The organism is Klebsiella sp. K-3 (assembly GCF_051207495.1).
GTDB lineage: Bacteria > Pseudomonadota > Gammaproteobacteria > Enterobacterales > Enterobacteriaceae > Klebsiella > Klebsiella aerogenes.
Window position 1 is genome coordinate 114,177 of the sequence record NZ_JBPNXF010000002.1, and the last position, 55,907, is coordinate 170,083.

The window sequence follows — 55,907 nt, forward strand, 5'->3', positions numbered from 1 at the left end:
CGGTTAAAAGCGAAAGTTCAGCCGAGCAGGGCAACCGCGCGACCCGAACGCTGGAAGCGCTTTTCCGCCATGATGAGGGTGGCGCAACCCAGGGCGCGGCGCTTAGCCAGACGCCGGAACAGCTGGTAACGGAACACTACGCGCCGCTGATCGAACTGGCGCAGCCGTTGGAAAAGGGCGGCAAAACGATTGTGTTCGATGATTTCCTCAAACAGATCGACGAACTTTATCGCTACCTGACGGCGGTACAGGATGCCGCCAACAGCGGTATGCAACCGCCGGGCGGCGATGCCATTAGCCGTCTGCAGGCCAGCGCCGGGCGCTTACCGGGCGGCCTGCAAACCATGTTCAGCAAAATGGCGGTAGGCGCCAGTAGTGATACCCAGCGCCGCGATCTCGATAACGTACGTAAACGGATTAGCGTGGAGGTCGGCGGTTTCTGCCGCCAGGCTATCGCCGGGCGCTATCCGCTGGTTCGCAGCGCCAGTAGCGAAGTCACGCCGGACGATCTGGCGCGTATGTTCGCGCCGGGCACCGGCATGATGGATACCTTCTTCCGTGACAACCTGACCAATAAAGTCGATACCACGCAGTCCAGCTGGCGTTTTATGCCCGGCATCGATGGCAAAACGTTGCCGGGTAGTGAAGGGTTATTAAGGCCTTTCCAGCAGGCGCAATCGATCCGCGACGCGTTCTTTGCCAATGGCGCAACCACGCCGTCATTTAAAGTGACGGTGCGCACCATCAGCATGGACAACCGGATCCTCAACCTGACGCTGGATGTTGATGGCCAGCAGTTGCGCTACAGCCACGGTCCGCAGGCGGTGCAAATGATGAGCTGGCCGGGGCCGGGCGGAACCAACCAGGTGCGTATGCAACTCGGTCTGGCCGATGGTACCACCTCGACGCTGGTGACCAGCGGCTCATGGGCGCTGAACCGCTTTTTTGATAAAGCGCGCACCGCGCCCGGCAGCAGCAGTTTGAGCCGTCAGGCAACGTTTAATGTCGATGGTTACCAGGTCACGCTGGAGTTTGCGCCGAACAGTATCCGCAATCCGTTCCAGCTTCCCCGTTTCTCATGTCCATAACCGCAAGGAAAGCCGAATGACTCACGCCCCTGCGATGAGCTGGTACGGGAAACTCCCCAGTACCGGCGATTTTTTACAACGTCGATTTCCGGACATGCTGGTTCGCCAGTGGTCGCAATGGTTTCAGGTTGGGCTGATGGCCTGGCAACAGGAGCAACAGCGTAGCGGCGAACGCCAGTTCAGCAACGCGCCGGTATGGAACTTTATCGTTCCGCCGATGTTGAGCGGCCAGATGGTGCAGATGGGGTGTCTGATCCCCGGACGCGATCGGGTAGGCCGCCAGTATCCCATCTGCGCGCAAATGGCCTTCAACCCGCTGGAGTGGTCGCCTTCAATCCTCACTCAGGCCGGAGAGTGGTATCAGCAGGTGGGCAGAACGCTGCTGCATGCGGTACGTAATGGCTTTTCCGCTGAACAACTTGACCAGGCGCTACTCGCCATTCCGGCGCCAAAGCTGGTAGAGGCGGAAAAGCGTTCGGAAATACTCGACGTGATTGGCTATCAGCAAGATGGGCAAAGCTCCCTTGGCTGGCAGCAGGCGGCGGACTGTTTTGATCCGCAGCGTCAGACCAGTTTTTGGTGGACCAACCGCGCCGATGGTTATCCGCTCTATACCCACGTCCATAGCGGTAATTTGACCGGCCAGCTGTTCACGCTGCTGTTTGATCCCGCCGGGGGCGCGAGACCGGGCCGTCACGGTCTGTATCCGCCGATGTTTGAATAAGCAGGTAGGCCATGAATATTGATGAATTCCTTGCTCCGGTTAGCGCGGAGCAGCCCTGCGGTGAAAACCTCGAATATGACGCCGACTTCCAGGCAATGGAACAAGCGATGCAGGGTAAAGCCGAGCAGCAGTTTGGCGACACCATCATCCCGGCGGAACCCGCTGACTGGACGACGGTAGAAAAGCTGGCGGCGGGGTTACTTAGCCGCACCAAAGATTTACGCGTCATGCTGGCGCTGACTCAGGCGTGGACAAAACGCCGCGGCCTGAGTGGCTACGCGGATGGCCTGCTGTTGGTGCAACAGGCGCTGTCGCTTTACTGGCAGCCAATTTACCCGTTGCTGGAAGAGTATGGCGAAACTGATCCGTTTTACCGCATCAATGCGCTCGCGGGGCTGAGTGATAAATCAGCGCTGACCAGCGCGTTACGCAATGCCGTGTTGTTACGCAGTAATGGCGATGAACTGCTATTGCGCGATGCGCAGGCGCTGCTCGATGGCAGTAAAACCGAATGCGCGGATTATCCCGGCGGCCGTTCGCGATTGATTGATGAACTGGCCCGCGGCGGACAGCCGGGGATTGACGCCATCCTCGCCATTCACCAGCGCTTGCAGACCATCCGCGAAATATTAAGCGATTGTCTGGGTGAAAGCGGCGTGCCGGAAATGGAACAACTGCAGAAGACCGTCGGTATCGTCGCCGGCGCCTGCCAGATAACCGATATTTCGTCCTTTCACGCGTCCCGCGAGGAGAGTGCCGTGAGTGAACATCAAGCGATTCCCAACGCGCCGCCGCCGTCTGCCGTTGACTGGCGCAGCGCGCAAATCAGCAGCCGCGCCGAGGCGCAGCAGATGCTGGAAAAAGTAAAACAGTACTTCGCTCAGCACGAACCGAGTCACCCCGCGCCGCTGATGATTGAACGGGTACAGCGGCTGATTGAGCTGGATTTTATGGACATCATCCGCGATTTAGCGCCGGACGGCGTTCATCAACTGGAAAACATTTTTGGACGTCGCGACTGACGCGTCCGGACATTATGGCGACAGGCATAAGGTCTGGCGCTCAACCTTTACCGCGCATCTTCGATGGAGAACATCATGGCAATAAGTAAAAGTGGGCAGAAATTTATCGCACGCAACCGTGCGCCCCGCGTACAGATCGAGTACGACGTAGAGATTTATGGTGCGGAACGCAAAATCCAGCTTCCGTTTGTAATGGGGGTGATGGCGGATCTGGTGGGTAAACCGGTCGACAATCAACCGGCGGTCGATGAACGTAAGTTCCTCGACATCGACATTGATAACTTCGACGAACGTATGAAAGCGCTGAAACCGCGCGTCGCTTTCCAGGTCGACAATACGCTGACCAACGAAGGCAAACTGAACGTCGACTTAACCTTCGACAGCATGGACGACTTCCTGCCGGATGCCGTGGCCCGCAAAGTGGAGCCGCTGAACAAACTGCTGGAAGCCCGTACCCAGCTTTCGAATCTGCTCACCTATATGGACGGTAAAAACGGCGCGGAAGAGCTGATTGCCAAAATTTTGCAGGATCCGACGCTGCTCAAATCGTTGAGCCAGATGCCGAAACAAGATGACAGTGCGAAAGGTAGCGAGGAGTAATCGATGAGCAACCCGACTCAACAACATGAGCAGCAGTCCAGCCAGGCCTTTAGCCAGGATGAATTCAGCGCGCTGCTGAACAAAGAGTTTCGCCCGAAAACCGACCAGGCGCGTTCCGCCGTTGAGAGCGCGGTAAAAACCCTCGCGCAGCAGGCGCTGGAAAACACCGTCACGTTCTCCAACGACACCTATCGCACCATTCAAAACCTGATTGCCGGTATCGATGAGCAGCTGTCGCGCCAGGTGAATCAGATCCTGCATCATGACGAGTTCCAGAAACTGGAAAGCGCATGGCGCGGCCTGAGCTACCTGGTCAACAACAGCGAAACCGACGAGATGCTGAAAATCCGCTTTATGAGCATCTCCAAGCAGGAGCTGGGGCGCACTCTGAAACGTTTCAAAGGGGTGGGCTGGGACCAGAGCCCGATCTTTAAGAAAATTTATGAGCAGGAGTACGGCCAGTTTGGCGGCGAGCCATTCGGCTGCATCGTCGGCGATTACTATTTCGACCATAGTCCGCAGGATGTGGAATTACTGGGTGAAATGGCGCGTATCGGATCGGCTGCGCACTGTCCGTTTATTACCGGTACCGCACCGGAAGTGATGCAGATGGAGTCCTGGCAGGAGCTGGCGAACCCGCGCGACCTCACCAAAATCTTCCAGAATACCGAATACGCCGCCTGGCGTTCGCTGCGCGAGTCGGAAGACGCGCGTTATCTGGGGCTGGTGATGCCGCGCTTCCTGTCGCGCCTGCCTTACGGGATTCGAACCAACCCGGTGGACAGTTTTGATTTTGAAGAGCAGACCGACGGCGCGGATCACAACAATTACGCGTGGGCCAACTCGGCGTATGCGATGGCGGCGAACATTAACCGCTCTTTCAAAGAGTTTGGCTGGTGCACCTCCATTCGCGGCGTGGAATCCGGCGGCGCGGTGGAAAATCTGCCTTGCCACACCTTCCCGAGCGACGATGGCGGCGTGGACATGAAATGCCCGACCGAGATCGCCATCAGCGATCGCCGCGAGGCGGAGCTGGCGAAAAACGGCTTTATGCCGCTGATCCATCGCAAAAACTCCGACTTTGCCGCCTTTATCGGCGCGCAGTCGTTGCAGAAACCGGCGGAATATCATGATGCCGACGCCACGGCGAATGCACGTCTGGCCGCGCGTCTGCCGTACTTGTTCGCCTGCTGCCGTTTTGCTCACTACCTGAAGTGCATTGTGCGCGACAAAATCGGCTCCTTCCGCGAGCGCGATGACATGGAACGCTGGCTGAACGACTGGGTGATGAACTACGTTGATGGCGATCCGGCTAACTCGTCGCAGGAGACCAAAGCGCGCAAACCGCTGGCGGCGGCTGAAGTGCAGGTAGCGGAGATCGAAGACAACCCGGGTTACTACACCGCGAAGTTCTTCCTGCGTCCGCACTACCAGTTGGAAGGGCTTACCGTGTCGCTGCGTCTGGTTTCCAAGCTGCCGTCGCTGAAAACCAAGGAAGCGTAATATGATGCCGCCGGGAGGCGACTCCCGGCAGGTACAACGCCATGGAAGGAGGTAAAGAAATGAAATTATTACCACTCTGCACGCTGGGACTGCTCACGGTGCTGACGCCATTTACTGTCGTCCAGGCGGCTGATGATTCCGCCAATTTACTACGCGATCCCAATCAACTATCACGTAATGATGTGCGGTTGAGCGGCGAAAAGTTTCTCAAGGCCTGGCTGGCGCAAGACAATACCCAGCAGCAGTTAAAGGCCAATATGTATCTGCTTGGCGTGATGGATGCAACAGAAGGTAAAGCCTGGTGCGGTTATCAGCAGGCACTGCCGGGATCGCTTCGAGAAAGCGTCTACAGCTATTTCAAAAAGCTGCCCGACGAGCGAATAAAACAGCCTGCGGCGATGCTGATTACCGAAGCGTTGGCGAAGGAGTTGCCTTGTCATGGATAACCACTGGAGAATAAAAATGAACGCCAGACCTTCTTTTGTTGCCGCATGGGCGGCGGCAACGCGCATTTACGACGCTAACGATCCTATTGGTAAAGTTAAGCGAGTCATCGGTGGAAAAGTGAAACACAACTTTGAAATACCGGAACAGCAGGGTGGCTGGTCAAATAGCTGTGCCGTACGCATGAGCTATGTGTTGAACTATACCGGGCATCCAGTGCCGCGTATTGCCGGACTGACAGTATCTGGCGCAGATAACAAATGGTATTTCTTCCGGGTTAAAGATGTTATCGCCTGGCTGACCCGCCAGTGGGGTAACCCCGATATGATCGTTAGTTATCCTTCTTTACCCGTTCAGCAGTTGGCTAATACAAAAGGCGTGATTTTGTTCGAAGTACAGGGCTGGAGCGATGCCGCTGGCCATGCCACTTTTTGGAATGGCTTAACCTGTTCGGATCACTGTTATTTCAATGCCCAGGACACTAATTACACGACGACCAAAGCCAATTTTTGGGAGTTGCCATGAACAGAATCATTATCAGTCTGCTGCTTGCTAGCAGTGCGTCGGCTTATGCCTGGGACGACCCGGTATTGTTTGTTAAACAGCTACCCTATAAGCAGGTTGTTAAAGACGTGGTTTTATCCCGCTGTCTGGCGCAGGTAGCCGATGATAAAAGTCAGTTTTCTGTGGATGCTGCGCGCAGTAGCAATGCGTTGCTGGAGTGGGTGCCTTTTGATATTGAAAACGGTAATGACAAAATTAACGCCATTATTACTAAATACAAAAGTGCCACCAATGACTTTCATTCCGAGAGACAACCCGCAATTCAGGGCGTCACTTTGAATTGTTTGCGCCTTTATCATAGTACGGAACTGGATCAATTAACTTCGCAAATAATCATCGGTGATCCTAATAAAACCTGGAGTCAGGATAACCCGCATTAATTTCAACTTTGCATTCCTGCTATTTCACAGCATGAGTGTTAAGACCAGCAATGGGCTTAAGCCTGTTGCTCTGAGGCAGAGGTAAAATATGGATGGTTTTATTCAGCCCCATGCTTTCCTGTTTGCCATATAAGTGCTTTTTCGAAAGCAATAATTTTCATTAACGAAGAGTAGATATTATGGCTATTGATATGTTTCTGAAGGTCGAGGGTGTAACCGGTGAATCAAAAGATTCTAATCACACCGGTTGGACTGATATTACCTCTTTTTCCTGGGGCGCATCCCAGCCGGGTAATATGAGCGTGGGCGGCGGTGGCGGTGCGGGTAAAGTGAATTTCAACGACCTGCACGTAAATGCGCTGATCGACAAATCCACCACCGCGATTCTGAAGCACTGCTCCAGCGGCAAGCATCTGACCAAAGTTGAACTTTCGGTCTGCAAAGCCGGTGGTCAGCAGGTTGAATATGCGCGAATCACCCTCGAAGATGTACTGGTGACTTCCGTGCAGTACACCGGCGCCGATAACGGCGACACCGTTGGCGTAACCTATGCCTTCCAGGCGGCGAAAGTGAAACAGCAGTACTGGGAGCAGACTTCCGCTGGCGGTAAAGGGGCAGAAAGCAGCGCCGGCTGGAATATCAAAGAAAATAAAGAAGCATAATTGCCTACGTGCCGGGGATTTTCCCCGGCCATTCTCAATCAAGGAGGAAGGATACATGGCAAATTTGCAGGAAGGGGGTTATCGTTCTCTTACTATCGGCGAGATAGCATTAGCACGTTTGGTTTTTGGCGACGCAATAAAATATTCTGAAGTTAAAGGACATAATAAAATTTACTTACCATTTAACATGCAATCAAATAATGTTGTAATGACGCCTAATGGTGAAATGTATTGATCGGCGGGCATGGTTATGAGTAAATTTTTTATTATATTGGCGTTCACAATCATGATAAACGCCTGTGTACCTCACCCGGCACAATATCAGACGTTTTCAGTAACACTAAAAAACAATGAGCCTTGTTTTGCTCTCCCCGTTAACTCAGGGCTGGAAGCGCCTATCACTAGTTCTTCGCCCACCATTATGAAAAAAACGGCCAATGAATGGAAACCAATATCACCGCCAGCGACGTTCAGCCCTACCGCGATGTTAAATAGCCAGCAGTGTCACCAATGGAGTGGTATTACATGGCAAGCTGGAGAATATGATGTTGCACTAAAAGTGTCTGGTAAAAACGATTCCGTTCGTTATGGTGCTCGATTCTCCTTAGTAGAAAGTGCTTCAGGGCAATTTAAGCTTACACAGACTGAATAAAATGTGTCCCCGCAAACGCCGCCGTTCTTATTTCGAGAGCGGCAGCGTTTGTGCGCCAATCATATCAGCAGGAATAGGCTATGCGATTCACGATTATTTCGACCAAAGCCGGTCATCAGCCCCCGCAGGGCAGCTGTGACTTTTACGCGCCGGGCGGTACCATTGGGCGCGGCACGGACAATAACCTGGTGCTGCCGGATGACGACCGCGCCATATCTCGCCTGCAGGCCATCGTCCACGTGGCGGCAGACGGCGAGTGCAAAATTACCAATCGCGGCAACGTGACGCGGGTGGTACTCAACGAGATCCCGCTGGAGCGGGGGCGTCAGGTTGAACTCCAGGATGGCGATATCCTCGCCATTGACGACTATCGTATCGAAGTCAGCGATCTGCTGCAGGATAGCCAACCGATAAGCCGAATGGCGGCGAGCGGTCAGCCGCCTGTCACTGCGAAACCGTCAACACCTGCGCCATCCGCAGCGCCCACCGTGGCGGAAGCCGCACCAACCGCGGTACCGTCAGAAATCTGGGATAGCCTGATGCAGGAATTCTCGATTGCCGACAGTATTTCCAGCAGCCGGGCCAAGCCGCAGGCCGATAACGCGCCGAATCCCTTCGCTGAGCCGAAGCCTGCCGAACGTAATCCGGAAGATCCGCTGGCGATGTTCGCTGATAGCGAACCGCTGTTTGAGCGCCCGCCGGTGGCGACGGACGACCTGTTTGCCGATGACACCCCATTTGATCGCGATAGTATCTTTGCCGACGTTACGCCAACGACGCTGGTGCCGCCAGTTGAAAAACCGGCTCAGCCTGTCGCCGATGAGCCGCAGGTAGAATTGGATCCGCTGGCGCTCTTTGGCGGCGACTCGAGCGCTAAAACCGCGCGTCATGACGATCCGCTGGGGCTAATGGGCGGCGCGCCGCTGACATCGGTAGATGCCTTCAGCAACGATGAGCCTGCTAAAACGGTTGCCGACGAGCCTGATGCCGCTTTTGATTCGCCATTATTAATGACCCAGCCGCCGCAGGAGCCGCCCGCGGCAGCGCGCGAAGAAGCGCCGGAAATAACCTTACCGACGCCGCAGGCCGTGGCGCGGCAAGCCGCCCAGACGCCAAAAGGGCGCTTGCGTATCGATCCCGTACGTCATGAACATCAGGCGACCAGCACGCCGCAGCCGGGTAACGGCGAAGTGCTGCAGGGAGAGCTACTGGAAGCCTTACTGGAAGGCATGGGGCTCGGCGATATGCAGCCGGTGCCGCAGTTCGACAAAGAGAATATGCGTCAGCTTGGTCAAATGCTGAGCATGTTCTCGCAGGGCACCGTCGCGCTGCTCTCTTCGCGTTCGATCCTCAAACGCGGCGTCAAAGCCGATATGACCATGGTACTGGACGACGCCAATAACCCGTTCAAGCTGTTGCCTTCGGGCAAAACCGTGCTGATGCAAATGTTCGGCGCGCGGATGCCGGGCTTTATGCCGCCGAAAAAATCGGTACGCGATGCGTTGATTGACCTGCAGGCCCATCAGTTAGGGATGATCTCGGGGATCCGCGCGATTATCGCCGCGATGCTGCAGTCCTTTAACCCCGAGCAGCTGGAAGAAGAGGCTAAACGCGATGGCCACACTTCGCGTCTGGCGCTTCCGGCCAGCCGCAAAGCGGCGTTATGGGACTATTTTGTCCGTACCTACGGCGAAACCGCCGGGGAAATTGAAGACGATTTCCACACCCTGTTTGGCGAAGCGTTCCTCTATGCCTATGACATGGAAGTGAATCAGTACAAAGACTCACAGAGCGGATCGGAAGAATAATGGACATTACCACGGCTTCTCTTTCCCGCCAGGGAACGCGCGCCAGCAATCAGGATCAGACCGGCGAATGCGTGGGTGAGCGCTCCGCCTGCTTTGTGGTCTGCGACGGCATTGCCGGGTTGCCCGGCGGCGAGATGGCGGCGGAACTGGCGCGCAACGCGATTCTGGATCGGTTTGACGGCGATAATCATCTGAACGCCCAGACCATTCGCCAGTATGTACAGCAGGCCAACGGCGCCATTCTCCAGCAACAGCAGGCGACGCCGGATTATCGGCGAATGGGCACCACGCTGGTGAGCCTGTTTATCGATCGCGATTATAAGCTGGCCTATTGGGCCCACGCCGGTGATAGCCGGTTATACCTGTTTCGCCGCGGCTGGCTGTACCACGTCACCACTGACCACAGTCTGGTCCAACAGATGAAAGATGCCGGACATCAGACCGACGATATTAACAGTAATCTGCTGTACCGGGCGTTAGGCATGGCCAGCGACGGCGCGGAAGCCAGCTATAGCGATGTGGTGCCGGTGGAAGACGGCGATGCCTTTTTGCTCTGTACCGATGGTTTCTGGCACGGCGTTGGCGAAGAGCAGATGAAATCCTCCCTGCAGATGGTCAATACCCCGCAGGAGTGGTTAACCCTGATGAATCAGTATCTTCAGAGAAACAATGACGGCGACCAGGCCTCGCAAGACAACTACAGCGCCGTCGCGGTATGGATGGGCAGTCCGGAAGAGGCGACGCTGCTGCACTCGCTGGCCGATGCCGCGCAATTTTTCCCCCTGCGGGATTGAGACAGGCTAAGAAGGATTTTTATGAAACATTGGATATTGGGTGCTGCAATATTTGCCGCCACCGGCGTCGCGCAGGCGGAAAACTACCGTATCGTGCAATCGCCTTCGCAAAAACTGGATGTCTGGATCGATAACATCAAGGGCAATACCGCGCAGAGCTGGTGCGCTAATGAAGTGGCGCTACGCATCGTCGCCAACGGCAACAAGAACGTCAAGATACTGGATAACTTCCTGCCGCGCGTCGGCGCGTTAATGGAGCATCAGTGTTCGCGTTTGCAGCAGTTGAACTGGACGCTGGTTGACGCTAACAATGGGCATATCGCTCAGGGGAGCGCGGCGAAAAACAAAAAATGGGCGGTAAAAGTCGCGCCAGCCGAGACCGCTGCGGCGGCGGAAAAGCCCGTCGCGCCAGCCTGGCTGCCGCCGGAAGAGAAGGCGGAAAAACTGTCTCCCGCCGCCGACCGTACGCCGTGGCAGGAGTTCACATTGCAGGGCGGCTGTCGACTGCGCACCTTCTGGCAGGAAAGCGCCGCCGCCTTATTCATTCCCGCTGTTGAATCCGGTAGTTGCGAAAAGGGCGGCTGGCTGAGCGGTCGCACCGTCATCACTCAATCCGTTAACGGTAAAGAAAAGCAGAGCACCGTGACGTTTGTGCACGGCTTCCCGGTGGTGGGTCTCAATGCCGCCGCTGACCCCAACAAACTTCTGATCACCGCGGTCAATAACCAACGCATGGTAGTCAGCAATGAAAACGCTCAACAAAGCTGGATGATCCTGCCTTATGACCCCGGGCAAAACGGTTGGCAGATGACCGGCACGCTGGCTATCGAAATGTCTCGCGAACTGGCCAACGATCCGTCGCGTCTACAGGCGCGGATAGAGGCGGCGCGTAGCGTCTGGACGCCGTGGCTGGCGCCGGATATCAAACTCAACGTTGTGCTGATCGACGGCCTGCACCCGCTGCTGCGTAACCCGGCGGCAGGCGCATGGCGCGCGGCGAACTAAGGAGCAACGATGAACACGCTATATCAACAGCTGGCTGGCGAAAGCGTCGGCGCGGCGCTGCAGCGCCTGGAAAGCGAGATCAAAAGCCGTCCCGCCGATGCCGATTTACGTGCGGCGTTCGTCCAGTTTCTATGCCTGAGCGGTAACTGGACGCGTGCGTTGGCGCAGCTAAAAAGCTGGCTGGCGCTGAAGCCGCAGGCCAGGCCAACGGTCACCCTGCTGGAACAGAGCATTCAGGGCGAGCAGCAGCGAGATGCGGTATTTGCCGGCAGCGCCCGCCCGCAGATGCCGGACAGCCAGTGGCCGTGGCTGTCTGCGCTGGCCTCCGCGCTTTGTGTTGATTCAGAAACCGCCCAGCGACAGCGGCTGGCCGCCTTTGAACAGGCGCCCCTTAATCCTGGCAATCTCAATCAGGCGGATACTCCCGCGGTCGCTTTTCACTGGTTGATGGACGGCGACGCGCGTCTGGGCCCGGTTTGCGAACTTATCGTCAATGGACGGTATTGCTGGCTGCCTTTTACCGCTATCGCCGAAATTCGTTTTCAGGCCCCGGCGAGTGTCACCGATCTGGTGTGGCGACATGCGCTGGTACGCCTGACCGATGGTAGCGAGCAAGTGTGTCAGATCCCCGCGCGTTACCCTGTCACGCCGCAGGCGGAGGCGCGCTTCCAGCTGGGCCGCGCCACCGAGTGGCAGCCGCTGGACGACGAAGGCGCGCTGTATCAGGGCCACGGGCAGAAAGTGTGGCTTAACGATAACGATGAATTCCCGATTCTCTCTCTCGACGTGGTGAGTTTTGCATGAACAAACCGGTACGCGACGGTGACGCGCTGCGCAGCGGCTGGCAGGCGCGTAGTAAGCAAGAGACCATTGGCGCCCGCGATAAGATGCAGCCGTCGCTGCTCGACCGCCTGACCGATAATCAGCCGCAGAAAAAATCGGAGCCGCTTAACAGCAACCTGATCACCCACAGTACGCTGCGCCGTCACGTGCTGCGCGATCTGCAGTGGCTGTTTAATACCATCAATCATGACGATCCGCAGGCGTTGGACGCGCTGGCGCACGTGCGCCGTTCGGTGGTTAATTTCGGCGTCGCGCCGCTGGCCGGGAAACGGATGTCGGATATTGAATGGCAGGATATACAACGCAAACTTACCGAGGCGATTATTAGCTTCGAACCGCGCATTCTGCCGCAGGGGCTGCAGGTCCGCTGTATTTCTGATACCCAGTCACTGGATTTACATAACGTCCTGTCGATTGAAATTAAAGGGCGTCTGTGGTGCGTACCGTATCCATTAGAGTTTTTGTTCCGTACCGATGTGGATCTCGAAAATGGCCACTTTGAATTGAAAGACGCGGGGTAACGATGGAAGGCAAACTGCTTGAATATTACAACCGTGAGCTGGCCTATCTGCGTGAGATGGGCGCTGAATTCGCCGAACGCTATCCGAAGGTTGCCGGCAGGTTGGGCATGCGCGGTATTGAGGTCGCCGATCCTTACGTTGAGCGGATGATGGAGGGGGTCGCCTTTCTGACTTCCCGCGTCCAGCTAAAAATGGACGCCGAGTTCCCGCGCTTTTCACAACGTCTGCTGGAGATGATCGCGCCCAATTATCTGGCGCCTACGCCGTCGATGGCGATAGCCGAACTGCAGCCGGACATCAATAAGGGCGATCTGAGTAAAGGTTTCGTGGTACCACGCGGTACGATGATGGACAGCCAGGTACTGAAGAAAAACGGCGTCACCTGTAGCTATACCACCGCGCACGATGTCACGCTGTTGCCGCTGCGTATTGAGAAAGCCGAACTCGGCGGGATCCCCGCCGATGTGCCGCTGGCCGCGCTTGGGCTAAGCCAGCGCGGCGCCGTCAGCGCTTTGCGCCTACGTATCAGCTGTGAAGGGGCTCAACATCTTGGCCATCTGACCTTTGACCGGCTGGCGTTTTTCTTAAGCGGCCCGGATATTGAGGCGCTACGCCTGCTGGAGCTGATTCTTGCCCACCAGGTCGGCGTGGTGTGCCAGACCACCGGGCGCGATCCGCTGCGTTTTTCGCTGAGCGAAGAGGCTATCCAACAAGAGGGTTTCGCCGCCAATCAGGCGCTGTTACCGGAAGATCTTCGCAATTTTGACGGCTACCGGTTGCTGCACGAATACTTTGCCTTCCCGGCGCGCTTCCGCTTTATCAGTATTAACGGCCTCAGCAAGTTAATCGGTCAGTGCAAGGACGAAAAATCCTTCGATATTATTGTTCTGCTGGATAAAACCGACGACCGGCTGGAACAAGTGGTGGAAGCTAACCACTTCGCGTTGCACTGCACGCCGGTGATTAACCTGTTTCCGAAAATCGCCGCCCGCCAGTCGCTGAGCGACAGCCAACATGAATACCATCTGGTGGTCGATAACATCCGCCCGCTGGATTATGAAATCTATTCGGTGAGTAAAATTCACGGCAGTGCCGATGGTCACCGCGACGATCGCGAGTTCCGTCCATTCTGGAGTTCATGGAGCAAGGATGCCGGAGATTACGGCGCTTATTTTTCACTGCGCCGCGAACAGCGGGTGCTTTCCGAACACGCGCTGCGCTATGGCACGCGTACCGGCTATACCGGCTCTGAGACCTTTGTCTCACTGGTCGATGAGCAGCATGCGCCGTGGCAGGAAGATCTGCGTTACATCACCGCCGAGGTGCTGTGCACCAGCCGCGATCTGCCGTTGATGCTACAACAGGAGCTGGGGCAATTCGTGCTGGCGGATTCGCTACCGGTAAAAACATTGAAAATGCGTAGCGGCCCGACGCCGCCGCGACCGGCGCTGGCGGAAGGGCTCAGCACCTGGCGGCTGATAAGCCAGCTGCAGATGAACTATCTCAGCCTGATGGACGGTGAAAATGGCGAAGGCGCCGCGGCGCTGCGCCAGTTGCTTGGGCTGTATGCCGGGCTGGCGGAGACCGCCGTGGCCCGCCAAATCGAAGGGGTACGCCACTGCGTGCTGGAGCCGGTTCATCGCCGGGTGCCGGAGCCGGGGCCGATCGTCTTCGCCCGCGGTATCGGCATTACCTTAACCGTTGATGAACGTGCTTTTTCCGGCGCCAGCCCGTGGCTGTTTGGCAGCGTACTGGAACGGGTCTTTGCCCGGCTGGTGTCGCTCAACAGCTTTACCGAATTCACCTTATGTAGCCAGCAGCGCGGCGAAATTGGTTACTGGGCGCCGCGAATGGGGAAAAGGGCGCTGATATGAGTGCGACGTTGGCTACCATTCATCGCCTGACGCCGCTGGCGGACGTTTTCTGGCGCGAGGTTACCGCCGCGCCCTGGCGCTACGATCTTTTTCATCTGCTGCGCCGCATTGACGCGCAAGGGGGCGAACGTTACCCGCTTGGGCGCGCGCCGCTGCCGAAATTTGAATCGCTGCGCATCGGGCAAACGCCATCAATGGGGTTTGCCCCCGCGACGCTGGCCAGCGCGCAAAAACGGGCAAATAGCGCGGTGCATGAGATATCGATTCTCAGCTTCGGTCTGTTCGGCCCCAATGGCCCGCTGCCGGTTCATATGACCGAATACGCCCGCGAGCGTATTCATCATCATCAGGACGACAGCCTGAGCGCTTTTGCCGATCTCTTTCATCACCGCCTGACGCTGCTGTTCTACCGCGCCTGGGCCGACGCGCAGCCAACGGTATCGTTAGACCGTGCGGACAACCGCCGCTTTGAGCGCTATCTCGCCTCACTCATCGGCATGGGCCAGCCGGGGCAACTGGAGAAGGGCGACCTGAGCCCGCATGCGCGTTTCACCCACGCAGGCCATCTCAGCCGCCATGGTCGGGATCCGGAAGGGCTGGAGAAGATCCTGCGAAATTACTTCAAAGTCCCGGTCAACATTATCAGCAACGTGCCGCAATGGATGCCGCTGACCTCGCGAGAACAAGCGCAACTGGGGGCGGGAAGGCGTTTACCTCGCCTGGGCGTCTCGGCGTTTCTCGGCGTCGCGGTACGCGATGTTCAGCATAAATTCCGCCTTGAAATCGGCCCGCTTAGCGCCGCCGAATACGCCCGTTTTTTGCCGGGCGAAAACGCGGTGAACGAATTACGCGACTGGATCCGTCAGTATCTTGGGATCGAATATGCATGGGATGTCAGGGTACTTATCCGCGGCGATGAAATACCCGGTACGGTCCTCAGCGGCGACGGCAAACTGGGTTACAGCACCTGGCTTGGCCACCAGCCAGCCCCCGCGCCGCGTGGCGATTTAGTGTTTAGCGTGGAGCAGAGCGACGCTTGATGTCGTCTGCTCTCTGACACCTTTATTAATGTTATCAATGGAACCGAACATGTCAGAAATCAGCCGTGCCGTACTCTTCGGCAAACTGGATACGCTGTTGTTTACCTCGCTGGAAAGCGCAACCGCCTTTTGTAAACTGCGCGGTAACCCTTACGTTGAGCTGGTGCACTGGCTGCATCAGCTGATGCAGCAGCAGGACGGCGATCTGCAACACATTATCCGCCATTTCGCCCTTGATGAGCAGGCGCTGACCCGCGATATCATCGCGGCCCTGGATGCGCTGCCGCGCGGCGCCAGCTCGGTCTCCGACCTTTCTGAGCATATCGATAGCGCCGTCGAACGCGCGTGGGTTTATGGCTCGCTGAAATATGGCGTCAACCGCATCCGCGGCGGCCATTTGTTAATAGGGCTGCTGAAAACCTGGAATCTGGCTAACGTTCTGAAAGGCATTTCGCCGCAGTTTAGCAAAATCAATGTCGATGCCTTGAGCGAGAGCTTTGAGACGCTGCTGGCCGCCAGTAAAGAGAGCCAGCAGGCGGCGGTGGAGACGGCCAATACGGGCGCGACGCCGACGGCGCAGGGTACGCTGGCCCAGTACGGACAGAACCTGACGCTGCGGGCGCAGGAGGGCAAGATCGATCCGGTGGTTGGCCGCGATGAAGAGATCCGCCAGATGGTGGATATCCTGATGCGGCGCAGGCAGAACAACCCGCTGCTGACCGGGGAAGCCGGCGTCGGTAAAACCGCGGTAGTGGAAGGGCTGGCGCGGCGGATCGCCGCAGGCGATGTCCCGCAGCCGTTGCGTAATATTGAGCTGTGGCTGCTGGACATCGGCATGCTGCAGGCCGGTGCGGGCATGAAAGGCGAATTTGAAGCCCGTCTTCAGGCGTTAATTAACGAAGTGCAATCCAGCCCGACGCCGATCGTGCTGTTTATCGACGAGATCCACACTCTAATAGGCGCAGGCGGCCAGCAGGGCACCGGCGATGCGGCGAACCTGCTGAAACCGGCGCTGGCGCGCGGACAGCTACGTACTATCGGCGCGACCACCTGGGCGGAGTACAAAAAATATATTGAAAAAGATCCGGCGTTGACCCGCCGTTTTCAGACGGTGCAAATCCACGAGCCGGATGAAGAGAAAGCGTTGCTGATGCTGCGCAGTACCGTATCTCCGCTGGAGAAACACCATCGGGTGCTGCTGCTTGATGAAGCTGTCAACGCGGCGGTGAAGCTGTCGCATCGTTATATTCCCGCGCGGCAATTACCGGATAAAGCGGTCGCGTTGCTGGATACCGCCTGCGCCCGCGTCGCCGTCAGCCAAAGCGCGCCGCCGCCGCAGTTGGAAGATTGCCTGCAGCGCATTGCCGCCCTGGATGTGGAACTGGAGATTGCCCAACGCGAGAGCCGGGTGGCGATTGGCGATGCTCAGCGCATTGAGCAACTCAAGCAGGCGCGTCAGCAGCAGGAAACCGAACGCGATACCTTGAGTCGTCGCTGGGAGCAGGAACGCGCGTTGGTTGATGAAGTCATCGCGTTGCGCGCGCAATTGCAGGAGGCTGATGACGACGCCCAGCCGGCACTGCGCCAGACGCTTAATGAAAAACAGCTGGCGCTAAAAACCCTGCAGGGTGAGATGCCGCTGCTATTCGCGGCGGTAGATGAGAACGTAGTGGCGGCGGTGGTCGCTGACTGGACCGGCATTCCGCTGGGGCGGATGGTCAAAAATGAAATTGACGCCGTACTGAGCCTGGCCGACACGCTCAACCAGCGAGTGATTGGCCAACGCCACGGGCTGGATCTGATCGCCAAACGTGTGCGCACTTCACGCGCGCGGCTCGACGATCCCAATAAGCCGGTCGGCGTCTTTATGCTTTGCGGGCCATCCGGCGTGGGTAAGACCGAAACCGCGCTGGCGCTGGCGGAAGCGCTGTACGGCGGCGAACAGAACGTTATCACCATCAACATGAGTGAGTTCCAGGAGGCGCATACCGTCTCGACCCTGAAGGGCGCGCCGCCGGGTTACGTGGGTTACGGCGAAGGCGGGGTGCTGACTGAAGCGGTGCGTCGCCGCCCGTATAGCGTGGTGCTGCTGGATGAAATCGAGAAGGCGCATCCGGACGTGCACGAAATCTTTTTCCAGGTGTTTGATAAAGGCTGGATGGAAGACGGTGAAGGCCGCCATATCGATTTCCGCAATACAATCATTATTTTAACGTCTAACGTCGGTACCGAGCTGATTAGCGCTATGTGCGCCGACCCGGATCTGATACCCGAGCCGGAAGCGCTGAGCGGCGCGCTGCGTCAGCCGCTGTTACAGGTCTTCCCGCCAGCGCTGCTCGGCCGCCTGTTGGTGGTGCCGTACTACCCGCTGAGCGATGCGATGCTGGGGCAAATCGTGCGCCTGCAGCTGGCGCGTATTCAGCGCCGTCTGCAGGACAATCACAACATTGTCTGCGAGATTGACGACAGCGTCGTCGAGCAGGTGGTTCAGCGTTGTACCGAAGTGGAATCCGGCGGGCGTATGGTCGATGCGATTCTGACCAACACGCTGCTGCCGCAGATGAGCCAAATTCTGTTAACCGCCAACCGTAACGATGAGCAGTTTACGCAACTGCGCATCAGCTATGCGCAAGGCGAGTTTCATTGTCAGTTTGCCGCGTAACACCATCAGAAAGTGAGTCTTAAGATGACGGATCACGAAAACAATCGGACTGTCCTGAACGCGCTGCCGGTCGGGTATCGTTTTAACGAATTTGAAATAAAGGAAGTGATTGGCGGCGGCGGTTTCGGCATTGTGTATCGCGCCTGGGACCATCAGCTGGAACGTACCATCGCGATTAAAGAGTTTATGCCTTCATCGCTAGCGGTACGTAACGAAGATATGACCCTGGTACTGCGTAGCGAGCGCTTTAGCAAAGCGTTCTCCGCTGGATTAAACAGCTTTATCCAGGAGGCGCGGCTGCTGGCGCGCTTTAATCATCCCAACTTGCTGCACGTGCTGCGCTTTTGGGTTCAGAACGACACCGCCTATATGGGCACGCTGTTTTATAGCGGCACCACTTTGAGCCGCCTGCGCGAACAGCAGCCAAACCTCATCGATGAGGCATGGATCCGCCGGATGCTGCCGATGCTATTCGGCGCCATTAAAACCATTCACGACGCCGGCTATTTGCATCGTGATATCTCACCGGAAAATATCCAGATCCAGGATAACGGCCTGCCGGTGCTACTTGATTTCGGTTCGGCGCGCCGGACCATCGGTAATCTCTCCGACGAAACCGAAACTATGCTGCGCCCGGGTTATGCGCCTATCGAGCAGTATACCGACGATAATGACAGCGAACAGGGCGCCTGGACCGATATTTATGCCGTCGGCGCGGTGCTGCATACGCTGATCGTGGGTTCACCGCCGCCGGTGAGCGTGGTGCGGAGTATTCAGGACAACTATCAGCCGCTGGCGGAACTGAAGCCGGCGGGTTACTCGCTGCCGCTGCTACAGGCGGTCGATAAAGCTCTGGCGCTGCGGGTGGAAGATCGTCCCCAGTCAATCGACGCGTTTGCCGAGCTGATTGAAATGCCGGTGTCCAGTATCGATGACGTCTTGTCGGTCAAAAAAACCGGCACCATGCTGGCGCTGGTCGAAGAGGAAGAACAGGCGCCGGCCGCGACAGACTGGCGGCGCTATAAGGTTCCGGGGATGGTCGCCGCAGGCGTACTGGTCGGCATTATTGCCGGCGGTATGCTGTTCAGCGGCGGCGGCAGCGAGGCGCAACCAGCACAGAGCGCCAGCACCCAGCCGCCAGCGGCAGTTACGCCGCCTGTAACAACGCAGACCGCTAACGCGCAGCCCGCTCCGCCCGTTGCCGTTCAAGAGAGTAAACCTGCCGCCGCGGCGGCGCCTGTTGCTCAGGTTTACGTGCGCATGCGGGAAGGGGAAAAGCTCAAACTCAATGGCGAACCACATAATACGCAACCGGCCACAAACGGCTTCGCCTCGCTGAAGCTGGCGCCGGGGCATTATGAAATTACCCTGCAGGGTAATGGACAAACCCGCGAGCAGACGCTGGAGATCGCCAAACCGGGAACCTGGCTTATTAATCCATCGAGCTAGATGGCGCAATTGAGAGCGAAATCCACTCGCCAGCAATGCACGGCGGGTGGGATAATCATTTAGCGAGATATCACTGATCAACAAGGAGTGTTTAATGACCCCAGGCTGGATTATCAACGCAGTATTGACGTTTGTTATTATTTTCATCGGCTTTTACCTTGCCAACCGCATAGTAAAAAACTCGCAACGGCGAGAGCAGCGGATTATCGAAAACGGGAACGATATCCAGGTTACGATACTCGCAATGCGGCAAACCGGATTATTTATCAACAACAATCCTGTCATTGATATGGATCTGCGGGTACAGGATTTAAATAATGGAAAAACGTGGCTTGTGGAAAAGCACCAGGAAACGGTTTTGCTAATTACCCTCGATGCCTGGCAGGTCGGAGTGACTTATGAGGCAAAACTCGAGCCAAAAGATAACGCCATTGTGTTTGTAAGAGATATTAACGATAAGCCAAAACTGACGAGTGGAAGATGAATATTTTTACTAACGTAATCGTTCTGGCCGTGGTCCTACTGTTTATTTATATTTTTGCGTCATTACTGATTCGCGATGCGAAAAATAAAAAAATCAAAGCGGCTATCCACAATGATGGCGTTGCGGTGTCTGGCACCATCACAAATGTGAGAAGCCGCTCGGGCGGTAATTCCGGGTTTATTAATATTAGCGTCGATTTTAATTACGTTAACGAAAAAGGTGAATTGCTGACCGGTCAGCGGGATATCGTTATTGATATTACGCGTATCCAAAACTTTCAACCGGGAAAGCCGATTCCGTTACGCTACTTGCGCCTTGACCCGCAACAGGTGCTGGTCGATCTGCCGAACCCACTGTTAACGCGCAGCTAGCGCTGCACAAACTGTATCTCCCTGAATGGAATAATATTATGTCTAACAGGATCACCGTTCAGCTCCCCGTTGAGGGGCTGCTTTTCTGGAAACTCAGCGGACATGAAGCCATGTCGGAAATGTTCGAGCTCAGCTTAACGCTGCTTGGCAGCGATGCGCGTCTGGATCGCAGCAAGCTGCTTGGCCAGCCGGTCACCGTGACCATTCCGACGCAAAACGCGCTGAGTTCGCGTTATTTCAACGGTAAAATTACCCGCGTGGCGGTGAGCGCCGTTGAACTGAGCGGTATCCGCTACGCCGCTTACCAACTGACCGTTGAACCCGACTTATGGCCGATGAAACGCGACCGCAACCTGCGTATATTCCAGGGGCAGACGGTACCGCAGATCATCAATACGTTGCTGAGCGAATATCAGGTCAACGTTGAGGATAAGCTGAACGGCAGTTACCGCGTCTGGGATTACTGCGTCCAGTATCAGGAAAGTAGTTTTGCCTTTATCAGCCGCCTGATGGAGCTGGAGGGGATTGCCTACCATTTCCGCCACGAGGCGGGTAAACATACGATGGTTATGACCGATTCAGCCACCCAGCATCAACCGGTAAGCGGCTATGAAACCATTCCCTACCACCAGACGGCATCGGGCGGTATTACAACTGAAGAGGGGATCGGTCAGTGGGCGCTGGAAGATAGCGTGACGCCGGGGATTTACAGCCTCGATGACTATGATTTCCGTAAACCTAACGCCTGGCTGTTTCAGGCGCGGCAGAACCCGGCATCGCCCTCGCCGGGCAGTATCGACGTGTACGACTGGCCGGGGCGGTTTGTCGATCACGGACACGGTGAATTCTACGCGCGTATCCGCCAGGAGCGCTGGCAGGTAGAACATCAGCAGATCCAGGCGTCCGCCACCGCGGTAGGCATCGCTCCCGGCGCAACATTTACCCTAACCAATGCGCCATTCTTTAGCGATAACGGCGAATATTTGACGACCGCCGCAGATTACTTGTTTGAAGAGAACAGCTACGCCAGCGGCGGCAATAGCGACATCTCGCACCAAATCCATTTTAGAGTGATCCCCTCTTCGGTAGTCTATCGCCCGGCGCAGGTAACCGACTGGCCGCGCACCTATGGCCCGCAGACGGCGAAAGTTGTCGGGCCTGAAGGGGAAAGCATCTGGACCGACAGGTATGGCCGCATCAAAGTTAAGTTTCACTGGGACCGCCACGCCAAAGGCGATGACACCAGCTCCTGCTGGGTTCGCGTGTCGAGCGCCTGGGCAGGCCAGGGCTTTGGCGGCGTGCAAATTCCCCGCGTCGGCGATGAAGTGGTCATTGATTTTATCAACGGCGATCCTGACCGCCCGATCGTCACCGGACGTGTGTATAATGAAGCCAGCATGCCGCCATGGGATCTCCCCGGCGACGCCACCCGGATGGGCTTTATGACGCGGAGTAAGGATGGGAATATTGATAACAGCAGTTTCTTGTTCTTCGAAGATAATCCGGGCAATGAATCTGTCGAGATGCATTCAGAGAAAGATATGAAGATCTCGGTAGAGAATGATAAGACGGTTAAAATAGATGGTAATCGAACTACATCAATAATGAAGGAACAAAAAGACGATGTTACTGGTGATGGTTCATTTTATTATCGCGCCAAACGCTCTACTCAGGTGGATCAAGAAGAAACAACCATCTTTAACAATAGTCAAACAGAAACTATTAAAAACGGACGAAAATTAAACATTATCTCTGGTGGTGATTCAGTTAATATCAAAGACGGTCGAGACACCAAAATAGAAGGCACAGAGTTACACCATGTCACTGATAAGATAACTGAAACATACGAAAATGGACAAGAGACGGTAATTACTGCATCAGGAAAAAAAGAGACAATTGATGGTGGGTTAAATGTTTTGGTTAACACTGGAAATTGGTCGCAAACGGTACAAGGAGGCTCGATTACAATTTTTAGCCCACAAGAAATTAATATCACCAGTGGTGCCGCTATTAATATGAAAGCACCAAAGGCAAAATTTGAGCCAAAATTCCACAATATCTCAGCGACAGCCCTGAATGAAAGTTTTACAGGGAACTCATTTAGTATGACTGGTGCATCCGAAAGTGTTACAGGTATGTCTGGATCCAGGACCGGTGTTTCACTATCGCACAGCAATGTCTCGGTCTCACACAATACATTTGGCTATAGCAATAAAGCAATGGAAATTAGACAAATAAAGGCAGTCATAAAATCTGGTGCTTTGTCTTTATCGTCTAAAATGTTAACTTTATTTTTATGAAAGCAGGAAAGAAAATGAGCACAGGTTTTTATGTAACAATGGCCATAATTGCGTTAGTATTTGGCGTATTCCCGATGGCGAGATTTCTTTATTCAAATGTATATCCATATCTCAAAGATAGCTTTTCACAGGATGCTGTTTTAGAAAATGGCATAGTCGCTAATGCTAATATTGTCGAAACTTTCCAGACAAGCAGTTGGACGGGAAACAAACCAATATATAAGCTAACTCTTCGTTTCAATACTGAGACTGGCCAGGTAATTGAATCCTCACTATTGAAAGCATTAACGTTTAAAGAAATTGAAAATTACAAAGAAGGCAATCAAGTGACTATAAAATATGATCCTGAAAAACCAGAAAAAATCGCCATTCAGGAAAAACCGATAATTCTTGGGTAATTAAAAGCCTTGCAAAAGTAGTTTCATCGAGTACTGCTTTTGAAATTTAATATAGCGTATCGAGCGCCTGGGCAGGCCAGGGCTTTGGCGGCGTGCAAATTTCCCGCGTCGGCAATGAAGTGGTCATTGATTTTATCAACGGCGATCCTGACCGCCCGATCGTCACCGGACGTGTGTATAATGAAGCCAGCATGCCACCATCGGATCTCCCCGGCGACGCCACCCGGATGGGCTTTATGACACAGAGTAAGGATGGGAATATTGATAACAGCAGTTTCTTGTTCTTCGAAGATAATCCGGGCAATGAATCCGTCGAGATGCATTCAGAGAAAGATATGAAGATCTCATTACACAAGCTCGTCGTTTTATAACTCCGGAAGAAATGGTTAAAATTGGCAGAAAAAAATACAGTCCGTATATATTACCTCCCAGGTGCCCCTGAAAAAGTCCACCTTGTTCCTGGAGATATGGAGTAAATTGTCGATGATGGTTTTTGTTAATAGCACGGATGCAACCCTATGAATGTTATCACGGAACCATCTTTTATCTTTGGCATTGTGATGACAATCATAGCATTAGGTATATCATTTGCTGCATTCAAACCGAATAAAACTGAAGTCTCAGCAATTAAAAACTGGTTATCGAGAGATAAGTGGCCCGGTCAAACAATCCAGGTTCCGGTAGAATCATGGCGTCAGACAGAAACAAAGTATGGCAATGATTATATTTATGATTTCTATTTTAGTGCGAATATAAACGGCTCTGTGGAAAAATACATTGCGAAAGGCATTGTGAGACCCAATGACATTCATAAATTAAAGAAAGGAATGTTATTATCAGTAAAGTACAGTAATCACACGCCTGTAAAGATCGCGGTTATTGCTGTCAATTATTAAATTGTAAGCCATGAGCAAATAAGGCTTGTCACGATGGATATACTCTTTTTTGTCGCCATGGGGCTGATTGTCCTGGTGTTTGGTATCTATCCCATGGCCCGTTTTCTTTATCAGGATGTTTATCCGTATTTAAAGGATAGTTTCACCCACAGTGAGGTCCTGCAATCAGGGATTGCGGTCAACGCGGATATCATTGCCGCACACCAGACCAGCGCCTGGAGCGGAAGTAAACCGGTCTATCGTCTCACCTTTAAATTTAAGACCCGCGAGCAGGTGGAAGTCCAGGCTAGCCTGAATCACACCCTGAATTTCAGCGACATTGAGCGTTTTAAGCCGGGTAATGGCACAACGATTAAATACGATCCGGCGAACCCGCAGAGAATTGCGCTATACGACAGGCCGCTTTTTTTGTAATCCCGCTATTTTCCCATGCACGAGTTTCATTTCACTGATTACTCAGCAACGTACAAAGACCTCCTATGAAAATCATTAAACCCTTACGCCTGAGCGTACTGAACCGGCCATTCCGCTGGCAGGGCAAAAATTATCTTGGCGTTTCGGTGCTGGCGTTGGCGGATATGGGGCCAAACCCGCAGCTGCGCCCCGAGATGGAACTGTGGCAGCTTGCCGCCGACGAACTGCAAACCAGCGGCGGCGTGGTGGATATGGCCATCCCTAAAGTCCGCGCCGAATTTCTTGCCACCGGTTTTGCCTATACCCATCATCAGCAGGAAAAAAGCGCCTGCGTGGCGCGCATCGATATCGACAAACTGAGTAAGTCGTTGGTGGTGTTCGGCGATCGCGAGTGGACGGGGCAACGTATGACCCGACCGCAGCCGTTCAGCGAAATGCGCCTCGACTGGAGCCGCGCCTTTGGCGGCGGTGATTATGCCGACAACCCGCACGGTCTTGGTGTCGCGCCGGTAAAACAGCAGGGGCGCGAGCATCATCCTCTGCCGAATATTGAACCGCTGGAGGGAAGAGTAAGCTCGCCGCAGCAGAAACCGCAGCCTGCAAGTTTTGGCCCGTTGGATATCCAGTGGCCGCGGCGCTTTAGCCGAATGGGCAAAAAATATGATGCCAGTTGGCTACAACAGGAGTTTCCCGGTTTTGCCCGCGATATTGACTGGAAAGTCTTTAACGCCGCCAGTTCGGATCAATGGTGGGAGGATCGGGATACCTTGCCGCCAGGGGCGAAATGGCGGATCTGGAATATGCATCCTGAGAAATCAATGCAGGAGGGCCAGTTGCCGCCGTGGCAGGCTCGCTGTTTTATTCATCGCCAGCGCGCGGATGAAACGCTATTCGAAGAAATTGCCTTACGCGCCACCACGGTATGGTTCTTTCCCCATCGGGAACAGATGATGCTTATCTGGCAGGGGCACATTCGTATCAATGAAGACGATGCCGCCGACGTCCTGCAGCTGATCCCGGCGCTGGAAAAAGAGGGCGCCGCCCGTTCGCTTAATCACTATCGCAAGGTACTGGCCCAGCGAATGGATAAAGAGAAGGGCGCGCTCTTCTCCTTCCGCGAAAAGGATCTCATACCGGAAGAGACCATCGGCCCGTGGATCGACTTTGAAATTGAACAGTCGCCGAGTCCGCAGCAGGAGAATATGAAAAACCGCGCCCGTCTGCTGCGTGAACAGCACCGCGCCGCCATCGAAGCCAGCGGCGGTGATATCGATAGCCTGTTGGCGGATATCGACGAACCCACGTTGCCTAAGCTTGAAGACCTGCCGGAGTTTATCGCCGACATGGAGCGTCAGGCGCAGGAAATGGAGAATGATGCACAACAGCGCAAGCGTGAGATGGAGGCGCACTATCCGCAGTTGAATAACGATGAAAACCAACCGCGCGGCCCCGAATCCATGCACCGGATGCAGGAGATGCTTCATCAGCACCAGCAGGAACTGAGTGAGAAAAAGCGCGCGCAAACGCGCGAGGCGCTACATCAGATGTACCTGGCCGCGGTGCAGCATCAGCCGCCGGCGGTCCGGCTGAAGGGCGATCTGGCGATGATCCTGCGCCAACGCGCCGAGCGTACCATGGCGCAGGGCGGCAATTTTAGCGGGATGGATCTGACCGGCGTTGATTTTTCCGGCATGGATTTTCGCGGCGCCAATTTTGAAAAGGCGTTACTGGAATGCGCGGACCTCAGCCACTGTCAGCTGGATAACGCCTCTTTTCAGGGGGCCGTGCTGGCCAGAACGGAGCTACAGCATTCGTCGCTGCGTAACTGTGATTTTAGCGGCTCCAGCCTGGTACTGGCGGAGTGCCATCAAAGCGACTTCACCGGCGCTCGCTTTGAAGATAGTCAGCTACAGAACGCGCTGTTTGCGCAATGCATTTTCGATCACGCGACGCTAAAAACGCTAATCCTTCGGGAAATTAGCCTGATTGACTGCCGTTTTCAGCGCGCCGAGCTGGATGGCTGCGTCTTTATGGAACTGACGCTGGCACAACCTGATTTCAGCCACGCGCGGCTGCACAAATGCTCGTTTTTACAATCTGAACTGGAGCATGCCATTTTCCACCAGGCGACGCTGGAAAGCTGTTCGCTGGTGCAGACCATAGCGGAGCGCGCTGATTTTAGCGCTGCAACATGGCTAGCCAGCGCTGCGGTTTCGGAATGCTCACTTATCGGCGCCGACTTCAGCCACGCGACGCTGCAGCAGAGCAATTTGCGCCAGACGCCATTACAGGGCGCGCGCTTTGCGCTGGCAAAAATCGAAAACAGCGATCTGAGTGAGGCCGATTGCCGTGATGCCAGCTTTGTGCGCGCGAATCTGGTCGGCAGTCTGTTTGTTCGCACCGATTTTCGCGAGGCCGATTTTACCGACGCCAACCTGATGGGTGCGCTGCTGCAAAAAAGCCAGCTTGCCGGAGCCAATTTCGAAGGCGCCAATCTGTTCCGCGCCGATCTTTCGCAATCCTTTACCAGTAAAACCACGCGGCTGGACGGCGCATGGACCAAACGCATTAAAACCCTGCCGAAGCGCGATGGAGAAGTGATATGACGATACTGAGCCCGGAGGAGATCGTTCAGCGCATCAAAAACGGCGAGCCACTCAATGAAATATCGCTGGATGGTATCAACCTGCAGGGCTGCGATCTCTCCGGCGGTCTGTTTCAGGAGGTGTCGCTACGCGGCGCTAATCTGCAAAATGCCAATCTGCATGAAACCCTGTTTACCGAGTGCCAGCTGCAGAACCTGCAGCTGCAAGGCGCCCAACTTAAGCAGACGACCTTCAATCAGTGTGAAATGGCCCATCTTCAGGCCGCCGAAACCACGCTTGATAGTTGCGTGTTTAATCAGTGCGACCTGCAAGAGAGCGATTTCTCGGCGACGACGCTGCAAAGCAGCCAGTTTATGCGTTGCCAGATGAGCAGGAGCCGTTTTCGCGGTTCAACGCTGGAACGCAGCGTGTTTTATGAGGCTGACCTGACTCACGTCAGCTTTGCGCAAAGCCGCGGTCTGTTGACCACCTTTTACCATATTGATTTGCGGGACACCGCGCTGGACGGAATGCAGTGCGACCGGCTGGTGTTTTTCCAGTGCGATCAGCGCGGCAAAGACTATTCAAGGCAGGGTTTTACCGGCTGCCAGTTCACCGATTGTCCGCTGGACGGCGCGAAGTTTAACGGCGCCCGGCTAACCCAGTGCAATTTCAAAGGCGCGTCATTGCGTGAAGCAGAGCTCAATCAGGTGAACGCCAGCCAGGCGCTGTTTATGGAGGCCGATCTGCGCGGCGCCCAGTGTCGCGGCAGCCTGTTCGACCAGGCGATATTTGTCGGCGCGATACTGGAGCAGGCCGACTTTAGCCAGAGCAGGTTGTTCCAGAGCGTTTTACAGCGGGTTCAGGCCGCCGGGGCGCGATTCGCGCTCTGCGATCTGACGTGGAGCGATTTTTCCGCCGCCGACCTGCGCCAGGCGGATCTGCGCGGCGCGACCTTTTCCCGCACCCGGCTGCATCGCGCCCGTCAGGACGAAGCGCTGTTTACCGGCCGCCAGGGGATCCTGGAATACGATGAAGAGTTATTAGCCGCTGAGGCGTGGAGCGCCCAGCGCCACAGCCGTTGTTAAGGAGACAACAGATGACAACCATTAATCACAAACTGGCCCAGGCGGCGATGCCGCCGGCGCAGGCTTCCGGCACGGTGACCCATTGCTTTGCCGACGGTAGCGTGACCGTCGAGAGCGAAGGGCGCGGCTGGCACTGTCGGCGAGCGGCCAGCTGTTTGATCGCGCCGCAGGCTGGGGATCGCGTACTCATCAGCAGCGTGGACAACCAGATCTGGCTGTTAGCGGTGCTGGAGCGTGATGAAAGCCGCCAGGCGGAGCTCAGCGTACCGGGTGACCTGCATATTCAAAGCCAGGGGGAACTCAGCCTCAGCGGTCAGCGCCTGTGCGTCAATGCCGCGCAGGGGGACTGCCATATCAGCGAGATGAACTACAGCGGCGATAAGCTCTCGGCATGGGTGACACTGTCACGTATTGTTGGCAAACGCGCCGAATCGGTCTGGCAAACGGTGACGCAAATTAGCCACAATCTGCTGCGCACTACCCGGCAGACCGAGCAGGTGCGCGCCGGGCAGTTGGATATGAAAGCGGAAGATTACGCCCGCCTGCATGCGCACAATACGGTTATCACCTCAAAAGCGATCACCAAAGTCGATTCAGAACAGATCCACATGGGCTAAGGAGCTAATCATGTTTGCCAACTGCCAGCTATTCGGTGTCGATTTAGCTTTCCCCGACGTCTGTCTGACGCCGATGCCGGCGCCGACACCGATTCCCTATCCGGACATCGCGCTGGGGCCGACGGCGATCCCTAACGCGCTCAATATTCTGTTTATGGGCATGCCCGCGCACAATATGGCGACGGTGACGCCGCTCACCAACGGCGATAACCCCGGCGTGGCGACCGGGGTGGCGTCTGGTACGGTGATGGGGCCGTCGCGTCATCTGACTGGCGCATTTACCGTGCTGCTGAAAGGCACGCCGGCGACGCGTCTAACCAGCGTTAGCCTGCAAAATTCGACAAATGCGGTCGGTATGCGCATCGTCCCCAGCCAGTTCAAGGTATTGATGCTGGCGCCGTAAGCTGTCGGCTATGCGAGAAAACGATTACAATCGCCCAACTGAATCACTTTTTGTGCAGAGTTATAAGGGTCAAAATGAATCCGAGCGTTATTCAGTGGAATGAAGACAATTTCTCGCAAGTTGAACGCTATAACGGCGTGGCTGTTGTGCGTTTTCATGCGCCGTGGTGCGGCCCTTGTCAAAGCAGCGAAAGTCTTTTTCTCCAGGCGGCAGACCGGCTACCGTCTGATGTATTAGTCGGTACAGTAAATGTCGTTCAGGCTCCGGTGCTGGCGGCGAAATATAGCGTCTGGGGGTTACCCAATACGCTTGTTTTCCGCGATGGTCAGGTGGTGGAGCGTCTCAGCGGCCCACAAACATTCAGCACTATTTTGGCAGCGATAATTCGCGCCCAGGCCCTCATCTGATGTCGATAGTTTCTCCGATAGTGGGGCCCGTCTTCTACGATCTCCTGCAGCATGGTCGGGAGATAGACCGCGCTATTGCACGCCGGGACGCCGGCTTGCTGAATCACTCTACGCCAGAACTTGAACGCTACTTTTCGCGACCACCTGGCGAACGTCCCCGGCAAAACCCATTTCCGGTCGCCGCGCTATTCCCACTGTTCTTAGTGGCTTTTGCATTCAATTTGCTACCATTTTTGCAGACGCTCCCGCCATTCTCTGCGCCGATACGGGTAGTGAGTTTCTTTGTACCAGCGCTTATGGTGGTTATTGTTCTGTTGACCAGCGGCGTGTTGCTGGCTCGCGGTTATACCCTCGGGCTGAAGGGATTTCTGGCGCTATTTCTTCTCCTCTCAGCGTCAACGGCGGCGCAAGCATTGCGAGCGATGGTTAGCGCAGGTGAAAGTCTCTGGCCGCTGGCGTTCGCCGCGCTGGCATTACTGTGTTGCCGGCTAATATTTAACCGCCAGGGATTCGTGCTGTTCGCGATTTATTGTCGTAGCCAGCGGTTGGCTCTTCTCGCGGACAAACTACGTCAGAAGCGCAGATAGAGAGCGGCGAAGACGGTGAGCAACCCCTGACTATCAACGGATAGCCAGGGATTTTGTTTATTGCGGGTAGTTAAACGCGTCAGGATGGTTTTCAAGGCTGCCGCTCAGCGCGGCAAACAGCACGGTTTTGCCATCAATCGACATCGCATCGCTGACGTTAAGCCAGGTCAGTTTTTCCTGCGATGTCTTCTCATCAACCACCGAGAAAACGCCCGACATCTGTTTGGATTTTTCCGACCAGATCACGGCGATACGTTCGCTTCCGCAATCGTGTGGTTTACAGGCGCTTAATACCTGCCAGGACTCAGAGCCCAGTTTCACGGTCTGTGTCGGAGAACCGGTACCGCCGCTGTTAACCCAGGCCGGGAGTTTATGGCCTTTCACCATCTGGCTGAACGACGCTTTGGTCGCATTATCTTTGGCAAGTGAAGTCAGCGTGACATCACTTTGCGCCATAACGCTGGCGGATGCGGTGAGTGCGACGATGGCGGCAAGTGCTTTGAACATGTTTCCTCCTGGAGTTGATATGTCCTCATTTCGGGCCCCTTAATAGTGGGCGCAGAGCATCATTAATGCAAATGAACATATTTATACAATGAATGTCATCGCCCGCGCAAAGCGTGGACTTATCCGGCTTTGACATGTCATGATGCACATTGGTTAAATTTTTGTATTAATAGCCGAGAGTGAAGGGCTAATACAAAAGGGCATATTTATTCAGGCGATAACGCATGGCGTATTTGAATCATCTGTTGACGTTTATTGAAAGTAATCCGGCATTAGCGATCGGCTTTAACCTTATTCTGCTGGTCGTCTCCGGCATCTTTGCCCATCTTTTGTGCAAGTTTTTGCTGATTAAAGTGATACGCAAGGTGTTCTTCGCCAGCCATAAGCAGGACGTACCGCTGGAAAAAGACCGCCGTATCGCCGAGAAACTGTCAAACTTCATTCCGGTTATTATCGTCTACTACGTTCTGCAGTTTATGCCCAATATGCCGGCATCGCTGGTAACGGCGATTAATACCATCTGCGGAATTTTGTTTTTTATTTTTCTGTCGATCTTCTTCAACGAAATGCTGGATATCGTCAATAGCTCTTATCTGCGTAAGACCAAGCGCAAAAACCACTCCATCAAAGGCTATATCCAGATAGGCAAAATCTTAGTTCACATTCTGGCCGCAATTATGATCCTCGCCGTGATGTCGAATAAATCACCGGTGATTATCATTTCCAGCCTCGGCGCCGTCGCGGCGGTGCTGATGTTAGTGTTTCAACATACCTTGCTGTCGCTGGTGGCCAACGTCCAGCTATCGTCCAACGATGTCCTGCAACTGGGCGACTGGATCGAAATGCCCGACAAGAACCTGAGCGGGGAAGTGACGGATATCGCGCTGCATACCATTACTATCCGTAACTGGGACAACACCATTTCGCGTATTCCGACCAAGAATTTCCTTACAGAAACGTATACCAACTGGCAGGCGATGTTCTCGTCCGGCGCACGGCGGATCATGCGTAGTATTAATATCGATCAGCACTCGGTGACCTTCCTGAATCAGGAGATGTTAACCCCGGTGCTGGCAATCCGCGGGGTGAGTGAACCGCTCAGTAAATTACTGGATGGCCGGGATCCGGGCGGCGTCGCGGATCGCTGGTTTATTGATAACGGGTTGACTAACCTGACGCTGTTTCGCCATTACCTGATGAGCTATCTCGCCGAACGGCCAGATATCGTTAAAGATATGTACATCGTGGCGCGAACGTTAAAACCGTCGCCGTCCGGGCTGCCGCTGGAAATCTACTGCTTTACCTCCTCGACGTTATGGATGGATTACGAGAACACTCAGTCCGCTATTTTTGAATACATTACCGCCGTGGCCGGGCAGTTTTCACTGCGTCTTTACCAGTATCCCGCCGGGCATGATTTCTGGCGCTTATCGCAGGAAAACAGTTCACGGACTACGACACCGTCTTCAACGGAAGGGCCATAATTGGCGCGTATATCCATCTCGGCAACAGGATGTTCAGAGGATGCTGAAGTTCATTAAATACAGTTTGCTGCTCAGTGCGGCCGTCAGGGACAGAATAAAAACCAACGATCCGCAGCTGCTTGAAAAGCTTAAAGACAGATTAAAAGACCGGATGGGTATTCCGGTCGGCTGGCATATGTCAGGAATACCGCTGGTAGGGGCTATGATTCTGAGTATGTTCGCTTTTGCCCTGGCTCAACCTTATCTCTGGTTGGCGGTGTTCGAGCTATTTGGGCTGCCGCAGTATGCCGTGATGGCGGCGATTGTGCCTGTATCGCTAATTTATAGTCTGATAATGGTTCTGACGATGTACTTCGTTGCCAGAGGCAATTTTCTGGCGCTTAAATTATCACTGGCTTTGATGGCTTTTAGCAGTCTGCTTGCGATTGTTTATTTTCTTTCTGTTTGCCTGGGGGCATTATTCGGCGCCGGACTAAAACCAGGATTTCTCATTAGCGCCGTGCTGGGGCTAGTATTCATTTTAGGCGGTATCCGATGCATTAATAGCCAGACTTTTTACCGTGCAAACGCCCTTTATCTACATAACAGGGTCTGGCGAAAACAGCTTAATATTCAGCGCCAGACGCTGCGCCGCGCTTCACGTTAGAAAAGGGCGGCAACAGGCCAGTTTTAGCCTGGCCTTATTTTATAAATCAATAAGCAGATTCGTGCTGCGGCTGCGGGAGCAGCACAGCGCGACATGCTGCACGATGGCGCATTTTTCTGCTGCTGACTGCACCGTATCACGATGATCCACCTCTCCCTCAACCACCCTGGTCAGACAGGCGCCGCAAATCCCCATCTCACAGGAGAGCGGCACTGCCACACCATTTTCCTGCAATACCTGCGCAATGGTTTGATTGGCGGCGACAGGCCAGCACTGGCCAGAAGAGGCGAGCGTCACCGTAAACGACTCTTCCTGCCGAACGTCGTTGGCGGGCATTGACGCCTGAAACGCCTCCTCATGGATCTGCTCAGCATGCCAGCCTTGTATCGCCGCCGCCTGGCGCGCGGCGGCCATAAATCCCGCCGGCCCACACACGTAAAGCCGATCTTCACGATGAGGAACGCTCAACCTTCCAGGCAAATTTTCTCGCGGGCTCTCGCCTTTAGCTGAGCTATAAATCCTCACGTTTTCAGGTGCCAGCTTGCGGGTAATCGCGGCTACCAGGGCGCCGTTTTCAAGGCGGTTGAGGTAATACTGCAAGGTAAATGGCTTTCCTTGCGCCGCTAACGCCCGCGCCATGCTATACAGCGGCGTAATGCCAATCCCGGCGGCCAGCAGGGTGACATGTCGCGCCGTCTGTAGGGCAAACTGGTTTCGTGGTAGCGAAATCATCAGCCTCTGACCCGGTCGCAGCGTCTCATGGATGTAGCGCGAACCGCCGCGCGACTCTGCCGATCGCGCCACGCAAATCAGATAACGTTCCAGCCTGCGATGGCTCCCGGTGAGTGAGTACTGACGGGTCACGCCGTTCGCCAGATGCAGATCGATATGGGCGCCGGGCTGCCATGCGGGTAATGGGTCGCCGTCAGGCGTCACCAGCCTGACCGCCAGATTATGTTCTCCTTCACGCCAGAGACCATCGACAACCACCTCAATTAGAGTACTCATCGTATAACTCCTTGCTCAGACCAGGAAAAACTCACCGAAACCCAGCCGCTTCAAGCCGCGACGGTAGGCAATTGAGCTACGGTCGGCTGGAATATGTGCTTCCAGGGTAAGATCCAGAGGTAGCGTCTCCGGGCGCTGGCTTTCAACCATCAGCCGGTCTTCTTCGAACACGCGAAGGTTGAAAGCGTAGACTTCCTCCACCGGCACATGCAGGTCGAAATTGCGGGCGATAGGGGCAAACATTCGCGTGACCCGTGATGAGACGGGCGAGGCGGCATTCATTATTACCAGTCGGGCTTCGCCGGGGAAATGAATCGTCAGGGTAGCGGTAAAGGGCAGATGCATCTCAAAGCGACGTAGCCATTGAAAACCCTCCGGAGCGCGGTAGCCGGCGCTTGCCGGATAATTGCCGACCGTGCTCCAGTAGTCGACGACAAACCCGTTTTCCGTTTCCTCAGGCAGGTAGTCAGAAACCTGTTGATTCTCCGCATCGGCGAAGGTGTCGGTATGGATCCACGCAAAATGCGCCACATCAAGAAACCCTTCAACCTGACGGCCTGCAAAGCCATTGACCTCAAACGCCGGGCAGGTCAGTTGCTGGAATCCGTCGTCTGCCCAGTGCGGCATGGTCGGTAACCGCGGGGGATTGTCAGCATCATAATCGAGACACACCCACACCAGACCATAGCGTTCTTCCGCCGCGTAGCAGGTCAGATTTAATTTCGCCGGTATCGGCTGATTTGGGCTGGAGGGGATTCGGTTACAGCGGCCATCTTCCCCAAAGCGCAGGCCGTGATAAGGGCAAATAATGCCTTCTGCGTCATGAAAACCTAACGTCAATGGTACCCCGCGGTGGGGACAGACATCGCGGGCGACCACGACTCGTTCGTGCAGGCGATAGATAACCAGTTTTTCATCCAGCAGGGTGGCCTTCACCGGTTGCGGGCCGATATCCTCGCTACGCGCCACCGGATGCCAGCATTTTGCCAGCCGCAGCCAGTCCTGGGGTTCAAAGGTACAATGCGCAGGGGGCGTGAGCGGTTGTCTGTTCATCGTTTTGCTTCCTGATGGCTAAAGTGATTGTTTAATTGTTGTGAGTTAATTGTTGCCATAGTAGGGTGTTGACATCCATCAGCATTAATTCAGCTACCCGTTGCAAAAATCAGTACAGGTAACCGATGAGTCCTTTCTCACGCTTTGCTCGCTATTTTATGGAAGTGGCCCGCAGCGGCAGCCTGCGCCGGGCGGCGGAAAAACTGCATATTTCAGCTTCGGCGATTAACCGCCAGATACTGCAGGCTGAAGCGTCCTTCGGCACGCCGCTGTTTGAACGGCTGCCGGAAGGTTTGCGGATGACCACCGCAGGCGAGCTGTTGTATGACAATCTGCTGCGCTGGCAAAAAGAGTTTCGCGTGACCCAACAGAAATTTGATGAACTGCAGGGGCTAAAACGCGGAACGGTGAATGTCGGTATGGTGCAGGCGCTGGCCGAAGGGAGTTTTGCCGCGGCGCTGGCAGAGATTATCAACCAGTGCGAGTGGCTGGAACTGATGTTGCAGGTCGCCGATAGCCAGAGCATCAGCGACAGAGTACGTCAGTCCGATGTCGATTTTGGTCTGATCCTCGATCCTGAAGGTCAGGCGGGTCTCAACGTACTGGCGTTTATTGAAATGGAAGTCGGGGTGGTACTGCATCCGCACCATCCTTTTGCCGCCGCGCCCGCGATCTCGCTGGGGGAACTTAGCGATGAACGGCATATTATTCCCGGCGCGCCGTTAATAGTGCATGACCGGGTGGCAATGCTCTATCGCCATTATGATTTTTCGCCGCCCAACACCGTTAGCTGCAATGATATTCGTCTGATTAAATCGCTGGTGCTTAAAGGCGGCGGGGTGACGGTCCTGAGCCTGCTGGACGTGCAGGACGAGGTAAACAACGGTTCGCTGGCGTTTGTGCCGCTACGTAATAAGCTGCTGCGACCTTTGACCCTGGCGCTATGCACCGCGCCATCGCGCCAGCTATCTCGTCCGGCGCAAATGGCGATTCAAAAACTAACGCTGGTGATGGAGGAGATGCGTAGCGCTGCTCACTCTCAGCCTAATGGCCCGCCCTGAATGGTTTCGCACAAGCCGTTGATAATACGCTCGCCGGTTTCCGTTTTCAGTTCCTGATACCAGGCTTTGGTTAACGCCATATCCTTACCGTGGGTGATATCACAGCGTTTACGCGCTTTGAGCACCAGGTCACGCACCCGTTCACAACGCAATGCTTCGTACTGGCGCAGCGCGGTGACAATATCGCTATTGTCGCGCAGTACATTACCCAGCACGACCGCGTCCTCCATCGCCGCGCAGCCGCCCTGGCCGATATCCGGCGTGGTGCTGTGCCCGGCATCGCCCAGTAGCGCCACCTTGCCACGCACCAGCTTATCAAAAGGTTCAATATCGTGAATTTCTATCCGGTTGGTGGTCTGCGGGTTGAGTACGGCGATAAGCTTTTGCACCGGCGGCGCCCAGCCGGCGAAGTAGCGGGTTAAATCGTCGCGCAGGGTGAGGCGATCTTCCGCTAACCCGGCCGGCAACGGCACATCGAAGAAGAAGTAGAAACGTCCGCCCGCCACCGGCATCAGCGACACGCGTTTCCCTTCGCCGACAAACGTCGTCCACTGATCGGCGGGAGCAATGGACTCATCAATATCGACCAGACCATTCCAGTTAACGTAACCGGCATAGCGGCGTTCCGGCGTATAGCCGAGCACATATGGCCGCAGCGCCGAATGGCTGCCGTCGGCGGCGATGACCATATCGCCGTGCGCCTCGCTACCATCGGTAAACCAGACGGTGACGCCGTCGGTATGTTCTTCCACGCGGGTGACCCGCTTGCCGAACTGCACCTGCTCACGCCCCCAGAAATCGAGCATCTCGCGCTGCAGTTCAGTTCGCGACACTGGCGAAGGGCGGCCCTGCGTACGTTCTACCAGCGGCGCTAGGCTGAAGCGGGTGAGTGTTTCCCCGCGTTGATACTCCTTATACGCCAGATAATGCATCGGGCCGCCATAAGCGTCGATGATCTCGCCCATCCCCAGGCGGTTCATACACTTGACGCCGTTGGGCCAGATAGAGATCGCGGCGCCAACCGGCTTAATCTCTTTTACCGCTTCGAACACTTCGCATGCGATGCCTGCGTTACGGAGCGCCACCGCGGCGCTCAACCCGCCGATTCCCGCGCCAATCACGATTGCTTTCATTGTCTTCCCCTTAGGTGTGTTGTTTGAGGGGTTCAGCAATTTGCGTACCAGGTAGCAGAACCTGCGAAATCAGCGGTAAACGGACGGGTGATGGCGGAGAGGTGCACCAAAGAAGGGCAAAGTTGCGATTATGTTGCCTTTTTATGAATCAAAGATTTCTTTTAGTGAATTAAGGAATCAAAAGTTTCAACGCCCCGCGCCAACGTTCGTTACAGAACACCCGCTCTTTAATGAAGCTATTCCACTGATAAATAAAAGATAAAACGATTTTTACGTGGATAAAGATAGAGGGAATAAGCAATGTGGCCTGCTTTGTGCACTACATCGTCAACGCTTATCCACGACGAGACGGTGACCCCATGTCTGATGAAAAGAACAGCAACCTGCTTTATGGCCTGGAGCAGCGCATCCCGCCGCTACCGGCTTTTTTTAGCGCCTTACAGCACGTGCTGGCAGGGCTGGTCGGCATTATTACGCCGCCGCTGATTATTGGCGCCGCGCTGGGACTTGGCGAATGGCTGCCATATTTAATTAGTATGTCGCTAATGGCTTCCGGGATTGGCACCTTTCTTCAGGCTAACCGCGTCTGGGGGATCGGTGCGGGCATGATCTGTATGCAGGGCACCAGCTTCGCTTTTCTCGGCGTAGCGATTGCCGGCGGCATGTGGGTAAAAGCACAGGGTGGCGGCCCGCAGGACATTATGGCCATGCTGTTCGGTGTTAACGTTGTTGCCGCGCTGGTACCGGTCGTCGTCAGCCGCTTTATCGAACCGCTGAAAAAACTTTTTACCCCGATTATTACCGGCAGCGTCATTGCGCTGATCGGCATTAGCCTGATAAAGGTCAGTATTATTAATTGGAGCGGCGGCGAGCATGCGATGGATTTCGCCAGCCCGGGCAATATCGCATTGGGCGGCATAACGTTAGGGATTATCGTGGTGCTGAGCTGCGCGAAAAACCGCTGGCTGCGTTTATCGTCGGTGGTCATCGGCATGGCGGTGGGCTGTATCGCCGCCGCGCTAAGCGGAAAATTTCATCTGGCGCCGATCGGCGATAGCTGGTTTCGTCTGCCGGCGATATTTCCTTTTGGCTTTCAGTTTAATAGCGCCATATTTTTACCGGTCGCGCTGGTATCGCTGGTTTGCATTCTTGAAGCCGTCGGCGATTTAACCGCCAACTGCCTGATCTCAAAACAGTCCATTGATGACGGCGCGTTTCGCTCACGCCTGAAAGGCGGGATCCTCGCGGATGGCATTAGCTGCCTGATCGCCGCGGCGATCTGCGCGTTTCCCAATACCACCTTCGCGCAGAATAACGGCGTCATCCAGATGACCGGCGTCGCCAGCCGCTATGTCGGGCGTTATATTGGCGTATTGCTGATTCTGCTTGGGCTGTTTCCTCCCTTTGGCGAGATCCTGCGCCAGATCCCCACGCCGGTGTTAGGCGGCGCGACGATGGTCATGTTTGGCTGTGTCGTGGCGGCCGGGATCCGCATTATCACTCAGAACCCGCTAACCCGCCGCGATATGCTGATTGTGGGCCTGGCATTTGGTTTTGGCCTCGGCATTGAGGCGGTTCCCGCTTTCCTTGCCCATTTCCCGCCTATCATCGGCAACCTGTTTGGATCTGCGGCCACCAGCGGTGGGCTGGTGGCGATTGTACTGAATCTGATTATTCCGCAAGAGAAAGCCGCCATGACGGCAGCGGCAAGGAGCAATAATGATAACACTCAACCACTTTAATCAGCTGCCGCAGGCGGAAGCCATTCGCCAGCTTGAACCCTGCGTGGCGCTCCCCGCCTGGCGCGAAGCGCTGGCGCTGGAGCGGCCCTATGCCACACTGGCGGCCTTAACGGATCGCGCGCAACAACTGACGCAGCACTGGGGAGAGGCAGATCTGGCGCGGGCGCTCTGCGCCCACCCGCGGATCGGGGAAAAGCCGACGGGCGGGGAAGCGCATGCCGCGCTGTCTCGCCAGGAGCAGGCGGAGGTTAATGCCGACGATGCCGATATCGCTCGGGCGCTGAAAGAAGGGAACGCCCGTTACGAAGCCCGCTTTGACCGCGTGTTTCTAATCCGCGCCAAAGGGCGCAGCGCCGCCGAAATCCTGCAGGCGCTGACCCAACGGCTGACCCATAATGACGCGCAGGAAATTGAAGCGGCGCTGGAACAATTACGTGAAATCACCTTACTCAGACTGGCGGGAGTTATTAGCGAATGATCACCCTGAGCACCCATATTCTTGATATTTCTACCGGCAAGCCTGCACAAGGCGTGGCGGTCACCCTGTTCTGCGAAGGGCGCAGCCTGGCATCAGGCGTGACAGACAGCCATGGCCGCCTGGGCGAGCTGGCGACGGGACAACTGCGTCCCGGCAACTATCAGCTGGTGGCCGAACTGCAATCGTGGTTTGCGCGCGATGGCCGCCAGACCCTGTACCGGCAGGCGCAGATCGATTTTATGATTACCATTGATGACAAAGACCATTTTCATCTGCCATTTTTAATTGCCCCCGGCGGCTGGTCGACCTATCGCGGAAGTTAAGTTGAGTCCGCCGCCCGGCCAGAATGAAGCGCCGGGCAGCGGTTCAGCCTTCGTTACACCATACCTGTTGGCCATTGACCCAGGTTTCACTAATGTTCCGTTCATCGCCTAAGGTCATCAATACGAACAGCTGCTCATAGACATCATGACAGCGTGCGCCGCGCAGCTTTTGTAGCGGCGTTACCGCCGGGTCGATAACCACCAAATCGGCCTCTTTTCCCGACTGGAAATTACCAATTTTGTCATCCAGGCGTAACGCGTGCGCGCCGCCCAACGTCGCATGATAAAACGCTTCGCTAGCGCGCAGGCGATAGCTCTGTAGCTGCGCCACTTTATAGGCCTCGCCGAGGGTGCGCAGTAGGCTGAAGGTGGTTCCGGCGCCAACATCGCTGCCGATGCCAATCCGGACTTGATGTTGCCAGCTGGCGGGCAGGCGAAATAGCCCGCTACCCAGAAACAGGTTTGACGTCGGGCAAAAGGCGATTGCCGAACCGGTCTCATGCAAACACCGCCACTCTTTCTCCGCCAGATGGATCCCGTGGGCGAAGACGCTGCGCGCACCGGTCAATTGATAGTGATGATAAACATCAAGATAGTGCTCATGCTCCGGCCATAACTGCTTTACCCACGCGATTTCATTAAGGTTTTCACTGAGATGGGTATGCAGCCAGGTATCAGGAAACTCCTCCCGCAGCCGCTGAACTGCTTGTAGTAGTTCCGGTGTGGAAGTGGGGGCGAAACGCGGCGTAATAGCGTAGCCCAGACGGCCTCGCTTGTGCCAGCGCTGGATCAGTTCGCGGGTCTGGCGATAGCTCTGTTCGGCGGTTTCGGTTAAATACTCCGGCGTATGGCGATCCATCATCACCTTACCGGCCAGCAGGCGCATGTTCAGGCGCAACGCCTCGGTAAACAGGGCCTCCACGGACGCAGGATGAAGCGTACAAAACACCAGCGCGGTGGTGGTGCCATGGCTGAGCAACTGGTTGACAAAAAAACGGGCGATATCCGCTGCGTACCGTTCATCGGCAAACTGGCTTTCCACCGGGAAGGTATAAGTGGTCAGCCATTCCAGCAGCTGTTCGCCAAAGGCGCCGATCATTTCGGTTTGAGGATAATGAATATGGGCGTCGACAAACCCCGGCAGCAGCAGTTTACCACGCAGATCGCGATAGCCTTTATGTGGATCGAGTAATGCTTCGCCTTCCTGCCATGGCAGTAGCGCCTGAATCTTCCCGGCGTAAATAAACAGCACGCCATCATCAATATATCGCGCGTAGCGGGCGATATCGTCAGCGCTGGCGGCGGGTTGGCTAATATCAAAAAACGCACCGCGTAGCGCGGTGTGGTATTCCAGCATGTTGCCGCCTTATTTGAGTGGTGATGTATCCGTTTTGCAAATTTAATGCCAGGAAGCCGCGGCAGGCGCCGCGGCCGGTTGGGATTATTCTTTCTGCGCCAACGCGCTGGGGGTGAAGCGGGCGGAGGAAGCAGCCTGCCGCTCGTCGCGGGCAATCCAGCGATACAGGCTGCCGCTTAGCAGTACGCCGATGAACCAGCTAAAATTGGCCACCTCATGCAGAGCGGGAATAAAGCTGATAATCAGGCCGACCGCCACCGAGGGCAGCAGCGCGGCGATGGCCTTCGGGTTAAAGCCGTTGCGGTACCAGTATTTGCCTTTCGGGGTATCATCGAAAAGATCGTCGATCGATACCTGTCCGCGTTTAATCAAATAGAAATCAACCAGCAGAATGCCAAACAACGGCCCGATAAACGCTCCCAATACGTCCAGGGTGTAGTGGATAAGTTCTGGGGAGTTAAACAGATTCCACGGGGTGAGCAGTATCGAGCCGACGGCGGCAATCATCCCGCCGGTGCGGAAGCTGATTTTTTGCGGCGCGCAGTTGGAAAAATCAAATGCCGGCGAGACGAAGTTGGCGACAATATTGATGCCGATAGTGGCGGTGATCATGGTCAGCAGGCCGATGGCGACCGCCAGATCGTTACCCACATGGCTCACCGTTTCAATCGGGTCGGTGATCATCCGGCCAAATAAAGATTGCGTCCCGGAAACGATTACTACGGTCACTACCGAGAACAGCAGGAAGTTAAACGGCAGCCCCCAGCGGTTGCCGCGGCGAATTTCGCCCATGCTTCTGGCGTAACGGGAGAAATCGCCAAAATTAAGCAGCGGACCAGAGAAGTAAGAGACCACCAGCGCGGTGGCGGTGATCATCTGCCAGCTTTGCTCACCGGCGGTCAGCGTCTTACTGGCGAGGGTAAAGGAGATACTATCGAGGCCTGTCTTGTATACAATCCAGCCCGCCAGCGCCAGCATCACCACATATACCGCCGGGCCGGCGATATCAATAAAGCGCTTAATCGCGTTCATGCCGTGCCAGAACACCATCGCCTGCAACAGCCACATGGTGGCGAAACAGATCCAGCCAAGCGATGAAAGACCCAGCAATGACGTTTGCGTCATTGCCGCCAGCGAGGGCCAGAACTTCAGCAGCACCAGCATCAAGGCGTTCGCAGCAAGATAGGTTTGGATCCCGTACCAGGCGAAAGCAATCAGCCCGCGTATCACCGCCGGAATATTGGCGCCGAATACGCCGAACGCCTGACGGCAGATGACCGCATAGGGCACGCCGGCAATCTGGCTGGGTTTGGCCACCAGATTGGCGCAAAGCTGGACGATAACAATTCCGGCCAACAGGCAGATAAGTACCTGCCAGCTCGCCAGCCCCAGCGTAAAGAAACTCGCCGCCACCACATAGCCACCCATGCTATGCACGTCCGACATCCAGAAAGAAAAAATGTTGTACCAGTTCCAGTTTTGCTCGCGCGTCGGCGCCAGATCCTCGTTGCAAAGACGCGGGCTGTAGCCTGATGCCGGGTCTCCGGCGTTGAGCTGATGCGTGTTTTGTGTATTTGGCATGGATCCTGCTCCTCTGAAGACAAACGTTTTGCCGTTGATAGCGGAAGGCGTTGCAGGATCCAGGCCAGAATAGTTAATCTTGTATACAAAATATTTATTTTATGTATACGATTTGATATCGAAATGGAAAGTGGAGTGGACCAATGGGCAATGAAAATCCGCTGCAGGCCGCAGCCGGACTGCATGACAAGGATGAGTCTATCTACGAAGCCTTGCTGACCGCGATTGTCGAGCAACAACTGCTGCCGGGCAGCAAATTGCCGGAAGAGGCGCTGGCGGAGGTGTTTGGCGTCAGCCGAACGGGGGTACGCAAAGCGCTGCAACGACTCGCCGCTGTGCAAATGGTGACATTAACGCCCAAACGTGGTGCACAGGTCGCCAGTCCGACGGTTGACGAGGCACGGGATATATTCCGCACCCGCGCGCTACTGGAAGTGGCGAATCTGCCGGATGTACTGCAACGCTGCCAGCCTCCACATCTGGCGGCGCTGGAAGCCATTATTCAGCAGGAGCAACTGGCGCATGAGGCCTATGATGGCCCGTCCGCTATCCGCCATTCCGCTAATTTTCATATTCAGTTACAGGCCATTTCCGGCAACCAGGTACTAACGGAGATGGTCACCCGACTCAGTCAACGCTCATCGCTGGTGATTGCCGCCTGGGGCGCGCCGTGGCGGCAGGGGTGCCGCTGCGATGACCACGAGCGCCTTGTCGGCCTGCTCCGCGAAAAAGCGCTAACCGCGCTGACCGAGGCGCTCAACCATCACTTTGAACACATCGTTGCCAGTTTATGTTTTTCCCGCACGGGGGAGTCGGTTCCCGATTTCGCCCGGCTGTTCGCCGGCTATAAGGAGCGGTAATGTCCACCATCTGTATACAAGTTATCAATCCCAATACCGATCCCGGTATGACGCAAACCATCGCCGAGGCGGCCCGCGCCGCGGCGTCGCCAGGAACCGATATTGTCGCGGTCTGTCCACCAGACGGCGTGCCGTCGATTGAAGGGCATTTTGACGAAGCCATCGCCGCCGTCGGCGTGCTGGAGCAAATAAAAGCCGGGCAGCAGCAGGGCGTTTCCGGGCATGTTATCGCCTGTTTTGGCGATCCGGGGTTACTGGCCGCCCGTGAACTGGCCCAGGGACCGGTTATTGGTATTGCCGAGGCGGCGATGCATATGGCGACGCTGGTCGCTACCCGCTTCTCGGTGGTCACTACCTTACCGCGCACGCTGATTATCGCTCGTCATCTGCTACATCAGTATGGTTTCCATGAGCATTGCGCCGGTCTGCATGCGATCGATCTACCGGTGCTGGCGCTGGAAGATGGCAGCGGCGTGGCGCAGGAAAAAGTACGCGCCCGCTGTATTCAGGCCCTACAGGAGGATGGCTGCGGCGCTATCGTGCTGGGCTGCGGCGGCATGGCGACCCTGGCGCAGCAACTGACCCGGGAACTTCAGGTACCCGTTATTGATGGCGTCAGCGCGGCGGTGAAGATGGTGGAATCTCTGGTAGCGCTAGGCCTGACAACCAGCAAGCACGGCGATTTAGCTTATCCGGAACGTAAAACGCTTAGCGGTAAATTTGCCGTGTTTAATGATTAAATGAAGGGGTGGGAGATGATACCAGCAGCAGAATTATATCCGCGCGATTTGCGCGGCTACGCGGGAAAGCCGCCGCACGCGCAGTGGCCAAACCAGGCGCGTATCGCGGTGCAGTTTGTGCTTAATTACGAAGAAGGCGCCGAGAATCACGTCCTGCACGGCGATGCGGGTTCTGAACAGTTTCTCTCCGATATCATCGGCGCTGCCAGCTATCCCGATCGCCATATGTCGATGGACTCATTGTATGAATATGGCAGCCGCGCGGGTTTCTGGCGTATCCATCATGCCTTTCAGGAGCGGGGGTTACCGCTGACGGTGTTTGGCGTGGCAATGGCGCTGGCGCGTCATCCGGATATCGTCGCGGCGATCAAAGCGGCCAACTACGATGTGGTCAGCCACGGGTGGCGTTGGATCCACTATCAGCATATGGCGATTGAACAGGAGCGCGACCATCTGCATAAAGCGGTGCAGGTGCTGACCGACCTGTTTGGCAAACCGCCCACCGGCTGGTACACAGGGCGCGATAGCCCTAACACCCGGCAACTGGTGGTCGAACATGGCGGATTTGATTACGACAGCGACTATTATGGCGATGATTTGCCGTTCTGGACGGAAGTGCCTTGCGCCGACGGGCGGCGTAAACCGCATCTCATCGTGCCTTACACGCTCGATGCCAACGATATGCGCTTTGCCACCGCTCAGGGGTTTAATACCGCTGAACAGTTTTATACCTATCTGAAAGACAGCTTTGATGTACTGTACGCGGAAGGTGAAACGTCGCCGAAAATGATGTCTATCGGCATGCACTGCCGGTTGCTGGGCCGCCCCGGACGCTTCCGCGCTCTGCAACATTTTCTCGATTACGTGCAGCAGCATGAGCGCGTGTGGATTTGTACCCGCCAGCAGATTGCCGACCACTGGCGGCGGGTGCATCCGTACCAGCCATAGCGGCAGACCCATTGCGCCGTTATTTGTCGGGTGGCGGCTAACGCCTTACCCGACCTACGGTCCGTGCGGCCTGCCGTTAATTTATACTGCCGGTGTTGGTAGCCTCAAAATCCCCGGTGGCGCTGCCGCTTACCGGGGCTACAGCGCTTTGCGATTTGGTAGCCCGGAGAAGGCGCAACGCGCCGCGTCCGGGAAAACCCCTTAAAAAAGTAGTAAACCGATAACAGTATCTATGGTCCGTACCGTTGTGAGCTTAAGATCTCTATCTTGTAAATGGCTACTGGAACTGCGGTGTTGGTGGCCTCAAAATCGCTGAGACGTTCCCGGAAGGCCGGGGCAGCCCGCATGAATGCGGGCTGAGGGCCGTGATTTGCAGGGATGCTGCCTCGGCCCGACCCGGAGCCTGCCGGGATAAGTCGAAGGCACCACGAAGTGGCGATTTTGGCGGCCAGAGCCCGGGAGTACAGAGGGCGGCGGCGACTGGCCGCCCTCTGTGCGCTCCCAGCGCCACGGAAAACATATTGCGGAAAAAATTAACCGGGAGCGCAATGTGCTCAGAATTAACACAAAGCACATGTTTTTCCCAGACCAAAACCGTTGCAAATCGATAACAGTATCTACGCCGGCATGTGATCTGTAGGCCCACGTAAGTGTAGCGCCGCCGGGCAATAACCGCGGGTAAAGAACCACTTTCGCGCCGGATGGGGCTGCGCCTTATCCGGCCTACGATCCGTGCCATTGTGAGTTGGTAGCCCTGCTAAGCGCAGCGCAAGTAGGGGGCGACAACGGCATCAATGCCCCATCAAACTGACCTGCGCGGCAACGATACGCCAGCCGCAGGCAAACCGCACCCAGGTTTGCTGCTGACGGCCGATACGATCGCTGCCTTCACGGGTGAACTCGGTACTGCATACCGCATAATCCTCCCCATAGGTGGTGATCACCGTATGGCGTAACTCCCGCGCAAGCCCTGCGGCCGGGCGTGCGGCGCGGAAGGCGCGGATCTCATCAATACCATACAGATTCTCTCCGGCGCCGAGGCGAACCGTGCGCGTATCGTGCCAGAACAACGCATCAAGCAACGCGATATCGTTACTCACCAGTGCCTGTTCATAGCGATAAAAAGCCGCCGTTACTTCGGCGACCACCTGCGGAATATTGATTTCTTGCGACGCGATCATGCGGCTACCTCCACCGGGCGGGAATCGGTCATTCCCATCGCTTCCAGCGCATAGGCGGCGCGCAGACAGGCCTGTTCATTAAACGGTGCGGCAATTAACTGCACCCCGACAGGCAGCCCTGTCGCGGTACGTAGCGGGACGGTTACCACCGGCAGACCGATAAAGGAGATTGGTTGAGTGAGCATGCCCATGCTGGCGCGTATCGGTAAAGACTCGCCGTTGATCTCCATCGTCTGCTCGCCAATAAGCGTGGCGCTGCATGGTGTTGCCGGGGCGATGAGCACGTCGGCATGGGTGAATAGCGACGCGACTTGCTGCTGGGCGTGCCGACGGAAGCGCTGCGCCTGCAGGTACCAGGCGGAAGGGATCATCGCACCCGCCAGCAGACGTTCGCGCGAGTGCGGTTCAAAGCGCTCCGGCTCACGCCGTAAGGCTGGCAGGTACTGGTTTCCGCCTTCAGAAGCGCTAATGATAAAAGCAGAAGCGCGCGCCAGCTCCGCCTCGGGGAAGAGATACTCTTCAGAGGCTTCGAGATAGCGGGCGACGCGAGCCACCGCCGCGCGGGCATCGTCATCGCACCAGCGGCTGAAATAGCCGCCTAAAACCGCGCAACGCAGCCCCTGGAGGCCATATTGCAGATGCGGCGTAGCTGGGGTGACGCCGCGTTCGGCCTGAAAACCGTCATTAACGTCTCGCCCCTGAAGAACATCGTAGACTGTGGCTAAATCCTCTACCGTACGGGCAAACGGACCAATATGATCGAGGCTGGGAACAAAAGGGTGGCTGCCGGTACGCGACAGACGGCCGAAGGTTGGCTTGAGACCAAAAATCCCGCTCAGGGATGCCGGAACGCGGATTGAACCATTGGTGTCGCTACCGAGCGAGAAATTAACCAGCCCGGCGGCGACCGCCGCCGCTGAGCCGCCGGAGGATCCGCCGGCAATGCGGTTAAGATCGTGCGGATTGCGCGTCGCGCCATAGTGGCTGTTTTCCGTAGTAAAACCGTAAGCATAGGCGTCCATATTCAGCATCCCGCTGAGCAGGCCGCCTGCGGTATGGATTTGACTTACTGCCCAGCTATCGACGCGGGCAGGCGGGTTATCGCTGAACAGTTGGGCGCCGGCGAGTGTGGTTTCCCCCGCGACATCAAACAGATTTTTGACCGCGTAGGGAATGCCTGCCAGCGCAGGTAGCGGCTGATTCGTGCGCCGTAGGGCATCAATGGCGTCCGCTTCGTCGAGCATCCGTTTCCCGGTGACAGTCGTCCAGGCATTGAGCAGTGGGTTACTTTGCGCAATATCATCAAGCGTCTGGCGAGCCAGCTCTCTGGCGCTAAATTCACCGCGACTCAGCGACTGCTGAATGTCGGCAATGGTCATCTGATGTAGCTTCATGCTTTATACACTCCGGCGATTTCCAGACGCTGATCGAGCGGATAGGCCATCAGCGGTTCAGCCATATCGGCAATGCGGCGAAATTGCGCCAGCAGCTCAGCGCGGCGCGATTCATCCAGTTCAAGGGCGAGGATCTGTTCCATCTGTAGAAGCCAGTCGCGCCACTCTTTTTCGGTTTGTTTCATGCTTCTCCCCCTAATAGCCAGCGGCGGTGCCGTTACTGCGCGGGTCAGACGCGCCTTCAAACAGGCCGTCAGGATGGCGGACAATGGCCCCGGCATGTCCCATGGCCTCGCTGAAGTCGGCCAGTACCTCAACCTCATGCCCCAGTTCCCTGAGCCGGGCGAGGGTTTGCGGCGCAAAGCGGCCTTCTACTTTTAGTGAGTCCGAGGTCTGTCCCCAGGTGCGTCCAAGCAGCCAGCGCGGACGAGAAATACTCTCCTGAAGCGGGACATTCTGCAGGATATAGCGGGTGAAAAGCGCCGCCTGCGTCTGCGGCTGCCCGTCGCCGCCCATTGAGCCATAAACCATCACCCGGCCATCGTTCAGGCGCGCGGCGGCGGGATTAAGGGTATGGAAGGGTTGCTTGCCCGGCGCCAGGGCAAGCAAATGCGCCGGGTCGAGGCTGAACGACGCACCGCGGTTTTGCCAGACAATACCGCTGTCCGGAAGTACCACGCCGCTGCCAAACTCATGGTAGAGACTCTGGATAAAGGAAACCGCCAGCCCGCTACTATCCATCACGCCCATCCAGACGGTATCGCCGGGGCCTTTGCCTGCGCCCCATGGCGCGGCGCGCTGGTCGTCGATCTTCTCCGCCAGCGGTTGTAACGCCTGCGGGGACAGCAGGCTTTGAATATCCACGTCCAGATGCTGCGGGTCGGTAATATGTTTATCTCGCAGGCTGAAGGCCAGTTTTGTCGCTTCCACGATACGGTGGATAGTCTGCGCATCGTCGGTCTGCTCCATCGCCAGCCGGTCAGTGATGCCGAGAATGGCCAGCGATACCAGTCCCTGCGTCGGCGGCGCCAGGTTCCATAACTCACCGTGTTGATGCTGTAACCGCAGTGGTTGCGGGCGACGCGCGCGATGCTGGCGCAGATCGTCAAGCGTTATAGGAAGGCCGTAACGGGCCATGCCGGCCGCCAGTTGTTCCGCCAGAGAGCCGCGATAGAAACTATCAAGCCCTTCCGCAACCAGCCGTTTTAGCGTGGAGGCCAGCGCAGGCTGACAAAAGCGGCTGCCGCTTTGCGGAGGGCGGCCATTGACCAGAAAGGTCTCAGCGAAGCCCGGCTGGCGCTGAAGTTCATCTAATTTTCCGGCGGTGGCGCTGGCTTGCGAGGCGGTCACCGGAATACCGTTATCGGCATAGCCGATCGCGTCCTGTAACAGGCGCGAAAGCGGTAGTGATTTACCGGTCAGCGAGTGTGAAACTTTCAGCGCCTCATCCCAGCCGCTGACGGTGCCGGCGACGGTCAGGGCGGATTGCGGGCCGCGATGCGGGATGTGCGTTAGCCCGGCATAGGCTTCCGGCGTCGCCAGTGAACCCGCGGCGCCGCTGGCGTCAATGGCGATCGGATCGCCCTGCGGCGGTACGATCAGCCAGAACCCATCGCCGCCTAAACCATTCATATGCGGATAGACCACCGCGATGGTCGCGGCGGCGGCGACCATCGCTTCTATTGCGCTTCCGCCTTCGCGCAGCACGGACAGCGCGCTTTGGCTAGCCAGATGATGGGGGGCGACCGCCATCCCCTGGGTCGAGAAATGACTCTGCATAACTTATCCTCGTAACGAATCATGCAGCCACTGCTGCAAATGCTATCCGTGCAAAAGCTGTTCCACTTTGAAAAGAAAGTTTCAATGATGCGGCGGCCGTTTGTCTTTTCTCATTGTGGCATGCATTGTGAAGGGGGTTAGCGGTATAGTTCAGTGAAACAAAAGTTACAGAGGCGCTATGGAACAACTCGATGAACGGCTGAAGGCGCAATATGCGTCGTTGTCACCCCAGGAGCAGCGGGTGGCGGATTTCATTGTCGACCACTTTGACGACCTGATTAGCTACAACAGCGCCGAGCTGGCCCAACTGAGCGGGGTATCAAAAGCGACGGTAAGCCGTCTGTTTAAACGGCTGGGATATGAAAAGTATCGCGATATGCGCGATGAGCTGCGCACGTTACGCCAGAGCGGGATGCCGTTGACCGATCATCGCGAGGCGGTGCAGGGTAATACGCTGCTGGCGCGGCATTATAAACAGGAGATGGCAAACCTGACGCAGTGGGTAAACGCGCTGGATGCCCGCCAGTTTGCCGAAGCCATTAACGCGCTGGTGAATGCCAGGCGCGTCGTCATTATTGGCATGCGAAATTCCTGGCCGGTGGCGCTGCATTTGCGCCAGCAGTTGCTTCAGGCGCGCGGGCAAGTGGTGGTGCTGCCGCAACCGGGGCAAAGTTTCAGTGAAGAGCTGGTCGATTTAAGCGCGGAAGATATCGTGGTGGTGATGGCGTTTCGCCGTAGGCCGCGAATTATTCGTCCTCTGATGCAGCAACTGCAACAGCGGGGAGTTCCGCAACTGCTAATCTGCGAGCCGCAGGCGCATAGCCTGTTTCCGCTGGCGTGCTGGCGGTTATGCGCCCCGCTGGACAGCGTGTCGGCTTTCGACAGCTACGCGTCGGCCAATAGTCTTATCAACCTGCTTGCGAACGCCTTGCTACATGAAATTCTCGATAGCGGTCGCCCGCGCATTCATGACATCGCCACGTTATACCAGCAGTTGGATGAGCTTGAACAACGATAATGGGGAGCCAGCCTGGTGCTTTGCACCATTTTGGTGCCAAATTGCGGTAAGGAGAAGGGCAACTCTTCTTACCACCATGGTTAATATTCGCGTCATTTCCCGCTGAAAGCCGATTGGGCAGCGCAAATTTCTTTTGTCCGTATCTGGCACATTAGTTGCAGAAGTTTATTTAAAGAATCTTTTGTTTCATACTAACGTAACGGGTAATGATGATGAAAAAACTGCTGATTGCGCTGACCGGGGTCGCTTGTCTGTTGACACAAATCACCGCCGCACACGCGGACCAACTCCAGGATATTGAAAAACGCGGCGTGATCCGCGTCGCTGTTCCCCAGGATTTCCCGCCGTTTGGTTCTGTCGGCACCGATCTCCAGCCACAGGGGTATGACATTGATATGGCCCGCTATCTGGCAAAGCAGATGAAGCTAAAACTGCAGCTGGTTCCGGTGAGCAGCGCCAACCGGGTACCGTATCTGCAGACCGATAAAGTGGATCTGGTGATCTCAAGCCTGGGTAAGAACGCCGAGCGGGAAAAGGTCATTGATTTCAGCCAACCCTACGCGCCGTTTTTCCTTGGCGTCTTCGGCCCGCAGGGAGCTGCCCTGAAAGACGCAGCCGAACTGAGCGGTAAGAGCATCGGCGTGACCCGCGGCGCGGTGGAAGATATGGTCCTGACCAGCATTGCGCCGAAAGCGGCGCAGATTAAGCGTTACGAAGATAACAACACCACGCTGTCGGCCTGGCTTTCTGGTCAGGTGCAATACGTGGCGACGGGTAATCTGGTGGTGGCGGCTATCTCGCGGCAAAACCCGGCGAAAGCCCCGGTCGCCAACTTTATGCTTAAGGATTCACCGTGCGTGATTGGCCTGAAAAAAAATGAACCGGCGCTGAAGGAAAAGGTGAACGCCTTAATCGCGCAGGGCATTAAGGACGGCACCCTCAATACGTTATCACAGCAGTGGCTGAAAGCGCCGTTGCCCAGCGACTTTGCCGCTTAAGGTACGGCGATGACGGAGCAATTACATTTTTCCGCGCTCTGGCCTTATTGGCCGGAGCTCGTTGCGGGACTCTGGGTCACTATCCAACTCACGGTACTCGCCACGCTCGGCGGCCTGGCTATCGGGATCATCGGTGCCGCTCTGCGTAGCGGGCGGGCAAGCTGGCTGAGTCGGATATGGGGGGCTTACGTTGAGGTTATCCGCAATACGCCGTTCGTGGTTCAACTGTTCTTTATTGTCTTCGGCCTGCCGAATCTGGGGTTGAAGATGACGGCGGGCGAAGCGGCGCTGCTGGCGATGATCGTCAACCTGGGCGCCTACAGTACGGAGATCGTCCGCGCCGGGATCCAGGTGACGCCAAAAGGGCAGTGGGAAGCCGGCCGGGTACTGGGGCTCAGCCGGAGTCAGACCTTTATTCAGGTGGTTTTACCGCCGGCGTTGCAGCGTATTTATCCGGCGCTGGTGAGCCAGTGCATTATCGTAATGCTCGGATCGTCGGTGGTATCGCAGGTCTCTTATGAAGAGCTGACCTTTGCCGCCAACTTAATTCAATCGCGAACGTTTTTGAGCTTCGAGGTGTATCTGGTGACGACCGGTCTCTATTTAGCGTTATCGATAGCGATGCGCCAGCTGCTAATGGCGGCTGGACGTAGATGGCTGAGGGTACAGGCATGATGACAACCTTTACCGACTGGGACATCGTACGCAACCTGCTGCTGGCCGGACGCTGGACCGTGCTGCTATCGCTGACGGCCTTTATTGGCGGCGCGCTGGTGACATTACCGCTGTTGCTGCTGCGCCTGCGGGGTAAATTGTGGCTGCAGCGCCTCATTCGCGGCTATATCGAGCTTTTTCAGGGGACGCCATTGCTGATGCAGCTGTTTCTCGCCTTTTTCGGCGTGGCGTTATTCGGGATCGATGTGTCGCCGTGGACCGCCGCCGCCCTGGCGCTGACCCTCTATACCAGCGCCTTTTTGCTGGATATCTGGTACGGCAGTATCCGTGCCTTACCGAAAGGACAGTGGGAGGCATCGCGTTGTCTGGGGTTAAATTTCACCCAGACGTTGTGTCGCGTGGTGGCGCCGCAGGCGGTGCGTATTGCCATCGCCCCCACCGTGGGTTTCGCCGTACAGGTAATAAAGGGCACCGCGCTGGCGTCGATTATCGGTTTCGTCGAGCTCACCAAGGCTGGCACCATGCTCACCAACGTGACATATCAGCCGTTTAAGGTTTTCGCACTGGTCGCGCTGGGCTACTTCATCTTGTGTTATCCGCTGTCCCGTTACAGCCGCTATCTGGAGAATAAATTCAATGCCGCTCATCACCATTAATCAGGTGCAGAAATTCTACGGCGATAATCACGTGCTGAAGGGGGTCGATCTCGATATCAATATGGGCGAGGTGATCTCCATCATCGGCCGAAGCGGCTCGGGGAAAAGCACCTTATTGCGCTGCATTAACGGGCTGGAGGGGTACCAGGAAGGCAGTATTAAGCTCGGTGGCATGACCATTACCGATCGTGACTCGCAGGCGCGGGAGATTAGCCGCTCCGTTGGCATGGTATTCCAGAACTTCAATTTATTTCCGCATATGACGGCGCTGGAAAATGTGATGCTGGCGCCGCGGCGGGTATTGAAAAAAAAGCCTGCCGAGTGCCGCGAACTGGCGCAGCAAATGCTGGGTAAAGTCGGGCTTGGCGATCGGCTGGATTTCTATCCCTCCAGCCTCTCCGGCGGGCAACAGCAGCGGGTAGCTATCGCCCGCGCGCTGGCGATGTCGCCAAAAGTTTTACTCTGCGATGAAATCACCTCCGCGCTGGATCCGGAACTGGTGGGCGAGGTGCTCAAAGTGCTGGAACAGCTGGCCGCGGAAGGAATGACGCTGATTCTGGTTACCCATGAAATGAATTTTGCCCGTGAAGTCGGCGACCGGGTGGTGTTTATGCACCAGGGGCGAGTCTGGGAGCAGGGCGACAGCAAAACGCTGTTCAGCCAGCCGCAAACCAATGAAATCAAACAATTTATCTCCTCCGTGCGCGGACTGAATTAATAAAGGAATCTACGATGGATATCGCTCAATTTTCACCAATCAATCCTCCACATCGTCTGCTGATGGGGCCGGGGCCGATCAACGCCGACCCGCGCGTCCTGCGCGCGATGTCCAGCCAGCTTATCGGCCAATACGATCCGGCAATGACGCACTATATGAACGAAGTCATGGTGTTATACCGCGGAGTATTCCGCACCAGCAACCGCTGGACCATGCTGGTGGATGGCACCTCACGGGCGGGAATTGAAGCCATTCTGATCTCCGCGATCCGCCCCGGCGACAAAGTACTGGTGCCGGTATTTGGCCGCTTTGGCCATCTGTTATGTGAAATTGCTCGCCGCTGCCGGGCGGAAGTGCATACCATTGAGGTGCCGTGGGGTGAAGTGTTCTCTCCCGAGCAGATTGAAGATGCGATCAAACGGGTGCGTCCACGTATGCTGCTGACGGTGCAGGGAGACACCTCGACCACCATGCTGCAGCCGCTGGCGGAGCTGGGCGAGATCTGCCGTCGTTATGATGTGCTGTTTTATACCGACGCCACTGCCTCATTGGGCGGCAATGCGCTGGAGACCGATGCCTGGGGGCTGGATGCGGTATCGGCGGGAATGCAAAAGTGCCTCGGCGGCCCCTCCGGCACCTCGCCCATTACCCTGAGCCCGCGGATGGAAGAGACTATTCGTCGACGTAAATGCGTTGAGCAGGGGATCCGCACCGCCGAGCACCTTGATGGCGTCGATGAGATGGTTTACTCCAACTATTTCGATCTCGGGATGGTGATGGATTACTGGGGGCCAGAACGCCTTAACCATCATACTGAAGCGACATCCGCACTGTTCGCCGCCCGCGAATGCGCGCGCCTGATTCTTGAAGAAGGGCTCGATAACGGCATTGCCCGCCACAAACTGCACGGCGACGCGCTGGTGAAAGGGATTCAGGCGATGGGGCTGGAAATTTTTGGCGACCTGCAACACAAAATGAATAACGTACTGGGCGTGATCATCCCGCAGGGCATTAATGGCGACCAGGTACGCCAACTGATGCTGGAAGATTTCGCCATTGAGATTGGCACCTCATTCGGCCCGCTGCACGGCAAAGTGTGGCGTATAGGCACAATGGGTTACAACGCGCGCAAAGATTGCGTCATGACCACCCTCAGCGCGCTGGAATCAGTACTCAATTACCTGAAATTCCCCACCACGCAAGGGGCAGCCATGCAGGCGGCGTGGGATCATTACCGCAGCGAGAAACCGCTATGAACCTGGCCGCAGCGCGAGTGATGGCGCGGGCAGAGAGATTAGCGGCGATAAGCGAAACGCCGGAAGGCCTGACGCGGGTTTACCTTTCGCCACAACATCTTGAAGCTAATCAGCAGGTTGCACACTGGATGCGTCAGGCAGGCATGATTGTCTGGCAGGACAGCGTCGGCAATATTTGCGGGCGCTATGAAGGCAGAGAAGAAGGGGCGCCGGCGATTTTGCTCGGATCGCATCTCGATACGGTACGTAACGCCGGGCGATATGATGGCATGTTGGGGGTGTTAGCCGCCATTGAAGTGGTGCAGAGCTTACATAATCAGGCGCGCCGCCTGGCGCAGGCCATCGAAATCGTCGGCTTCTGCGATGAAGAAGGAACGCGCTTTGGTATCACGCTATTGGGCAGCAAGGGGCTGACGGGAAGCTGGCCGCAAACCTGGCTGGACCAGCGCGATGCCGAAGGCATTAGCCTGGCGCAGGCGATGGTCAGCGCCGGGTTGGATCCATCACACGTCCATTCAGCCTCGCGCCCGGCGGAAGATTTTTCCGCCTATCTGGAACTGCATATCGAGCAGGGGCCCAGGCTGGAACAGGCCGGTTCGGCACTCGGCGTGGTCGAGGCGATCAACGGCGCGCGGCGGCTCAATTGCTGTTTTACCGGCGAGGCGGGTCATGCCGGCACGGTGCCGATGGACCAGCGCCGGGACGCGCTTGCCGCCGCCGCAGAGTGGATGCTGTATATTGAGAGCACGACGCGCCAGCAGGGAGGCAACCTGGTCGCCACCGTCGGGACATTGCGCTGCTCGCCGGCGGCGGTCAACGTCATTCCCGGCGAGGCCGCGTTGACTCTGGATATCCGCGGTCCGCAGGATCAACCGCTGGATGCATTACTGGAGTCATTGCTGGCGGCCGCCGCAGAGATTGCCGGGCGTCGCGGCCTGCAGTTTGCCGCTGAGGAGTTCTATCGCATAGCGGCAACCGCCTGCGATCCGCGATTACAGGCGGTTATTGCCGAAGCGGTATGCGAGGTACAGGACGCGGCATTGACGCTGCCAAGCGGCGCCGGACATGATGCGATTGCCATTGCGGAACGCTGGCCGGTAGGGATGTTATTTGTGCGCTGTAAAGG

Annotated in this window: 58 protein-coding genes and 1 pseudogene (2 of these 59 cut by a window edge); 49 read left to right on the forward strand and 10 right to left on the reverse strand. The window is 56.1% G+C overall.

From position 1 onward, the window contains the following. From tssM to ACSEMK_RS03490, 33 genes and pseudogenes are all read left to right on the forward strand, one after another. Window positions 1-1,088: the final stretch of a type VI secretion system membrane subunit TssM gene (gene tssM / locus ACSEMK_RS03330; protein ID WP_087860814.1), read on the forward strand. Its footprint begins 2,524 nt before the window's first position; only the last 1,088 of its 3,612 coding nucleotides appear in the window; the start codon falls outside the window, past its left edge; it ends in the stop codon at window positions 1,086-1,088. 16 nt (window positions 1,089-1,104) lie between these two features. Beyond that, entirely contained in the window at window positions 1,105-1,812 is a 708-nt protein-coding gene (gene tagF, locus ACSEMK_RS03335; protein WP_047048474.1) for a type VI secretion system-associated protein TagF, read from the forward strand. Window positions 1,813-1,823: 11 nt separating this feature from the next. Next, window positions 1,824-2,834, forward strand: a complete 1,011-nt coding sequence (gene tssA, locus ACSEMK_RS03340) for a type VI secretion system protein TssA (protein WP_047048471.1) — start codon at window positions 1,824-1,826, stop codon at window positions 2,832-2,834. Between the two features lie 75 nt (window positions 2,835-2,909). Continuing rightward, window positions 2,910-3,434 carry a type VI secretion system contractile sheath small subunit gene (tssB, locus tag ACSEMK_RS03345; protein WP_015366559.1) on the forward strand — a complete coding sequence of 175 codons (525 nt, stop codon included), beginning with the start codon at window positions 2,910-2,912 and terminating at the stop codon, window positions 3,432-3,434. A gap of 3 nt (window positions 3,435-3,437) precedes the next feature. Next, complete coding sequence (gene tssC, locus ACSEMK_RS03350; protein WP_430915130.1) at window positions 3,438-4,937, forward strand: type VI secretion system contractile sheath large subunit; 1,500 nt, start codon at window positions 3,438-3,440, stop codon at window positions 4,935-4,937. A gap of 59 nt (window positions 4,938-4,996) precedes the next feature. Then, on the forward strand, window positions 4,997-5,383 hold the full coding sequence (locus ACSEMK_RS03355) for a Rap1a/Tai family immunity protein (protein WP_228302251.1): 387 nt from the start codon (window positions 4,997-4,999) through the stop codon (window positions 5,381-5,383). Window positions 5,384-5,399: 16 nt separating this feature from the next. Continuing rightward, window positions 5,400-5,906: a type VI secretion system amidase effector protein Tae4 gene (locus tag ACSEMK_RS03360; protein WP_182941316.1), complete on the forward strand. Its 507-nt coding sequence runs from the start codon at window positions 5,400-5,402 to the stop codon at window positions 5,904-5,906. Continuing rightward, on the forward strand, window positions 5,903-6,325 hold the full coding sequence (locus ACSEMK_RS03365) for a T6SS amidase immunity protein Tai4 family protein (protein ID WP_182941231.1): 423 nt from the start codon (window positions 5,903-5,905) through the stop codon (window positions 6,323-6,325). The genes ACSEMK_RS03360 and ACSEMK_RS03365 overlap by 4 nt, the downstream gene beginning before the upstream one ends. Window positions 6,326-6,504: 179 nt before the next feature. Next, window positions 6,505-6,987: an Hcp family type VI secretion system effector gene (locus ACSEMK_RS03370; protein ID WP_015366565.1), complete on the forward strand. Its 483-nt coding sequence runs from the start codon at window positions 6,505-6,507 to the stop codon at window positions 6,985-6,987. A 55-nt stretch (window positions 6,988-7,042) separates the two neighbouring features. Then, window positions 7,043-7,222 carry a hypothetical protein gene (locus ACSEMK_RS03375; protein WP_113373352.1) on the forward strand — a complete coding sequence of 60 codons (180 nt, stop codon included), beginning with the start codon at window positions 7,043-7,045 and terminating at the stop codon, window positions 7,220-7,222. Window positions 7,223-7,231: 9 nt separating this feature from the next. After that, the gene (locus ACSEMK_RS03380) at window positions 7,232-7,639 is read left to right on the forward strand and encodes a putative T6SS immunity periplasmic lipoprotein (protein ID WP_213316095.1); all 408 of its coding nucleotides are present in this window, start codon (window positions 7,232-7,234) and stop codon (window positions 7,637-7,639) included. Window positions 7,640-7,719: 80 nt separating this feature from the next. Further along, entirely contained in the window at window positions 7,720-9,447 is a 1,728-nt protein-coding gene (gene tagH / locus ACSEMK_RS03385; RefSeq protein ID WP_430915132.1) for a type VI secretion system-associated FHA domain protein TagH, read from the forward strand. Continuing rightward, a complete protein-coding gene (locus ACSEMK_RS03390; RefSeq protein ID WP_430915133.1) occupies window positions 9,447-10,241 on the forward strand; it encodes a PP2C family protein-serine/threonine phosphatase in 795 nt (264 codons plus the stop codon). Before tagH ends, ACSEMK_RS03390 begins: the two co-directional genes overlap by 1 nt. 21 nt (window positions 10,242-10,262) lie before the next feature. Further along, a complete protein-coding gene (locus ACSEMK_RS03395) occupies window positions 10,263-11,246 on the forward strand; it encodes a hypothetical protein (protein ID WP_113373354.1) in 984 nt (327 codons plus the stop codon). A gap of 9 nt (window positions 11,247-11,255) precedes the next feature. Further along, a complete protein-coding gene (locus ACSEMK_RS03400; RefSeq protein WP_430915134.1) occupies window positions 11,256-12,050 on the forward strand; it encodes a type VI secretion system accessory protein TagJ in 795 nt (264 codons plus the stop codon). After that, a complete protein-coding gene (gene tssE, locus ACSEMK_RS03405) occupies window positions 12,047-12,610 on the forward strand; it encodes a type VI secretion system baseplate subunit TssE (RefSeq protein WP_015366570.1) in 564 nt (187 codons plus the stop codon). Before ACSEMK_RS03400 ends, tssE begins: the two co-directional genes overlap by 4 nt. Window positions 12,611-12,612: 2 nt before the next feature. Beyond that, window positions 12,613-14,484: a type VI secretion system baseplate subunit TssF gene (gene tssF, locus ACSEMK_RS03410; RefSeq protein WP_430915136.1), complete on the forward strand. Its 1,872-nt coding sequence runs from the start codon at window positions 12,613-12,615 to the stop codon at window positions 14,482-14,484. Next, window positions 14,481-15,524 carry a type VI secretion system baseplate subunit TssG gene (gene tssG / locus ACSEMK_RS03415; protein WP_430915137.1) on the forward strand — a complete coding sequence of 348 codons (1,044 nt, stop codon included), beginning with the start codon at window positions 14,481-14,483 and terminating at the stop codon, window positions 15,522-15,524. Before tssF ends, tssG begins: the two co-directional genes overlap by 4 nt. A 49-nt stretch (window positions 15,525-15,573) precedes the next feature. Beyond that, the gene (tssH, locus tag ACSEMK_RS03420) at window positions 15,574-18,186 is read left to right on the forward strand and encodes a type VI secretion system ATPase TssH (protein ID WP_271032537.1); all 2,613 of its coding nucleotides are present in this window, start codon (window positions 15,574-15,576) and stop codon (window positions 18,184-18,186) included. Window positions 18,187-18,210: 24 nt separating this feature from the next. Further along, entirely contained in the window at window positions 18,211-19,635 is a 1,425-nt protein-coding gene (locus tag ACSEMK_RS03425; RefSeq protein WP_129242710.1) for a serine/threonine protein kinase, read from the forward strand. A 94-nt stretch (window positions 19,636-19,729) separates the two neighbouring features. Then, window positions 19,730-20,119 (forward strand): hypothetical protein, encoded by a 390-nt coding sequence (locus tag ACSEMK_RS03430; protein WP_020078763.1) that lies wholly within the window; start codon window positions 19,730-19,732, stop codon window positions 20,117-20,119. Continuing rightward, on the forward strand, window positions 20,116-20,490 hold the full coding sequence (locus ACSEMK_RS03435) for a DUF3592 domain-containing protein (RefSeq protein ID WP_045394304.1): 375 nt from the start codon (window positions 20,116-20,118) through the stop codon (window positions 20,488-20,490). The genes ACSEMK_RS03430 and ACSEMK_RS03435 overlap by 4 nt, the downstream gene beginning before the upstream one ends. Window positions 20,491-20,528: 38 nt before the next feature. Beyond that, window positions 20,529-22,790, forward strand: a complete 2,262-nt coding sequence (locus tag ACSEMK_RS03440) for a type VI secretion system Vgr family protein (protein ID WP_430915138.1) — start codon at window positions 20,529-20,531, stop codon at window positions 22,788-22,790. 14 nt (window positions 22,791-22,804) lie between these two features. Then, the gene (locus ACSEMK_RS03445) at window positions 22,805-23,188 is read left to right on the forward strand and encodes a DUF3592 domain-containing protein (protein WP_047064702.1); all 384 of its coding nucleotides are present in this window, start codon (window positions 22,805-22,807) and stop codon (window positions 23,186-23,188) included. Window positions 23,189-23,244: 56 nt separating this feature from the next. Continuing rightward, window positions 23,245-23,538 (forward strand): annotated as a pseudogene (locus tag ACSEMK_RS03450) (phage baseplate assembly protein V); the annotation flags it as partial. A gap of 168 nt (window positions 23,539-23,706) precedes the next feature. After that, window positions 23,707-24,084 (forward strand): hypothetical protein, encoded by a 378-nt coding sequence (locus tag ACSEMK_RS03455; protein WP_430915139.1) that lies wholly within the window; start codon window positions 23,707-23,709, stop codon window positions 24,082-24,084. A 33-nt stretch (window positions 24,085-24,117) separates the two neighbouring features. Continuing rightward, complete coding sequence (locus tag ACSEMK_RS03460) at window positions 24,118-24,498, forward strand: DUF3592 domain-containing protein (RefSeq protein WP_430915140.1); 381 nt, start codon at window positions 24,118-24,120, stop codon at window positions 24,496-24,498. 65 nt (window positions 24,499-24,563) lie between these two features. After that, window positions 24,564-27,104 (forward strand): DUF2169 family type VI secretion system accessory protein, encoded by a 2,541-nt coding sequence (locus tag ACSEMK_RS03465; protein WP_430915141.1) that lies wholly within the window; start codon window positions 24,564-24,566, stop codon window positions 27,102-27,104. Then, on the forward strand, window positions 27,101-28,171 hold the full coding sequence (locus ACSEMK_RS03470; RefSeq protein ID WP_430915142.1) for a pentapeptide repeat-containing protein: 1,071 nt from the start codon (window positions 27,101-27,103) through the stop codon (window positions 28,169-28,171). Before ACSEMK_RS03465 ends, ACSEMK_RS03470 begins: the two co-directional genes overlap by 4 nt. An 11-nt stretch (window positions 28,172-28,182) precedes the next feature. Further along, window positions 28,183-28,788 carry a DUF3540 domain-containing protein gene (locus tag ACSEMK_RS03475; protein ID WP_213794037.1) on the forward strand — a complete coding sequence of 202 codons (606 nt, stop codon included), beginning with the start codon at window positions 28,183-28,185 and terminating at the stop codon, window positions 28,786-28,788. Window positions 28,789-28,798: 10 nt separating this feature from the next. Continuing rightward, window positions 28,799-29,191, forward strand: coding sequence for a DUF4150 domain-containing protein (locus ACSEMK_RS03480; RefSeq protein WP_015366584.1), 393 nt, complete (start codon window positions 28,799-28,801; stop codon window positions 29,189-29,191). 74 nt (window positions 29,192-29,265) lie between these two features. Further along, window positions 29,266-29,598, forward strand: a complete 333-nt coding sequence (locus ACSEMK_RS03485; RefSeq protein WP_213797218.1) for a thioredoxin family protein — start codon at window positions 29,266-29,268, stop codon at window positions 29,596-29,598. Then, window positions 29,598-30,185 carry a hypothetical protein gene (locus tag ACSEMK_RS03490; RefSeq protein WP_430915143.1) on the forward strand — a complete coding sequence of 196 codons (588 nt, stop codon included), beginning with the start codon at window positions 29,598-29,600 and terminating at the stop codon, window positions 30,183-30,185. The genes ACSEMK_RS03485 and ACSEMK_RS03490 overlap by 1 nt, the downstream gene beginning before the upstream one ends. Before the next feature lie 57 nt (window positions 30,186-30,242). On the opposite strand, the gene ivy is transcribed toward ACSEMK_RS03490, so the two are convergent. Continuing rightward, on the reverse strand, window positions 30,243-30,692 hold the full coding sequence (gene ivy, locus ACSEMK_RS03495; protein ID WP_430915144.1) for an Ivy family C-type lysozyme inhibitor: 450 nt from the start codon (window positions 30,690-30,692) through the stop codon (window positions 30,243-30,245). 224 nt (window positions 30,693-30,916) lie between these two features. On the opposite strand from ivy, the gene ACSEMK_RS03500 reads away from it, so the two are divergent. Both ACSEMK_RS03500 and ACSEMK_RS03505 read left to right on the forward strand, forming a co-directional pair. Further along, window positions 30,917-32,176, forward strand: a complete 1,260-nt coding sequence (locus ACSEMK_RS03500) for a mechanosensitive ion channel family protein (protein ID WP_430915145.1) — start codon at window positions 30,917-30,919, stop codon at window positions 32,174-32,176. A gap of 40 nt (window positions 32,177-32,216) precedes the next feature. Then, complete coding sequence (locus ACSEMK_RS03505; protein ID WP_430915146.1) at window positions 32,217-32,822, forward strand: hypothetical protein; 606 nt, start codon at window positions 32,217-32,219, stop codon at window positions 32,820-32,822. A gap of 39 nt (window positions 32,823-32,861) precedes the next feature. Here the strand turns inward: ACSEMK_RS03505 and ACSEMK_RS03510 are convergent, their stop codons facing one another. Further along, complete coding sequence (locus ACSEMK_RS03510) at window positions 32,862-33,830, reverse strand: PDR/VanB family oxidoreductase (protein ID WP_430915147.1); 969 nt, start codon at window positions 33,828-33,830, stop codon at window positions 32,862-32,864. A 15-nt stretch (window positions 33,831-33,845) separates the two neighbouring features. Beyond that, complete coding sequence (hpxD, locus tag ACSEMK_RS03515; RefSeq protein ID WP_430915148.1) at window positions 33,846-34,883, reverse strand: molybdenum cofactor-independent xanthine hydroxylase subunit HpxD; 1,038 nt, start codon at window positions 34,881-34,883, stop codon at window positions 33,846-33,848. Between the two features lie 125 nt (window positions 34,884-35,008). On the opposite strand from hpxD, the gene hpxR reads away from it, so the two are divergent. Then, window positions 35,009-35,944 carry a LysR family hpxDE operon transcriptional regulator HpxR gene (gene hpxR, locus ACSEMK_RS03520; protein WP_430915149.1) on the forward strand — a complete coding sequence of 312 codons (936 nt, stop codon included), beginning with the start codon at window positions 35,009-35,011 and terminating at the stop codon, window positions 35,942-35,944. Here hpxR and hpxO read toward each other — a convergent pair. Continuing rightward, a complete protein-coding gene (gene hpxO / locus ACSEMK_RS03525) occupies window positions 35,923-37,077 on the reverse strand; it encodes an FAD-dependent urate hydroxylase HpxO (RefSeq protein ID WP_430915150.1) in 1,155 nt (384 codons plus the stop codon). The two genes, hpxR and hpxO, sit on opposite strands and share 22 nt — an antisense overlap. Before the next feature lie 359 nt (window positions 37,078-37,436). On the opposite strand from hpxO, the gene ACSEMK_RS03530 reads away from it, so the two are divergent. The 3 genes from ACSEMK_RS03530 to uraH are packed head-to-tail and all read left to right on the forward strand — an operon-like array spanning window position 37,437 to window position 39,620. Further along, entirely contained in the window at window positions 37,437-38,819 is a 1,383-nt protein-coding gene (locus tag ACSEMK_RS03530) for a nucleobase:cation symporter-2 family protein (RefSeq protein WP_430915151.1), read from the forward strand. Further along, complete coding sequence (gene uraD / locus ACSEMK_RS03535; protein WP_430915152.1) at window positions 38,797-39,297, forward strand: 2-oxo-4-hydroxy-4-carboxy-5-ureidoimidazoline decarboxylase; 501 nt, start codon at window positions 38,797-38,799, stop codon at window positions 39,295-39,297. Before ACSEMK_RS03530 ends, uraD begins: the two co-directional genes overlap by 23 nt. Continuing rightward, window positions 39,294-39,620, forward strand: a complete 327-nt coding sequence (uraH, locus tag ACSEMK_RS03540; RefSeq protein ID WP_087860786.1) for a hydroxyisourate hydrolase — start codon at window positions 39,294-39,296, stop codon at window positions 39,618-39,620. The genes uraD and uraH overlap by 4 nt, the downstream gene beginning before the upstream one ends. A gap of 43 nt (window positions 39,621-39,663) precedes the next feature. Here uraH and guaD read toward each other — a convergent pair whose 3' ends face one another. Further along, window positions 39,664-40,977, reverse strand: a complete 1,314-nt coding sequence (gene guaD / locus ACSEMK_RS03545; protein WP_430915153.1) for a guanine deaminase — start codon at window positions 40,975-40,977, stop codon at window positions 39,664-39,666. An 84-nt stretch (window positions 40,978-41,061) separates the two neighbouring features. Beyond that, the gene (locus ACSEMK_RS03550; protein ID WP_430915154.1) at window positions 41,062-42,558 is read right to left on the reverse strand and encodes an NCS1 family nucleobase:cation symporter-1; all 1,497 of its coding nucleotides are present in this window, start codon (window positions 42,556-42,558) and stop codon (window positions 41,062-41,064) included. A gap of 143 nt (window positions 42,559-42,701) precedes the next feature. Here ACSEMK_RS03550 and ACSEMK_RS03555 point away from each other — a divergent pair, with 143 nt between their 5' ends. Genes ACSEMK_RS03555 through puuE form a run of 3 tightly spaced genes read left to right on the forward strand, consistent with a single transcriptional unit; the run spans window position 42,702 to window position 45,106 of the window. Continuing rightward, window positions 42,702-43,418: a GntR family transcriptional regulator gene (locus ACSEMK_RS03555; RefSeq protein ID WP_271032519.1), complete on the forward strand. Its 717-nt coding sequence runs from the start codon at window positions 42,702-42,704 to the stop codon at window positions 43,416-43,418. After that, entirely contained in the window at window positions 43,418-44,158 is a 741-nt protein-coding gene (gene hpxA, locus ACSEMK_RS03560) for an allantoin racemase (protein ID WP_416348343.1), read from the forward strand. Before ACSEMK_RS03555 ends, hpxA begins: the two co-directional genes overlap by 1 nt. Before the next feature lie 15 nt (window positions 44,159-44,173). Further along, window positions 44,174-45,106, forward strand: coding sequence for an allantoinase PuuE (gene puuE / locus ACSEMK_RS03565; protein ID WP_213316077.1), 933 nt, complete (start codon window positions 44,174-44,176; stop codon window positions 45,104-45,106). 791 nt (window positions 45,107-45,897) lie between these two features. On the opposite strand, the gene hpxZ is transcribed toward puuE, so the two are convergent. From hpxZ to hpxW, 4 genes are read right to left on the reverse strand one after another with little or no spacing between them, the layout of a single operon-like run. Continuing rightward, window positions 45,898-46,287: an oxalurate catabolism protein HpxZ gene (gene hpxZ / locus ACSEMK_RS03570; protein WP_430915155.1), complete on the reverse strand. Its 390-nt coding sequence runs from the start codon at window positions 46,285-46,287 to the stop codon at window positions 45,898-45,900. Next, complete coding sequence (locus ACSEMK_RS03575; RefSeq protein WP_430915156.1) at window positions 46,284-47,681, reverse strand: AtzE family amidohydrolase; 1,398 nt, start codon at window positions 47,679-47,681, stop codon at window positions 46,284-46,286. Before ACSEMK_RS03575 ends, hpxZ begins: the two co-directional genes overlap by 4 nt. Beyond that, window positions 47,678-47,866, reverse strand: a complete 189-nt coding sequence (gene hpxX / locus ACSEMK_RS03580) for an oxalurate catabolism protein HpxX (RefSeq protein ID WP_015366605.1) — start codon at window positions 47,864-47,866, stop codon at window positions 47,678-47,680. Before hpxX ends, ACSEMK_RS03575 begins: the two co-directional genes overlap by 4 nt. Before the next feature lie 10 nt (window positions 47,867-47,876). After that, complete coding sequence (gene hpxW / locus ACSEMK_RS03585; RefSeq protein ID WP_430915157.1) at window positions 47,877-49,460, reverse strand: oxamate amidohydrolase; 1,584 nt, start codon at window positions 49,458-49,460, stop codon at window positions 47,877-47,879. A 178-nt stretch (window positions 49,461-49,638) separates the two neighbouring features. On the opposite strand from hpxW, the gene hpxU reads away from it, so the two are divergent. The 7 genes from hpxU to hpxK all read left to right on the forward strand — a co-directional run. Continuing rightward, window positions 49,639-50,478 (forward strand): MurR/RpiR family transcriptional regulator HpxU, encoded by an 840-nt coding sequence (gene hpxU / locus ACSEMK_RS03590; RefSeq protein WP_430915158.1) that lies wholly within the window; start codon window positions 49,639-49,641, stop codon window positions 50,476-50,478. A 212-nt stretch (window positions 50,479-50,690) separates the two neighbouring features. Beyond that, a complete protein-coding gene (locus ACSEMK_RS03595) occupies window positions 50,691-51,476 on the forward strand; it encodes a transporter substrate-binding domain-containing protein (protein ID WP_032712624.1) in 786 nt (261 codons plus the stop codon). A 9-nt stretch (window positions 51,477-51,485) separates the two neighbouring features. Then, window positions 51,486-52,151 carry an amino acid ABC transporter permease gene (locus tag ACSEMK_RS03600; protein WP_032714492.1) on the forward strand — a complete coding sequence of 222 codons (666 nt, stop codon included), beginning with the start codon at window positions 51,486-51,488 and terminating at the stop codon, window positions 52,149-52,151. Then, window positions 52,151-52,807: an amino acid ABC transporter permease gene (locus ACSEMK_RS03605; RefSeq protein WP_162750154.1), complete on the forward strand. Its 657-nt coding sequence runs from the start codon at window positions 52,151-52,153 to the stop codon at window positions 52,805-52,807. The genes ACSEMK_RS03600 and ACSEMK_RS03605 overlap by 1 nt, the downstream gene beginning before the upstream one ends. Further along, window positions 52,788-53,525, forward strand: a complete 738-nt coding sequence (locus ACSEMK_RS03610) for an amino acid ABC transporter ATP-binding protein (protein ID WP_435336314.1) — start codon at window positions 52,788-52,790, stop codon at window positions 53,523-53,525. The genes ACSEMK_RS03605 and ACSEMK_RS03610 overlap by 20 nt, the downstream gene beginning before the upstream one ends. 14 nt (window positions 53,526-53,539) lie before the next feature. Beyond that, the gene (locus ACSEMK_RS03615) at window positions 53,540-54,781 is read left to right on the forward strand and encodes a pyridoxal-phosphate-dependent aminotransferase family protein (protein ID WP_430915159.1); all 1,242 of its coding nucleotides are present in this window, start codon (window positions 53,540-53,542) and stop codon (window positions 54,779-54,781) included. Continuing rightward, window positions 54,778-55,907 carry the 5' portion of an allantoate amidohydrolase gene (gene hpxK / locus ACSEMK_RS03620; protein WP_430915160.1) on the forward strand. Its footprint extends 97 nt past the window's final position, so 1,130 of the gene's 1,227 nt are visible here — the first part of the coding sequence; the start codon lies at window positions 54,778-54,780; its stop codon lies beyond the right edge, outside the window. The genes ACSEMK_RS03615 and hpxK overlap by 4 nt, the downstream gene beginning before the upstream one ends.

Excerpts from the sequence above, each read along its gene's own strand:
- ACSEMK_RS03480 (WP_015366584.1), top strand. The coding sequence starts at position 28,799 with ATGTTTGCCAACTGCCAGCTATTCGGTGTCGATTTAGCTTTCCCCGAC.
- tssE (WP_015366570.1), top strand. The coding sequence starts at position 12,047 with ATGAACAAACCGGTACGCGACGGTGACGCGCTGCGCAGCGGCTGGCAG.
- ACSEMK_RS03455 (WP_430915139.1), top strand. The coding sequence starts at position 23,707 with ATGAATGTTATCACGGAACCATCTTTTATCTTTGGCATTGTGATGACA.
- tssB (WP_015366559.1), top strand. The coding sequence starts at position 2,910 with ATGGCAATAAGTAAAAGTGGGCAGAAATTTATCGCACGCAACCGTGCG.
- ACSEMK_RS03485 (WP_213797218.1), top strand. The coding sequence starts at position 29,266 with ATGAATCCGAGCGTTATTCAGTGGAATGAAGACAATTTCTCGCAAGTT.
- ACSEMK_RS03510 (WP_430915147.1), bottom strand. The coding sequence starts at position 33,830 with ATGAGTACTCTAATTGAGGTGGTTGTCGATGGTCTCTGGCGTGAAGGA.
- ACSEMK_RS03445 (WP_047064702.1), top strand. The coding sequence starts at position 22,805 with ATGAGCACAGGTTTTTATGTAACAATGGCCATAATTGCGTTAGTATTT.
- tssC (WP_430915130.1), top strand. The coding sequence starts at position 3,438 with ATGAGCAACCCGACTCAACAACATGAGCAGCAGTCCAGCCAGGCCTTT.
- ACSEMK_RS03500 (WP_430915145.1), top strand. The coding sequence starts at position 30,917 with ATGGCGTATTTGAATCATCTGTTGACGTTTATTGAAAGTAATCCGGCA.
- ACSEMK_RS03600 (WP_032714492.1), top strand. The coding sequence starts at position 51,486 with ATGACGGAGCAATTACATTTTTCCGCGCTCTGGCCTTATTGGCCGGAG.
- ACSEMK_RS03615 (WP_430915159.1), top strand. The coding sequence starts at position 53,540 with ATGGATATCGCTCAATTTTCACCAATCAATCCTCCACATCGTCTGCTG.
- tagF (WP_047048474.1), top strand. The coding sequence starts at position 1,105 with ATGACTCACGCCCCTGCGATGAGCTGGTACGGGAAACTCCCCAGTACC.
- hpxW (WP_430915157.1), bottom strand. The coding sequence starts at position 49,460 with ATGCAGAGTCATTTCTCGACCCAGGGGATGGCGGTCGCCCCCCATCAT.
- ACSEMK_RS03430 (WP_020078763.1), top strand. The coding sequence starts at position 19,730 with ATGACCCCAGGCTGGATTATCAACGCAGTATTGACGTTTGTTATTATT.
- hpxR (WP_430915149.1), top strand. The coding sequence starts at position 35,009 with ATGAGTCCTTTCTCACGCTTTGCTCGCTATTTTATGGAAGTGGCCCGC.
- ACSEMK_RS03370 (WP_015366565.1), top strand. The coding sequence starts at position 6,505 with ATGGCTATTGATATGTTTCTGAAGGTCGAGGGTGTAACCGGTGAATCA.
- tssH (WP_271032537.1), top strand. The coding sequence starts at position 15,574 with ATGTCAGAAATCAGCCGTGCCGTACTCTTCGGCAAACTGGATACGCTG.
- ACSEMK_RS03365 (WP_182941231.1), top strand. The coding sequence starts at position 5,903 with ATGAACAGAATCATTATCAGTCTGCTGCTTGCTAGCAGTGCGTCGGCT.
- tssG (WP_430915137.1), top strand. The coding sequence starts at position 14,481 with ATGAGTGCGACGTTGGCTACCATTCATCGCCTGACGCCGCTGGCGGAC.
- ACSEMK_RS03380 (WP_213316095.1), top strand. The coding sequence starts at position 7,232 with ATGGTTATGAGTAAATTTTTTATTATATTGGCGTTCACAATCATGATA.
- ACSEMK_RS03505 (WP_430915146.1), top strand. The coding sequence starts at position 32,217 with ATGCTGAAGTTCATTAAATACAGTTTGCTGCTCAGTGCGGCCGTCAGG.
- ACSEMK_RS03390 (WP_430915133.1), top strand. The coding sequence starts at position 9,447 with ATGGACATTACCACGGCTTCTCTTTCCCGCCAGGGAACGCGCGCCAGC.
- ACSEMK_RS03575 (WP_430915156.1), bottom strand. The coding sequence starts at position 47,681 with ATGAAGCTACATCAGATGACCATTGCCGACATTCAGCAGTCGCTGAGT.
- hpxD (WP_430915148.1), bottom strand. The coding sequence starts at position 34,883 with ATGAACAGACAACCGCTCACGCCCCCTGCGCATTGTACCTTTGAACCC.
- ACSEMK_RS03595 (WP_032712624.1), top strand. The coding sequence starts at position 50,691 with ATGAAAAAACTGCTGATTGCGCTGACCGGGGTCGCTTGTCTGTTGACA.
- ACSEMK_RS03475 (WP_213794037.1), top strand. The coding sequence starts at position 28,183 with ATGACAACCATTAATCACAAACTGGCCCAGGCGGCGATGCCGCCGGCG.
- ACSEMK_RS03440 (WP_430915138.1), top strand. The coding sequence starts at position 20,529 with ATGTCTAACAGGATCACCGTTCAGCTCCCCGTTGAGGGGCTGCTTTTC.
- ACSEMK_RS03460 (WP_430915140.1), top strand. The coding sequence starts at position 24,118 with ATGGATATACTCTTTTTTGTCGCCATGGGGCTGATTGTCCTGGTGTTT.
- ACSEMK_RS03465 (WP_430915141.1), top strand. The coding sequence starts at position 24,564 with ATGAAAATCATTAAACCCTTACGCCTGAGCGTACTGAACCGGCCATTC.
- tagH (WP_430915132.1), top strand. The coding sequence starts at position 7,720 with ATGCGATTCACGATTATTTCGACCAAAGCCGGTCATCAGCCCCCGCAG.
- puuE (WP_213316077.1), top strand. The coding sequence starts at position 44,174 with ATGATACCAGCAGCAGAATTATATCCGCGCGATTTGCGCGGCTACGCG.
- hpxZ (WP_430915155.1), bottom strand. The coding sequence starts at position 46,287 with ATGATCGCGTCGCAAGAAATCAATATTCCGCAGGTGGTCGCCGAAGTA.
- hpxO (WP_430915150.1), bottom strand. The coding sequence starts at position 37,077 with ATGAAAGCAATCGTGATTGGCGCGGGAATCGGCGGGTTGAGCGCCGCG.
- hpxA (WP_416348343.1), top strand. The coding sequence starts at position 43,418 with ATGTCCACCATCTGTATACAAGTTATCAATCCCAATACCGATCCCGGT.
- hpxU (WP_430915158.1), top strand. The coding sequence starts at position 49,639 with ATGGAACAACTCGATGAACGGCTGAAGGCGCAATATGCGTCGTTGTCA.
- guaD (WP_430915153.1), bottom strand. The coding sequence starts at position 40,977 with ATGCTGGAATACCACACCGCGCTACGCGGTGCGTTTTTTGATATTAGC.
- ACSEMK_RS03530 (WP_430915151.1), top strand. The coding sequence starts at position 37,437 with ATGTCTGATGAAAAGAACAGCAACCTGCTTTATGGCCTGGAGCAGCGC.
- ACSEMK_RS03610 (WP_435336314.1), top strand. The coding sequence starts at position 52,788 with ATGCCGCTCATCACCATTAATCAGGTGCAGAAATTCTACGGCGATAAT.
- ACSEMK_RS03550 (WP_430915154.1), bottom strand. The coding sequence starts at position 42,558 with ATGCCAAATACACAAAACACGCATCAGCTCAACGCCGGAGACCCGGCA.
- ACSEMK_RS03355 (WP_228302251.1), top strand. The coding sequence starts at position 4,997 with ATGAAATTATTACCACTCTGCACGCTGGGACTGCTCACGGTGCTGACG.
- ACSEMK_RS03400 (WP_430915134.1), top strand. The coding sequence starts at position 11,256 with ATGAACACGCTATATCAACAGCTGGCTGGCGAAAGCGTCGGCGCGGCG.
- ACSEMK_RS03425 (WP_129242710.1), top strand. The coding sequence starts at position 18,211 with ATGACGGATCACGAAAACAATCGGACTGTCCTGAACGCGCTGCCGGTC.
- ACSEMK_RS03470 (WP_430915142.1), top strand. The coding sequence starts at position 27,101 with ATGACGATACTGAGCCCGGAGGAGATCGTTCAGCGCATCAAAAACGGC.
- ACSEMK_RS03395 (WP_113373354.1), top strand. The coding sequence starts at position 10,263 with ATGAAACATTGGATATTGGGTGCTGCAATATTTGCCGCCACCGGCGTC.
- tssF (WP_430915136.1), top strand. The coding sequence starts at position 12,613 with ATGGAAGGCAAACTGCTTGAATATTACAACCGTGAGCTGGCCTATCTG.
- uraD (WP_430915152.1), top strand. The coding sequence starts at position 38,797 with ATGATAACACTCAACCACTTTAATCAGCTGCCGCAGGCGGAAGCCATT.
- uraH (WP_087860786.1), top strand. The coding sequence starts at position 39,294 with ATGATCACCCTGAGCACCCATATTCTTGATATTTCTACCGGCAAGCCT.
- ACSEMK_RS03375 (WP_113373352.1), top strand. The coding sequence starts at position 7,043 with ATGGCAAATTTGCAGGAAGGGGGTTATCGTTCTCTTACTATCGGCGAG.
- hpxX (WP_015366605.1), bottom strand. The coding sequence starts at position 47,866 with ATGAAACAAACCGAAAAAGAGTGGCGCGACTGGCTTCTACAGATGGAA.
- tssA (WP_047048471.1), top strand. The coding sequence starts at position 1,824 with ATGAATATTGATGAATTCCTTGCTCCGGTTAGCGCGGAGCAGCCCTGC.
- ACSEMK_RS03555 (WP_271032519.1), top strand. The coding sequence starts at position 42,702 with ATGGGCAATGAAAATCCGCTGCAGGCCGCAGCCGGACTGCATGACAAG.
- ACSEMK_RS03490 (WP_430915143.1), top strand. The coding sequence starts at position 29,598 with ATGTCGATAGTTTCTCCGATAGTGGGGCCCGTCTTCTACGATCTCCTG.
- ACSEMK_RS03360 (WP_182941316.1), top strand. The coding sequence starts at position 5,400 with ATGAACGCCAGACCTTCTTTTGTTGCCGCATGGGCGGCGGCAACGCGC.
- ACSEMK_RS03605 (WP_162750154.1), top strand. The coding sequence starts at position 52,151 with ATGACAACCTTTACCGACTGGGACATCGTACGCAACCTGCTGCTGGCC.
- ACSEMK_RS03435 (WP_045394304.1), top strand. The coding sequence starts at position 20,116 with ATGAATATTTTTACTAACGTAATCGTTCTGGCCGTGGTCCTACTGTTT.
- ivy (WP_430915144.1), bottom strand. The coding sequence starts at position 30,692 with ATGTTCAAAGCACTTGCCGCCATCGTCGCACTCACCGCATCCGCCAGC.